The 57,671-nt window shown below is 65.4% G+C and carries 46 protein-coding genes and 1 other RNA gene (1 of these 47 only partly in view); 28 read left to right on the top strand and 19 right to left on the bottom strand.

Features of this window, described 5'->3' with window-relative positions; all coding sequences use genetic code 11:
• Nucleotides 1-1,136 carry the 5' portion of an ATP-dependent helicase gene (locus tag G4L39_RS12660; protein WP_165108623.1) on the bottom strand. Its footprint begins 916 nt before the window's first position, so 1,136 of the gene's 2,052 nt are visible here — the first part of the coding sequence; its start codon is at nucleotides 1,134-1,136; its stop codon lies off the left edge, out of view.
• A 103-nt stretch (nucleotides 1,137-1,239) separates the two neighbouring features.
• On the opposite strand from G4L39_RS12660, the gene G4L39_RS12655 reads away from it, so the two are divergent.
• Nucleotides 1,240-1,998, top strand: a complete 759-nt coding sequence (locus tag G4L39_RS12655) for a ThuA domain-containing protein (RefSeq protein WP_165108621.1) — start codon at nucleotides 1,240-1,242, stop codon at nucleotides 1,996-1,998.
• A 178-nt stretch (nucleotides 1,999-2,176) separates the two neighbouring features.
• Here G4L39_RS12655 and G4L39_RS12650 read toward each other — a convergent pair whose 3' ends face one another.
• Both G4L39_RS12650 and G4L39_RS12645 read right to left on the bottom strand, forming a co-directional pair.
• Nucleotides 2,177-3,304, bottom strand: a complete 1,128-nt coding sequence (locus tag G4L39_RS12650; protein ID WP_165108619.1) for a hypothetical protein — start codon at nucleotides 3,302-3,304, stop codon at nucleotides 2,177-2,179.
• A gap of 599 nt (nucleotides 3,305-3,903) precedes the next feature.
• Entirely contained in the window at nucleotides 3,904-4,593 is a 690-nt protein-coding gene (locus G4L39_RS12645; RefSeq protein ID WP_165108617.1) for a hypothetical protein, read from the bottom strand.
• Nucleotides 4,594-5,043: 450 nt separating this feature from the next.
• Here G4L39_RS12645 and G4L39_RS12640 point away from each other — a divergent pair, with 450 nt between their 5' ends.
• The 3 genes from G4L39_RS12640 to G4L39_RS12630 all read left to right on the top strand — a co-directional run bounded on the left by G4L39_RS12640 (nucleotide 5,044) and on the right by G4L39_RS12630 (nucleotide 7,604).
• Nucleotides 5,044-5,925 carry a transglutaminase family protein gene (locus tag G4L39_RS12640; protein WP_165108615.1) on the top strand — a complete coding sequence of 294 codons (882 nt, stop codon included), beginning with the start codon at nucleotides 5,044-5,046 and terminating at the stop codon, nucleotides 5,923-5,925.
• On the top strand, nucleotides 5,922-6,182 hold the full coding sequence (locus G4L39_RS12635) for a hypothetical protein (RefSeq protein ID WP_165108613.1): 261 nt from the start codon (nucleotides 5,922-5,924) through the stop codon (nucleotides 6,180-6,182). The genes G4L39_RS12640 and G4L39_RS12635 overlap by 4 nt, the downstream gene beginning before the upstream one ends.
• A gap of 249 nt (nucleotides 6,183-6,431) precedes the next feature.
• Complete coding sequence (locus G4L39_RS12630; RefSeq protein WP_165108611.1) at nucleotides 6,432-7,604, top strand: sugar phosphate nucleotidyltransferase; 1,173 nt, start codon at nucleotides 6,432-6,434, stop codon at nucleotides 7,602-7,604.
• Nucleotides 7,605-7,778: 174 nt separating this feature from the next.
• On the opposite strand, the gene G4L39_RS12625 is transcribed toward G4L39_RS12630, so the two are convergent.
• The 4 genes from G4L39_RS12625 to G4L39_RS12610 form a co-directional block, all read right to left on the bottom strand.
• Nucleotides 7,779-10,928: an efflux RND transporter permease subunit gene (locus G4L39_RS12625; RefSeq protein ID WP_165108609.1), complete on the bottom strand. Its 3,150-nt coding sequence runs from the start codon at nucleotides 10,926-10,928 to the stop codon at nucleotides 7,779-7,781.
• A 7-nt stretch (nucleotides 10,929-10,935) separates the two neighbouring features.
• The gene (locus G4L39_RS12620; RefSeq protein ID WP_165108607.1) at nucleotides 10,936-12,060 is read right to left on the bottom strand and encodes an efflux RND transporter periplasmic adaptor subunit; all 1,125 of its coding nucleotides are present in this window, start codon (nucleotides 12,058-12,060) and stop codon (nucleotides 10,936-10,938) included.
• A complete protein-coding gene (locus G4L39_RS12615; protein WP_165108605.1) occupies nucleotides 12,057-12,770 on the bottom strand; it encodes a TetR/AcrR family transcriptional regulator in 714 nt (237 codons plus the stop codon). Before G4L39_RS12615 ends, G4L39_RS12620 begins: the two co-directional genes overlap by 4 nt.
• Before the next feature lie 314 nt (nucleotides 12,771-13,084).
• A complete protein-coding gene (locus tag G4L39_RS12610) occupies nucleotides 13,085-13,684 on the bottom strand; it encodes a redoxin family protein (protein ID WP_165108603.1) in 600 nt (199 codons plus the stop codon).
• Nucleotides 13,685-14,111: 427 nt separating this feature from the next.
• Between G4L39_RS12610 and thiH the strand changes: the two genes are divergently transcribed.
• Nucleotides 14,112-15,425, top strand: coding sequence for a 2-iminoacetate synthase ThiH (gene thiH / locus G4L39_RS12605; RefSeq protein WP_165108601.1), 1,314 nt, complete (start codon nucleotides 14,112-14,114; stop codon nucleotides 15,423-15,425).
• A gap of 79 nt (nucleotides 15,426-15,504) precedes the next feature.
• Entirely contained in the window at nucleotides 15,505-16,509 is a 1,005-nt protein-coding gene (locus G4L39_RS12600; RefSeq protein WP_165108599.1) for a tRNA dihydrouridine synthase, read from the top strand.
• Between the two features lie 2 nt (nucleotides 16,510-16,511).
• On the opposite strand, the gene G4L39_RS12595 is transcribed toward G4L39_RS12600, so the two are convergent.
• From G4L39_RS12595 to G4L39_RS12585, 3 genes are read right to left on the bottom strand one after another with little or no spacing between them, the layout of a single operon-like run.
• Nucleotides 16,512-16,802, bottom strand: a complete 291-nt coding sequence (locus tag G4L39_RS12595) for a 4a-hydroxytetrahydrobiopterin dehydratase (RefSeq protein ID WP_165108597.1) — start codon at nucleotides 16,800-16,802, stop codon at nucleotides 16,512-16,514.
• 39 nt (nucleotides 16,803-16,841) lie between these two features.
• On the bottom strand, nucleotides 16,842-17,270 hold the full coding sequence (locus G4L39_RS12590; protein ID WP_165108595.1) for a hypothetical protein: 429 nt from the start codon (nucleotides 17,268-17,270) through the stop codon (nucleotides 16,842-16,844).
• Nucleotides 17,271-17,280: 10 nt separating this feature from the next.
• Nucleotides 17,281-17,919 carry a DUF4339 domain-containing protein gene (locus G4L39_RS12585; RefSeq protein ID WP_165108593.1) on the bottom strand — a complete coding sequence of 213 codons (639 nt, stop codon included), beginning with the start codon at nucleotides 17,917-17,919 and terminating at the stop codon, nucleotides 17,281-17,283.
• Nucleotides 17,920-18,457: 538 nt separating this feature from the next.
• Between G4L39_RS12585 and G4L39_RS12580 the strand changes: the two genes are divergently transcribed.
• The 6 genes from G4L39_RS12580 to rplI are packed head-to-tail and all read left to right on the top strand — an operon-like array spanning nucleotide 18,458 to nucleotide 22,189.
• The gene (locus tag G4L39_RS12580) at nucleotides 18,458-19,402 is read left to right on the top strand and encodes a ribose-phosphate diphosphokinase (protein WP_165108591.1); all 945 of its coding nucleotides are present in this window, start codon (nucleotides 18,458-18,460) and stop codon (nucleotides 19,400-19,402) included.
• A gap of 27 nt (nucleotides 19,403-19,429) precedes the next feature.
• Nucleotides 19,430-20,137 (top strand): 50S ribosomal protein L25, encoded by a 708-nt coding sequence (locus G4L39_RS12575; RefSeq protein WP_165108589.1) that lies wholly within the window; start codon nucleotides 19,430-19,432, stop codon nucleotides 20,135-20,137.
• Between the two features lie 48 nt (nucleotides 20,138-20,185).
• On the top strand, nucleotides 20,186-20,794 hold the full coding sequence (gene pth, locus G4L39_RS12570) for an aminoacyl-tRNA hydrolase (RefSeq protein ID WP_165108587.1): 609 nt from the start codon (nucleotides 20,186-20,188) through the stop codon (nucleotides 20,792-20,794).
• Nucleotides 20,791-21,099, top strand: a complete 309-nt coding sequence (gene rpsF / locus G4L39_RS12565) for a 30S ribosomal protein S6 (RefSeq protein ID WP_165108585.1) — start codon at nucleotides 20,791-20,793, stop codon at nucleotides 21,097-21,099. The genes pth and rpsF overlap by 4 nt, the downstream gene beginning before the upstream one ends.
• Before the next feature lie 25 nt (nucleotides 21,100-21,124).
• A complete protein-coding gene (gene ssb, locus G4L39_RS12560; protein ID WP_165108583.1) occupies nucleotides 21,125-21,550 on the top strand; it encodes a single-stranded DNA-binding protein in 426 nt (141 codons plus the stop codon).
• A gap of 27 nt (nucleotides 21,551-21,577) precedes the next feature.
• Nucleotides 21,578-22,189 carry a 50S ribosomal protein L9 gene (rplI, locus tag G4L39_RS12555; protein WP_165108581.1) on the top strand — a complete coding sequence of 204 codons (612 nt, stop codon included), beginning with the start codon at nucleotides 21,578-21,580 and terminating at the stop codon, nucleotides 22,187-22,189.
• A gap of 276 nt (nucleotides 22,190-22,465) precedes the next feature.
• On the opposite strand, the gene G4L39_RS12550 is transcribed toward rplI, so the two are convergent.
• The 5 genes from G4L39_RS12550 to rpmH all read right to left on the bottom strand — a co-directional run bounded on the left by G4L39_RS12550 (nucleotide 22,466) and on the right by rpmH (nucleotide 25,873).
• Nucleotides 22,466-22,930 (bottom strand): Jag family protein, encoded by a 465-nt coding sequence (locus G4L39_RS12550; protein WP_165108579.1) that lies wholly within the window; start codon nucleotides 22,928-22,930, stop codon nucleotides 22,466-22,468.
• A gap of 93 nt (nucleotides 22,931-23,023) precedes the next feature.
• The gene (locus tag G4L39_RS12545) at nucleotides 23,024-24,871 is read right to left on the bottom strand and encodes a YidC/Oxa1 family insertase periplasmic-domain containing protein (RefSeq protein WP_165108577.1); all 1,848 of its coding nucleotides are present in this window, start codon (nucleotides 24,869-24,871) and stop codon (nucleotides 23,024-23,026) included.
• 24 nt (nucleotides 24,872-24,895) lie between these two features.
• On the bottom strand, nucleotides 24,896-25,279 hold the full coding sequence (gene yidD / locus G4L39_RS12540; protein WP_165108575.1) for a membrane protein insertion efficiency factor YidD: 384 nt from the start codon (nucleotides 25,277-25,279) through the stop codon (nucleotides 24,896-24,898).
• Nucleotides 25,276-25,728 (bottom strand): ribonuclease P protein component, encoded by a 453-nt coding sequence (rnpA, locus tag G4L39_RS12535; RefSeq protein WP_165108573.1) that lies wholly within the window; start codon nucleotides 25,726-25,728, stop codon nucleotides 25,276-25,278. The genes yidD and rnpA overlap by 4 nt, the downstream gene beginning before the upstream one ends.
• 7 nt (nucleotides 25,729-25,735) lie before the next feature.
• The gene (rpmH, locus tag G4L39_RS12530; RefSeq protein WP_165108571.1) at nucleotides 25,736-25,873 is read right to left on the bottom strand and encodes a 50S ribosomal protein L34; all 138 of its coding nucleotides are present in this window, start codon (nucleotides 25,871-25,873) and stop codon (nucleotides 25,736-25,738) included.
• A gap of 1,684 nt (nucleotides 25,874-27,557) precedes the next feature.
• Between rpmH and G4L39_RS12525 the strand changes: the two genes are divergently transcribed.
• From G4L39_RS12525 to G4L39_RS12500, 6 genes are all read left to right on the top strand, one after another.
• A complete protein-coding gene (locus G4L39_RS12525) occupies nucleotides 27,558-27,881 on the top strand; it encodes a hypothetical protein (RefSeq protein WP_165108569.1) in 324 nt (107 codons plus the stop codon).
• Nucleotides 27,882-28,062: 181 nt separating this feature from the next.
• Nucleotides 28,063-28,443: a hypothetical protein gene (locus G4L39_RS12520; protein ID WP_165108567.1), complete on the top strand. Its 381-nt coding sequence runs from the start codon at nucleotides 28,063-28,065 to the stop codon at nucleotides 28,441-28,443.
• Between the two features lie 295 nt (nucleotides 28,444-28,738).
• A complete protein-coding gene (locus tag G4L39_RS12515; protein WP_165108565.1) occupies nucleotides 28,739-29,893 on the top strand; it encodes an ABC transporter ATP-binding protein in 1,155 nt (384 codons plus the stop codon).
• 4 nt (nucleotides 29,894-29,897) lie between these two features.
• The gene (locus tag G4L39_RS12510; protein WP_165108563.1) at nucleotides 29,898-30,842 is read left to right on the top strand and encodes an ABC transporter permease; all 945 of its coding nucleotides are present in this window, start codon (nucleotides 29,898-29,900) and stop codon (nucleotides 30,840-30,842) included.
• Nucleotides 30,839-31,666: an ABC transporter permease gene (locus G4L39_RS12505; RefSeq protein ID WP_165108561.1), complete on the top strand. Its 828-nt coding sequence runs from the start codon at nucleotides 30,839-30,841 to the stop codon at nucleotides 31,664-31,666. The genes G4L39_RS12510 and G4L39_RS12505 overlap by 4 nt, the downstream gene beginning before the upstream one ends.
• Complete coding sequence (locus G4L39_RS12500; protein ID WP_240893991.1) at nucleotides 31,651-32,730, top strand: polyamine ABC transporter substrate-binding protein; 1,080 nt, start codon at nucleotides 31,651-31,653, stop codon at nucleotides 32,728-32,730. Before G4L39_RS12505 ends, G4L39_RS12500 begins: the two co-directional genes overlap by 16 nt.
• A 207-nt stretch (nucleotides 32,731-32,937) precedes the next feature.
• On the opposite strand, the gene ssrA is transcribed toward G4L39_RS12500, so the two are convergent.
• Nucleotides 32,938-33,291, bottom strand: a transfer-messenger RNA (tmRNA) gene (gene ssrA, locus G4L39_RS12495).
• A 155-nt stretch (nucleotides 33,292-33,446) separates the two neighbouring features.
• Here ssrA and G4L39_RS12490 point away from each other — a divergent pair.
• From G4L39_RS12490 to ligA, 3 genes are all read left to right on the top strand, one after another.
• Nucleotides 33,447-35,525 (top strand): PDZ domain-containing protein, encoded by a 2,079-nt coding sequence (locus tag G4L39_RS12490; protein WP_165108559.1) that lies wholly within the window; start codon nucleotides 33,447-33,449, stop codon nucleotides 35,523-35,525.
• Entirely contained in the window at nucleotides 35,522-36,397 is an 876-nt protein-coding gene (locus G4L39_RS12485; protein WP_165108557.1) for a S1 family peptidase, read from the top strand. Before G4L39_RS12490 ends, G4L39_RS12485 begins: the two co-directional genes overlap by 4 nt.
• Nucleotides 36,398-36,479: 82 nt before the next feature.
• Nucleotides 36,480-38,915: an NAD-dependent DNA ligase LigA gene (gene ligA / locus G4L39_RS12480; protein WP_165108555.1), complete on the top strand. Its 2,436-nt coding sequence runs from the start codon at nucleotides 36,480-36,482 to the stop codon at nucleotides 38,913-38,915.
• 93 nt (nucleotides 38,916-39,008) lie between these two features.
• On the opposite strand, the gene leuA is transcribed toward ligA, so the two are convergent.
• Nucleotides 39,009-40,670: a 2-isopropylmalate synthase gene (gene leuA / locus G4L39_RS12475; protein ID WP_165108553.1), complete on the bottom strand. Its 1,662-nt coding sequence runs from the start codon at nucleotides 40,668-40,670 to the stop codon at nucleotides 39,009-39,011.
• A 467-nt stretch (nucleotides 40,671-41,137) separates the two neighbouring features.
• Nucleotides 41,138-42,328: a Gfo/Idh/MocA family protein gene (locus G4L39_RS12470; protein ID WP_165108551.1), complete on the bottom strand. Its 1,191-nt coding sequence runs from the start codon at nucleotides 42,326-42,328 to the stop codon at nucleotides 41,138-41,140.
• Between the two features lie 600 nt (nucleotides 42,329-42,928).
• Between G4L39_RS12470 and G4L39_RS12465 the strand changes: the two genes are divergently transcribed.
• Entirely contained in the window at nucleotides 42,929-46,831 is a 3,903-nt protein-coding gene (locus tag G4L39_RS12465) for an ATP-binding protein (protein ID WP_165108549.1), read from the top strand.
• A 266-nt stretch (nucleotides 46,832-47,097) separates the two neighbouring features.
• Here G4L39_RS12465 and G4L39_RS12460 read toward each other — a convergent pair whose 3' ends face one another.
• Nucleotides 47,098-48,159, bottom strand: a complete 1,062-nt coding sequence (locus tag G4L39_RS12460) for a 3-keto-alpha-glucoside-1,2-lyase-like domain-containing protein (protein ID WP_240893990.1) — start codon at nucleotides 48,157-48,159, stop codon at nucleotides 47,098-47,100.
• 416 nt (nucleotides 48,160-48,575) lie between these two features.
• Between G4L39_RS12460 and G4L39_RS12455 the strand changes: the two genes are divergently transcribed.
• The 6 genes from G4L39_RS12455 to G4L39_RS12430 all read left to right on the top strand — a co-directional run bounded on the left by G4L39_RS12455 (nucleotide 48,576) and on the right by G4L39_RS12430 (nucleotide 57,624).
• Nucleotides 48,576-51,554, top strand: a complete 2,979-nt coding sequence (locus G4L39_RS12455) for an alpha-L-rhamnosidase-related protein (RefSeq protein ID WP_165108547.1) — start codon at nucleotides 48,576-48,578, stop codon at nucleotides 51,552-51,554.
• Nucleotides 51,555-51,730: 176 nt separating this feature from the next.
• Nucleotides 51,731-53,002: a nickel-dependent putative hexonate epimerase gene (locus G4L39_RS12450; protein WP_165108545.1), complete on the top strand. Its 1,272-nt coding sequence runs from the start codon at nucleotides 51,731-51,733 to the stop codon at nucleotides 53,000-53,002.
• A 9-nt stretch (nucleotides 53,003-53,011) separates the two neighbouring features.
• Nucleotides 53,012-53,878 carry an SDR family oxidoreductase gene (locus tag G4L39_RS12445; protein WP_165108543.1) on the top strand — a complete coding sequence of 289 codons (867 nt, stop codon included), beginning with the start codon at nucleotides 53,012-53,014 and terminating at the stop codon, nucleotides 53,876-53,878.
• 205 nt (nucleotides 53,879-54,083) lie between these two features.
• Entirely contained in the window at nucleotides 54,084-55,247 is a 1,164-nt protein-coding gene (locus G4L39_RS12440; protein ID WP_165108540.1) for an AraC family transcriptional regulator, read from the top strand.
• Between the two features lie 40 nt (nucleotides 55,248-55,287).
• Entirely contained in the window at nucleotides 55,288-56,613 is a 1,326-nt protein-coding gene (locus G4L39_RS12435) for a glycosyl hydrolase family 28 protein (protein ID WP_165108538.1), read from the top strand.
• Between the two features lie 156 nt (nucleotides 56,614-56,769).
• On the top strand, nucleotides 56,770-57,624 hold the full coding sequence (locus G4L39_RS12430; RefSeq protein WP_165108536.1) for a PEP-CTERM sorting domain-containing protein: 855 nt from the start codon (nucleotides 56,770-56,772) through the stop codon (nucleotides 57,622-57,624).
• Nucleotides 57,625-57,671: the final 47 nt, after the last annotated feature.

Genomic DNA, 57,671 nt, shown 5'->3' with positions numbered 1-57,671 from the left:
CCAACCACCCGGTACCGCACCCCCGCCCGCCGCAACGCCATCTCCAGGGGCCGCGCCTGACCGTTCGTCCGAAACAAAACCGCCTGGGCCGACCACGGCACCCGCTGCAACAGCCGCTTCCGCTCGATCGCCTCCACCACCCCGGCCGCCTCCTCCGCCTCATCCGCGTACACCCGCAGCACGATCTTCGCACCCTCACCCCTGCGGGACCACAACTGCTTTGGCCGCCGTCGCGCGTTCTGCCGGATCAGGGCGTTGGCCGCACGCAGGATCGTGTTCGTGCTGCGATAGTTCTGTTCCAACCGGATCACCCGCAGCTCCGGAAAATGCGCCTCCAGATTCAACACGTTCGTCAAATCCGCCCCGCGCCACCCGTAGATGCTCTGATCGTCATCCCCCACCACGCACAGGTTCCGATGCCGCGCCACCAAACACCGTAACAGCTCCAACTGAACCGCGTTCGTGTCCTGATACTCGTCCACCAGCACATACCGATACCGCTCCTGACACTCCGCCAGCACGTCCGGATGCTCCCGAAACAACCGCAGCGGCAACAACAACAGGTCATCAAAATCCACCGCGTTGCAGGCCCGCAGCCCCTGCTCGTACGCGGACCGCACCCGCTCCGCCAGCAACCGGCTCTCCTCATCCAGCCGCTGCCACAGCGCCACATCACCGTTGCGCCAACGGCTCAGCCACCCCAACACCACCCACGGATCCACCCGGGGCACTCCGCCGGCAAAGCGACCCAAAATCCGCCGCACCAGCGCCAACTGATCCGACTCGGAGTAAATCACAAAATTCCGCTTGTACCCCAGCCGCTCGATGTACCGCCGCAACAGTCGCACACCAAAACTGTGAAACGTGCAAATCAACGGCCGTGACCCCGCAGCCGGTCCCCCGCCGCGCCGGCCCAGCAACGTTTCCACCCGCTCCAGCATCTCCCGCGCCGCCTTGTTGGTGAACGTCACCGCCAAAATCCGGTCGCCCGGCACGCCGCGCGCGATCAAATGGGCAATCCGATACGTGATCACCCGCGTCTTGCCCGTGCCGGCCCCCGCCAGGACCAGGACCGGTCCGTCCACCGTCTCCACCGCCTCCCGCTGCTGCGGATTCAACTGGCTCAGGTTCACCATGAGAGCCGCGCAGTGTAGAGGGCACACACACCCGCGCAAGCCCGGACCCTTCCTCCCCAAAACCCCGCTTGCGGATCGGTACCCTTTTCCCATCCTCGATTCCATGAACAGGCTGCTGTGGACCCTTTCAGTTGCATGCCTCACCTGCACGGGCCAGGCCCGCGACCGCGTCCTGATCGTCGCCGACGAGTTCCCTGCCATGGAGTACCTGGCCGAACAGTGCAGGACCCGGGAACACCTCGACACCACCATCGTGCCCCAAAATCAGTTGCCGACCGACCTGGCCTCCCACCGGGCGGTCATCGTGTACATCCACCGCAACCTCGATACCAACGCCGAACAGGCGTTCATCCGTTACACCCGCGCCGGTGGCCGGCTCATCGTGCTCCATCACTCCATCAGCTCGGCCAAACGCAAAAACCCCGATTGGTTCCGTTTCCTGGGAGTTGAACTTCCCCAGGGCGACGTCAGCACGGGCGGCTACAAATGGATCGAACCCGCCACCGTGGAAATCGTCAACCTCGCTCCGGATCACTTCATCACCAGCCACAAGGTCGCATGGCCCCACAACATTCCCTACCGACGCGAAACCGGCGGCGAAGAACAACCCCTGCCGGGCATGATCCTCGAGCAAACCGAGGTGTACCTGAACCACACCTTGATCGGCCCCCGAACACCCCTGCTCGGCCTCAAGTACCGCGATCCGGTCACCGGCCGGATCTGGATGCAGGACCGCGCAGGATGGATCCGGCCGGCAGACTCCGGCTGGATCGTCTACTTCCAACCCGGCCACAGCATCCGCGACTTCCAACAACCCGCCTTCACCCGCCTGATCCTCAACGCGATCCTCTACCAGCCGTGAATTCAACCGGGGCAGGGCCCCGACAATGACCCGCCCGACCGGGGCTGAATCTCCCCGGCGCCCCACCGCAAACCCACCGCAAAGGCCGGGCCCGCACCCCACACGCCACGCACAGAAAGCCGGATCGTTCGGCCGAGATCGTAAAAAATGCCCCTCCCGGCCCGGCTGCCCTTGAAGTTCAGCGAAGCCCCGGGGGCATGTTCACCACCTGATCGTCATGAAGCGCAAGGATCCCCATCCCCCGGCACAACAGGGCCATCCGCCGGCGCGACAAATCCACCGCACAAACCTGATCCTCAAACTGCACCAGCACCAGGTCCCCGGGTAACTGAACCGCCTGCCAGACACTGTATCCCCCAAACGGCGTCATCACCCGGACAGCTACCATTTGGTCTCCCCGCCTCGCCCACAGGCCCATCTCCGGCCACATGCTCCAATGAACTTCCCACGGGCTGCCACCTTCGGGCCCCGCTTCAAACGGCTTCAGTCCCCAACGCCAATAATACGAAGTACGCTGCGCCATTTGAGGCGAAACCTTCTCCAGCGAACTCACACGCGGCCAGACCCGCTGGACCGGGTCCTGCCTGCGCACGACCGCCAGGTCCCAATCATTGGTGTGGCCTTCCGACGGGACCAGTCCAAGGTGATCCTGCCAGGGGTCAAATCCGTCCAGATCGGCAATCCGCACGCCCGGTTGGCCGTCCAACCTGGCGGCGTAAACGTGCCTGCCATCCGTCGAAATGTAGAACGCTACCACATTCCGCGGCAGCTCCAGCTCTGCCGGCCGTACCAAGGACCAGCCTGCGAAAAGCCAACTCAGGCTCAGAAGATAAAAGCCCCCAAACAACACCAGGTAGGAACCCGTCTGCACGAGCAGCGAAGATTTGACACTGGTCTGGAACCAGTGCTCCAGCCGCCGGCAACACAATGCCACAAATGGCCACTCCAGCACCACGGTCGCAACATACGCGGCCACCAGCAGACACCAGCCTGCCCAACGCACCGTGTACACGTCGGGATGCCACGTCTCAAACAGAGCAGTGAATCCCCAGAATCCCGCCCACGACGAAAGGTAGCTGGCCAGGATCATCCAACCAACACACCTCCGAAAGCTCAAACCCGCAATCCGCGCTACCAACCAACCCTCGGCACAACCGAGCAGGGCGTTGCCGAACAACAACTGAAACGCCGTGCCCCAAACCAACGGTGTGCCCACGTCGGCCCGGGCCCTGACGGGCAGCACCAATAAGAACACCAACACCAGAGCCCAACGCAGCCTGCAACTCACGCCCAACCCGACGTCCACAACCGGCTTCCCGGCTGACGCGTCACCTTTCTCTCGCCCGCCCCTGCTCCTCATGCCGGTGCCCATGAGACCCGCCACAAATCCGCTCGCACGTAGAAGCCCTCCCCAAACCGGTCGCCTCCACCAGTTTGACCGCCAAGGTGCCACCCCTTTTCCCAAAGGCAACCCGACAACCCCACCCATCAAGCCCGCCATTCATTCAGCCCCCGACTCCCAACCACAACCACGCACCCCAACCGGCGGCACGCCCACAAGTCCCGAGGCTCGTTTCCCGTGCCCCGTCACGTCACAAGCCTGTCCCGAGCGGATAACACCGGGTCCAGCCCGGACCACCAAAGCCAGCCGGGTACCATTCCGACATCGCCCGAACCCGACCACGAAAACCGCGCCTTTCTGTGGCCGGTTCACCCGCAATCCCCGTTGCATCTCCGTGGGTCAACCCTGTATCCGCCCGGCACGTCCCCGGAGCCGGTGAACCACCATCCAGATGCCGTGAGCCCCCAGTCGCGCCGCCAACACCCTTCACCCAAAAGCAAGGGCGCGGTTTGAACCGCGCCCTGCTCGCCCGAGCCAAGTAGCAACCGGGAGGAACCTCTGAATCAGCTCTGGAACCGGCGGCCGCGTAGCAGGACAAACAACAACCCGCCACCCAAACCCAGGGCCAAAACACTCGGTTCCGGAACCACGGCATAAACCTTGGCACCAAAATCCATCGGGATGCCCCACTGGTTGGTCTTCAAGAGCCAGCCGTTGAGCGGATCGTTCTCCCAATAGCTCGTGTAATTGTTGCCCACGGTCGGAGGGCTGTACACATCCAACCCCGCCCGTTCACCCGCGCCCGAATCGACGTTCAGGAATTGAACGCTCCAGGTGAACGAATCAGGCACAATCACCGGGTTGCCCGAATTACCGGCCAGTAGAGTGGCATAGTCCAGAAGGATGGTCTGCCGAGGCGTGGCAACAATGGGGAACCAACCGCTGTCGTACAGGATCGTTCCCGGCGCAATGAACGTGCCGTGGCTCGCATAAAAGGCATCGTTGGCGTAAAAGCGCACGCGAATCTGCTCGTCGCCGGAGAAATTCTCGCCCCAGTACTGAAACTGGAACAACGAAATCATCCGCTCCGGCCCGGAGGCGAGGATGATTTCATCCCCCACCTCCACGGTGCCGGGATTGAACCGCACCAGCTGGTCATTGGAGGAATTGTCGTACACCAACGTCTGGGCGGCGGCCACCGCAACAAAGCCACCCACGAACCCGGCTGCCAGCAAAACCTTGATCCTTTTCATTGTTCCCACTCCTGGCTCAGACGTTTCGGACTCCTTTGTATGACGCCGCCAGATTATGAAGCAAGTCACGGCCTGTCAACGGTTTTTGCAAAAAAATTTTTGCGGCCACCACGCCCGGTTCCCGCGCTGCCGGTCCTCAAAACCAAACCCTCGACCCCCGCTTCAGCGCCCTCAAACGCCCGAGAAAACGGGAACCCCATCACCGCACGACAACAGCTCCGGAGAATGCCCCGGCACCAAACCATCCCCCGCCGCATCCGGCCCAACACCATGAACGCAGTCCATCCGAGGAACCGAGGAACCCGCCTTCAAAGCCCACAAACCTTCCACCATTCGAGTTCCCCTGATCAGAGCCGCCAAGGCGAGCGACCGCTGTATGGCCGTCACCCTGAAGCCGCGACATCTCCAGCATTGAAGCCCCATCGCTGGTCTGGTTGAATGGCCGCTGCAATGAAGTTGACCGGATCCAGCGCCACCGCCGAGGCGTGGTCGGAACGCCGGCAGGCGGCCCTGCTCACGCTCCTGGGCGACGAAGACCCGGCCGTTTTTGACGCCGTCCGTGAACATCTGATCGCCCGCGGACCCGCCGTCCTGCCCTGGCTGCGCCAACAATTGGCCCATTCCGATCCCCTGCTCCGCCGGCGCGTACGCGAAATCGTGCTGGAACTGGAACGCCGCAATGCCGACGATCAGTTCCTGAACTTCTGCCTCCGGAGCCCGGAACATCTCGACCTCGAGCTCGGGCTCATCCTTTTGGCCCGTACCCGCGATCCCGAAATCAACCCGGAAGGGTACCAGGCCCTGTTCGACAGCTACACCGCCACCCTGCGCGAACGCATCAAACCCCGCAGCCACGCACGCACCCGCATCCACGTGGTCAACGCCTTCTTTTTCAATGACCTCGGCATCCTTGCCAGCGAAGAATTCGCCCTGCGGCCCGAAGCCAGCTACCTCGACCAGGTTCTCGCCACGGGCCTGGCCAGTCCGATGGCCGCCGGGGTGTTGTACCTCGTGCTCGGACGCCGCCTCGGCCTGCCCCTGACGGGCATCCCTCTGCCGGGGTTCTTCTTCTGCCGATACCAAACGTCCACCAGCGAGATCTTCATCGAGGCGTCCCACGAAGGCGCCCTCATGAGCCGCGCAACCGCCCTGCGCAGGGTTCGCGAGCAAATCCCGGACGCCACCGAGGCCGACCTCAAGCCGGTCACGACCCGCCAGTTGCTGGCGGTCTTGTGCGCCCAGCTCTACGCCGCCCATTCCAGTGCCGGTCAGCCCGCCGAGGCCGACCGGCTCCGCCGATACCAACTGGCCCTGGAACGAAAACGCGGATGATCGCAATGCCGGGTTCCGTCATGGCCCGATCCAACTCCAAACATCGCCCGTCCCTCCGACGCCTGCTCCTGGGCCGACGCCTGTCACCGGAGGAAAAGGAGCGCCGCCGGTTTTACCTGCTCCCCGGCATGGGCGGCCGGGCGTACTTCCGCAAACAACGCCGGATCCGACTCGCCGCACTCGCCGTGGGCCTGGTCGTATCCGCCTTGGTGGCCCTGTTGCTCTGGATACTCAACAGCCAGCCTTTCCCCCGCTGAAAAATGCGCCCCCCTCTTGGCCGGCACCTCCCGCCGGCGCCTCCCACCCCAACAGGCCACAGCTCGATCGCAACGAACCCTTCCCTCGGCTTCCTTTCCCCAAACCCGCAAAACAACCTCAGAGCCGGTGGCCCGCGCAACGGGGCGTGCCCGGCGAACTAAACTCGGGACCACCCGGGCAATCAACCGAAACGCAATGAACTGAGACCTCAGCCCCCCGTGCAAGGTCTGCCGGCTTGACTTCAACCCGTGTCACGTCCCTTCCTGCTGTGCATCATGTCCGAGAACGTAACGACGCCCGACAACGACCGGTTTTACGTTGTATTGATGGCCGGAGGCCGCGGGGAACGGTTCTGGCCGCTGAGCCGACGCCGTCTGCCCAAGCATCTGGTCCCGATTTGGAACGGACGGTCCCTCCTTCAACGGGCCGTCGAGCGCGTGGAACCCCTGGTCCCCCGCGAGCGCATCCTCGTCATCACCACCGCCGATCAAGCCCCCAAGGTCCGAACCCAGCTCAAGGACCTGCCGCGCTCCAACCTGATCGTGGAACCCGTCGGACGCGACACCTGCGCCGCGGTCACCCTCAGCGCCGCCATCGTCAGCGCCCGCTGCCCGGACGCCACCATGGCCATGCTCCCGGCCGATCACATCATCCACGACACCGACCGCTTCCGCCAGGTCCTCCGGGATGCACTGTTGCTGGCAGCCCGCCAACCCGTCATCGTCACCCTGGGAATCCCGCCCACTGAACCCGCCACCGGTTACGGCTACATCCGTGTGGGCGAACCCTGGCAGAACGGGACCGAAAATCTCCCCGGCAGAACCCGATTCCACAAGGCCGATGCGTTCGTGGAGAAACCCCCGCCCGAACGGGCCCTCGAGTTCCTCCAAACCGGTCGGTACCGCTGGAACGCCGGCATGTTCGTCTGGGGGGTCCACACCCTGCTGGAGGGACTCCGCGAGCACCAGCCCCGCATCCACGCCGCAGCCATCCGATGGGCCGAAACCGCCCGAGCCCGTCCCGGCCGGCTCCGAGTCCTCCTGACCCGCGAATACCCGGAACTGCCGCGCATCTCCATCGACTACGCCCTCATGGAAAAGGCACGCAACGTGGTCGTGGCCGACGCCACCTTCGACTGGGACGACGTCGGTTCCTGGACCGCCCTGGCGCGGCATCTGCCCGCAGACGAGCACGGGAACGTCTGGAAAGCCGGATGCATCGCCATCGACGCGTCCAACAACTTCGTTTACGACGACCGCCCGGCATCCCGACGCACGCCCGTGGCCCTGGTGGGCGTTCGGGACATGGTCCTGGTCCTTGCGCGGGACGCAGTCCTGCTGGTCCACAAGGACCAGGCCCAAAAAGTCCGCGACCTGGTGCGCACACTCGAACAACACCCCCAGTACCAAAAGCTCCTGTAAACGCGGGAAACTGACGCCAACGCCATCCGCCCACCGGCCGCGTGCTGGGCCACGCCCCCAATCAGGAAGGGTCTCTGGGGTCCGTCACCCTCCACCGGGCCAACCACCCGGATCATCGCCCCAAACGTGGGCCAACCCCGAAACCTCCGGGACCTCGGAAGCGACCCCCGGGGTTCAGGACGCCGCCGGCTTCGGCAGTTCCGAAGTTTCCATGCCCACAACCTCCGCCTCGGCAAAGTCCCGGCCCAAAGCCCCGGGTTCCTCACCCTTGTGCTGGCGCGCCAGCAACATGTACAGGGACGGTATCACCAACAACGTGAAAATCGTGCCCAGGGCCATCCCACTCACAATCACCAAACCGATGGAGTTCCGCGCCGCCGCCCCCGGACCGCTCACCAGCACCAGCGGGAAATGCCCGGCCACCGTGGCCACACTGGTCATCAACACCGGCCGCAACCGGATCAGGGCCGCCTGTCGAATGGCCTGAAGTTTCTCCAAACCCGCCCGCTGCAGTTCATTCGCAAATTCCACGATCAGGATCCCGTTCTTCGACACCAACCCCACCAACGTCACCAGCCCCACCTGCGAGTAAATGTTCAACGTCGTGGTCCAGCCCGACGTGAAAAACGGCGTGTTCGGATCCGGCATCCGCAGAAAACAGAAGACCAGGGCGCCAAACATGGCCAGCGGCACCGACCCCAGCAGGATGATCAACGGATCCCGGAAACTGTTGAACTGCGCCGCCAACACCAAAAAGATCAACGTCAACGCCAGCGCAAACGACGGCAGGAACTTGCTGCCCTCCACGCGCAATTGCCGGGACTCTCCCGTGTACCCGATCTGATACCCCGCCGGCAGGATCTCCGCCGCCTCCCGCTCCAAAAACCGCAGCGCCTCGTCCAGGGGCCGGATGGCCACACCGCTCAGTTTCACCGCGTTGAATTGCTGAAACCGGTGCAGGGCCCGCGGCCGCGTCCGCAACTCCAGCCGCGCAAATGTGCTCAGCGGCACCGGTTGCCCGTCCGGCCCCCGCACGTACGTCTGCTCAATCTGTTCGGGCGTCAATCGTTCCACCCGCAGCGCCTGCGGAATCACCTTGTAACTGCGCCCCTGCAAACTGAACCGATTCACGTAATTGCCGCCCAGCAGGGTCGCCAAATCCGAGCCCACCGACGCCAGGTCCAACCCCATGGCCGCCACCTTGTCCCGGTCCAGCACCAGTTCCACCTCCGGCTGGTCCAGCTTCGTATCCAGGATCGGCGGAAACGCAAACAACCCGCTGGCCGCCGCACGCCGTTGCAGCTCCTCGGCAAACCGCAGGATCTCCTCCGGCTCGGCCGTCGAACCGATGACAAACTCCACCGGAAACGAGCCCGCACCCGGCAGCGGTGCCGGCGTCACCACCATGGTGCGGATCCCCGGGATGCGGTTCACCGCCTGCTGCACCTCCGGCACCACCTCAAACACCGTGCGTTGTCGTTGCGCCCAGGGCTTCAACACCAACCCGCTGAAGCCGTTGTCACCAAACGTAATCTGAAACGTCTGCAGCGCCTCCGGCACCTTCATGAGCTCCCCGTTCAACAGCTCCGTGTAGAACGTCGTCTGCTCCACCGTGGCATTCGCCGGCGCCTCAACAATTCCGAAGATCACGTTCTGATCCTCTGCCGGCGCCAGCTCCCTCGGCGCCATCTGATACATCGGGATCACCAACAGGCTCAGGCCAAACCACAACGCGTACACCGCCGGCCGATGCGCAAGCGTGAGATCCAGCACCCGACCGTACCCGGCCTTCAGCCGGTCAAACATCCGGTTCACCCAACCGGCCAGCCCCCGCGACTCCCGCGCGGCATCCAGCAACCGCGCCGACATCACCGGCGAAAGTGTCAGCGCCACCACCCCCGAAATGAACACCGCACCCGCCAGCGTGAAGGCAAACTCCCGAAACAACGCACCCGTCAGCCCGCCCTGAAACCCGATCGGCGCATACACCGCCGCCAACGTGATCGTCATCGCAATCACCGGCCTCACCAGCTCCCGCGCACCCAACACCGCCGCACGCACCGGCGTCAGCCCCTCCCGCACGTGCCGCTCCACGTTCTCCACCACCACAATCGCATCGTCCACCACCAAACCCACCGACAACACAATCGCCAGCAACGTCAGCAGGTTCAGCGTGAACCCGAACACCTGCATCAAAAACACCGCCCCGATCAGCGAAACCGGAATGGCCACCAGGGGGACCAGCACCGACCGCAACGACCCCAGAAACAGGTAAATCACCACCGCCACGATCAACAGCGTCTCCGACAGCGTCCGCAACACCTCCCGAATCGAGTTCTCAATGTACTCGGTCGCGTCATACGCAAACGCCACCTCCAGCCCGCTCGGAAGATCCTTCTGGATCGAATGTACCTCGGCCCGCACCCGCCGGATCACATCCAGCGTGTTGGCCGTCGGCAATACCCATACCCCCATGAACACCGCGCGCCGACCCGACATCCGCACCTCACTGTCGTAATCCTCCGCCCCCAGCACCACATCCGCCACATCCCCCAGCCGGATCAGCCGATCCCCCACCCGGCGGATCACCAGGCTCCGGAATTCCTCGGCCGAGCGCAAATCCGTGTTGGCCGTCAGGTCCACCTGCACCAGCGCACCCTTCGTCCGGCCCACCGCCGCCAGAAAATTGTTCGCCTGCAGCGCCCGTCGCACATCCTCCGGCCCCAGCCCATACGCCGCCAGCCGATCCGGCTTCAGCCAGATCCGCATCGCAAACGTCCGGCCCCCCAACACATCCGCCCGTTGCACCCCCTCAATTGCCGACAACCGCGGCTGCACCACCCGCACCAGATAATCGGTGATCTGGTTCGCCTCCAACAAATCCGAGGTAAAACTCAAATACGCCGCCGCAATCGCACTCTCCGCGTTCTCAATGTTGATGACCGGAATCTCCGCCCCCGGCGGCAGGTCCCCACGCACCTGGTTCACCCGCGAGCTGATCTCCGCCAGCGCCTTGTTCGGATCATAGTTCAACTTCAGCCGCACGGTGATGGTGGAAACCCCCTGGCGACTGACCGACTCGATGTAATCAATGCCGTCGGCAGCCGCGATCGCCCGCTCCAGCGGCGTCGTCACAAAACCCCGCACCAGGTCCGGACTGGCCCCCACATAGACCGTCGTCACCGTGATGGCCGCATTGTCGCTCCGCGGATACTGGCGCACCGTCAGCGTGAACATCGCCTGCAGCCCGCCAATCACAATCACCAGGCTCACCACCACGGCCAAAACCGGCCGCCGGATGAAAATGTCCGTGATCGTCCTCATCGCCCGTTCAGCCCTCGGCCGGTTGCGGCTGCAAACTCGGTTCCGGCGTCGGTACGTCGGTCAGCGTCACCCGCATGCCGTTCCGCAACCGGAACACACCGGCACTCACCACCCGCTGACCCGGCTCCAACCCGGCCGTCACACTGATGAAATCGCCCCGGCGCCGGCCCAGCTTCACAAACTGCTGCCGGACCACCAGAACCCCCGACGCGTCGTTCGTCGCAGCCTCCACCACAAACACCGAGTCCCCATACGGCGCATGCAACACCGCCGGCGCCGGCACCACCCGCACCATGTCCGCCTCCGGCAACACCACCGCCGCCTCCACATACATCCCCGGCCGCAACGCTCCGTCCGGATTCGGCAACGTGGCCTGCACCCGTAAACTTCGCGTGGCCGGGTCCACGTCCGGATCCGTCGCCGTCACCACGCCGCGAAACGTCCGGCCCGGATAGGCATCGGCCGTCACCTCCACCGCCAGGCCCGGACGCACCTGCGCCACCGCCTGCTGCGGCAGCGCAAACTCCACATACACCGGATCCAGCGCCTGCAGGGAAACAATCGGTGCCCCCGCCTGTAAATACTGGCCCACATGCACCTCCCGAACCCCCAACCGACCCGCAAACGGCGCACGCACCGTCTTTTTGTCAATCGTGGAACGAATCGCCGCCACCCGCGCCGCCGCCCCTTTCCACGCCGCCTCGGCCGCATCCAGCTCCGCCTGGGACACCGTCCGCGCCGCATGCAACGCCCGCACCCGCTCCAATTCCAGCCGCGCCAGCTCCGCCTCCGCCTCGGCCTGACGCAACTCCGCCTCCTCCGTCGAGGTGTCCAAACGCACCAAAAGCGCCCCCTCGGCCACCTCCGACCCCGCCTCAAAGGCCACCTCCCGGATCACCCCGGGCAACTCACTGGTCACACGCACCCCTCGCACGGCCCGCACCGACCCCACCGCAGTCCACAATCGCGGCCAGCGTTCCTCCCGCACCTCGAACACCGACACCGCCTCGGTCGGCGGCGGCAGGTTCCGCGCCTGCGCAATCATCGTGCGAATCTGTAACACCTTGATCCCCGCCAGCACGGCCGCCACACCGAACCAGATCAACACAGCCCAGGCTATCTGCTTTTTCATGACCGCTGTTCCAAACCGTTACCCGTGCCCGCTCCGGGGCCGCGGGACCCGGCCGCCACGGCCCGCCGCGGCGACCGCACGCCCGCACCTCCCAGGAACAAATCCACCAAACGCTCCGGCAAATCCGCCCCCGGCGGTTCCTCATCAAAAATCAACGAAGCCGCCAGAAACGTATGCGCCAGGCCGAAAAACGCGTGCGTCAGCTCCCTCGCACTCAACGCCTTCGTCAATTCCCCCCGCCTCTGCGCCTCCGCCAGCGCCGCACAAACCACCTCAAAATTCCGCCGACACAAATGCCGGCCGTCACACTCCGCAGGCACCTCCCCCGGCGCGGCAAACGTCGTCGCCATCCCCAGCTGCAACCATTGCCGGTTCTCCTCAAAGGAATCGAACCAGGTCCGCATCGCCGCCACCAGCCGTGTCCGAAGGTCCGCCGCCGACGCCAGCGCCTCCTCCAACCGCCGCCGGCGCAACTCATGCGCCCCGGTTAACAGGGCACGAAACAGGGCCGCCTTGTCCCGGAAATGATAATAAAGCGCCGGCTTGGACACCCGCGCCGCACGCGCAATGTCGCCCATGGCCGTGCCGGCGTAGCCGCGCTCGGCAAAACACCGCAGAGCCGCCCGCAGGATCCGTTGGCGGGTCCGCTCCCCGTCTGTCCGATCCGTGCCCATCGAAAAATTGACCGAACGGTAGGTCAGGAACGCCAAAAGTCAAGGGGCACGAAACTCAGAAGCGAAACTCAAAAGCCACCACCACCGTCCCACGGGCCAAAGAACCCGACCGGTGGTACCCACCCGACACACAAATCACCCCGCCGAAAGTCAAAAGCCCGGAATCACGCACCAGCCCAACCCCCGAGCCCGCGCCACGTCCCGAACCCGAGAGAGGGCCGCAACGCCCGTGAACCACCTTTGCCCGGCCGGAGCCCCAACCCGCCCAATCCCGGGCCGGGCCCTCCCCAACAAAAAACCGGTCGCGGTCAAACCGCGACCGGTGTGCGCAAAACACGCCCCAAACCGCATCAATCCGCGTATTTCACGCTGCAGCCGTACGGCCGGGTCTGCGTAACCTCGGGTTTCTCCCCGGCCAACAATTTGTTGACCACCTCCCGCACATAGTTGCGGGCCTTGCGGGGATCCCCGCTGCTGGAGGGTTGGTCGTCGATGGCTCCCTCGTAAACCAGGGTGCCATCCTTGTCGATCACGAACATATGGGGCGTGGTGCGCATCCCGTAAGCCTTCCCGATGGCACCAGAGCTGTCATCCAACCAGGCCGTGGCCTTGATGCCCAACTCGTTCCATTCCTTCTGCGCGGCCTCGCGCGTCCGATAATCGCCATGCCCCGGATGCACCGAATTGACCACAAACCAGACCACGCCCTTCTGGGTCAACTCCGCCTGCAATTCCTGCATGGCACCGGGCTTGTAATGTTTCCGCACAAACGGACAATTGTAGTTGTACGACTCCAGCACGACGATCTTGCCCTTGTAATCGGACAGGCGATGCGTCTTGCCGGTGATGTCCGTGGCGGTGAAATCGGGCGTCGGCTTGCCCACCTCGGCGGCCGCCCACGCCACCGCCACATAACCGCTCAGGCACAAGGCAGTCAGGATTCGTTTCATGGCTTTTCCTCCGCGTCCAAGGTTTGCACTCGTGAAGCAACCCTAACACTCAGCGATAGTTTGTCAAACTCACGCGGCCAAATTCTCCATCGCAACCTTTCCGTGGGACACCGTGCAGCGAAACAGGCCGCAAGCACCGCAACCCGTTCACCAAGGCGCCCCCTGTTCACCCCTCCGGCCGGGGCGCAAAACTCCTGCCCTGCCCATCAGCACCTGCCCAACAGGTACCCCAAAACCAGGTACCCCAAAACCCCACCCGCCGGTCGCCGGCACAGATTCCGGAAACAACCATGCTCTTCAGCACGCAGAGCTCCTGCCCCGGCCGGCCCGTTTCCCCGGCCAGCCACAACCCAAACCGCCAACTCCAACCCACATACCCGGTCGCCCGGTCACTCGACAAAGCCCCGGCATTTGATACGTTTGCTCTGTGAGCTTTGTGGCCGAATTCAACCGTCTGCCGCTGCAAAACCTGGTTCAGCGCGCCCGATCCGCCTCCCGCGCCGCCGTGCGCGAGAGCCTGGAACGGGGTTCGCTCACGCTGACCGACTTCGCGCATCTGATTTCCCCGGCCGCCTCGGAATACCTGGAGGAAATGGCGCGCCGCTCGCACGCGCTCACCGTACAACGGTTTGGACGCGTCATCCGGCTCTTCGCGCCCCTCTACCTCTCCAATGAATGCGTCAACGTCTGTCGCTACTGCGGTTTCTCCCGAAACAACCCCATCCTGCGGGTGACACTCAGCCCGGACGAGGTCCTCCAGGAAGCCCGGGCCCTGAAAGCCCAGGGATTCCGCAACCTCCTGCTGGTGGCCGGTGAACACCCCAAATTCGTCTCCCCGGCCTACCTGCGGGATTGCGTGGCGCTTGTACACGGCGAGGTCCCCTCCGTTTCCCTCGAGGTCGGCCCCCTCTCCGTCGAGGATTATCGTCCCCTGGTGGATGCGGGCGCCGAGGGGCTGGTCGTCTACCAGGAAACCTACGACCGCGCCGTTTACGCCGAGATGCACGTCTCCGGCCCCAAACGCAATTTCGAATGGCGACTGGAAACGCCCGAACGCGCCTACGCCGCCGGGTTCCGCCGGCTGGGGATCGGCGCCCTGTACGGACTGGCCGATTGGCGGTACGAAGCGCTCGCCGTGGCGGCCCACGCCGCCTACCTGCTGCGCCACTGCTGGAAAGCGTTCCTGACCATTTCGCTGCCCCGACTGCGCCCCTGCGCCGGCGAGTTCCAGCCCCTCACCCGCATGAGCGACCGCGAACTGGTCCAACTGGTCTGCGCCTTCCGACTCATGTTCCCGGACGTCGGTCTGGTGCTCTCCACGCGCGAATCCCCGCAACTGCGCGACGGCCTCATCCCCCTGGGTATCACCCTGATGAGCGCCGGCAGTCATACCGAACCCGGCGGTTACACCGGCGCCGGACGGGATCACATTCACAAAACCGTGCGCGGTCGCATTGTCGACGCCGGCGCCAGCGAATGGGCCGCAGCGGGCCCGGCATCCGCATCGGGCGCCACCGAACAGTTCGCCATCGCCGACACCCGCTCCGCCGCCGAGGTCGCACGTCGCATCGCCGCACTCGGTTACGAGCCGGTTTGGAAGGATTGGGATGCCGTCCTGAGCGGACCCCATACCCCGGGATCCCACCATGAATCCCGGGCTCCCGCCGACGAGCCCGCCCTCGCACAACTCCACGAACCCGCCGCTTGCACCCGTGGAGCTGCCAACACCTTCACCAACTGAACACCAACCCGATCCCCGGTTCCGCCGCGCCTTCCTCGACCTCCTCCGGGGAAACCGACCCTGGCTGGCTCTGGCTCCCATGCAGGATGTGACCGACGCCGCCTTCTGGGGCCTCATCCAACAGCGCGGCGGCGCCGACGCCTATTGGACCGAATACACACGCGTCCACGCCACCTCACGGCCGGAAAAAGCCGTGGTCCGCGCCATCCTCAACAACCCCACCGGCCGACCCGTGGTGGCCCAAATGATGGGCAACGACCCCGACGCCCTGGCCCGCACCGCCCGGCTGTTGGAACAGCTCCCCGTGGCCGCCATCGAACTCAACCTCGGTTGCCCCGCACCCGTCGTCTACCGCAAATGCGCCGGAGGCGGTCTGCTCCGTCAACCCCGGCTCCTTGACCAGATCCTGGGCCGGCTCCGCGACACGGTAACCCTGCCCCTCAGCCTCAAAACCCGCCTCGGATTCGATTCCGACGCACACTTCGACCAACTCCTGGACCTCTACGCGCGGCACCGACCCGACCTGGTCATCGTCCACGCCCGCACCGTGCTCCAGGGCTATGGTCTGCCCGTCCGTTACGACCTGATCCAACGAGCCGCCCAAAGTCTACCCTGCCCGGTCCTGGCCAACGGACACATCCACGACCCCCACCAGGCCCTCCAAATCCTCCAACAAACCGGGGCCCGGGGCTGGATGATCGGCCGCGCCGCCATCCGCAATCCGTGGATCTTCTCCCAGATCCGTCAGGCCCTGTCCGGCCAGCCCATCCAACGCCCCACCGGCCGCGACGTCCTCCACTACATCGAGCAGCTCTGGGAATCTTACGCCACCCCGGGTTACCCGGAGCGACTCCAAACGCAGCGCCTCAAACTCTTCACCAACTTCATCGGCGAAGGATTGGGCCCCGACGCCGGGGCGTTCCTCCACGCCATTCGGCGCAGCCAGACCAGGGCCGAGTTCTTCGAAATCTGCCGCCGCCACCTGGACCATGACCGGCCGTTGGACCTCAACCCGCACCCCGGCCCCCCACCCACTCCCGCAAACACCAACACCCTCGCACCCGCCGTCGAGTCGGCCACCTGACCTCAATCCCGCCGCGCCGCCAATCGATCAATCTGCCGCGCCAACTCCAGGTCCTTCTCCGTGATTCCCCCGGCATCGTGGGTCGTCAGCGAAAAGGTCACACGGTTCCACTGAATGCTGATGTCGGGATGATGCTGAACCCGTTCGGCCCAACGACCCACCCGGTTCACCAAACGCAACGCCCCCATGAAGTCCTTCAGCTCAAAGGTCCTTTCCAGTCGGCCCCGTCGCCGACGCCAACCCGGCAGGCTGCGCAAAGCCACCCGCAGCTCACTCGCACTCAGTACATGCATGCCACAACCATGCCGGATTCCACGGCCTTTTCAAACGGTTCAACCCAAAACCGGCGGTTGCCCCCCGGCGCGGTCCTCCGCCCCTGCCCCACCTGCCGGGGACGGGTCCACCAACAGTCCGGAACCTTCCCTGCGCGCCGCCCGCCACATCCGCCAGCTGGTCCAACCGGACCACAACCACGCCAAACCAAACAGGACCAATCCCCACTCCAACCGCCGCACATTCGGCGCGGTCTGGATCGGTTCGTCCACCACCATCAGGCCCCGAACGGCCCCCATCGCCACCCCCGCAAACCACCAACACACCAAAACAAAGCCCGTCAGCGCCAGTGCCAACTGAGCGGCCCCGGCCCTGCGATACCCCATCCACCAGGAGCCCAACCCCGGCGCCGCCAACTGATTTAACAGGATCGCCAGTCGTACCCGATCCCGGCGCGTCAAACCCGAATCTGGCAGTGCCCGCGGCACCTGACGCCGATCAAACCACGCCCGCCTGCGAACCAAACGCCGCCCGAACCTCCGGCCGATACAAAACCACAAGCGCCCAGATTCCAATCGGCACCCCCAGCACACAGCAGGGTGACGTGCACGGGATCAACGCAAGAACCGCCGCCGTCACGCCCCAGCCAAAGCTGCTCATGGTCTGCATCTGCCGGGCCCCATACGCCACCAGCGCGGACAAAGCCAAACCGATCAAGCAGCTCACTACGCCCACCGCAGAACTGAACTTTTCCATCAGGGGAACCAACTCGGACGGCACCTCACCACGGGTCGGAACAACGTTCACGCCGGTGGCGATCCTGATCAGCCACACCAGATTCACCACCGCGCCCAGCGCCGCCGTGATCAGCAACCCAATCGCAGGCCCGGACACCCGGGCTCGCGCCGACCCGCTCATCTCAAGCGCACCCGCCACACCCCCGGACAGCCCCGCCGGCATCCCCAACGGCCAGAGATCCGCAAATTCCGGAAAAGCCCGCAGCGGCTTCCACTCGTTCGTCCCCTCCACACAGGCCCGGGTGTCGGCATTGGCCCGGTTCTCCCGTACCCACTGCCGGATCTGCTCCGCCGAAACAGGCCCGTACTCCCTGCCGTCGCCTCCGATGATCCTGTACATGGCCAGACTCCTTCGACTCGTTGTTCCGTGCCGGTTGTGTGCTTGACCGGTGCCGAGCATGAGCCGCGCCGGCCTCCCCGGCAAGCCCCAATCCACACACCAACGGCCTCGACTTGCACCCCGGAAACGGCTATCCGCCCTTGCTGCACCCGATTTACGACAACCCGCCGTCAGACCACAGACCGGCGCGGCTGGCGACGACCAGCCAGCGGTGCCGTGTGACCCGACCAGACGGCACGGCGCATTGCACGAAACAGGGGCGCTGAGCCCGAAGAGATTCAGCCCCCATCTGATCCGCCCCATGACCCTGCCGGTGCAAAGGGTCCCACCACCCATCGAAGCTCGAAACGGCACCCGGCCCCGTGCATCTCCGGCTCCGTGCCCCCAACCTCAAATGGCCGCTTGCCCTTTGGCTCGGCTCTGGTAATGTAGTTGCCGCTTTTCCACCGGATTGCGGTGGCTTTTTGTTTTGGGGTTCCCAAAGCAACCAGACCGGCCTTTGCAAGCCGGCATCCGTGTTTCCTGAGGAGACCTGCACGTGAAGGTATTCAGTGGAACAGCCAACGAGCCTCTGGCTCGAGCCATTTGCCAGTACATCGGCATCGAACTGGGCCGGGCAACGATCCGTCCGTTCCCGGACGGCGAAACCTTTGTCAAAATCGAGGAGAACGTCCGGGGCCAGGACGTGTTTGTGGTCCAACCCACCTCGCCCCCCACCAACCACAACCTGATGGAGCTGTTCATCATGATGGATGCCCTGCGGCGGGCCAGTGCCCAGCGGATTACCGCCGTGGTCCCCTTTTACGGCTACGCCCGGCAGGACCGCAAAGACCAGCCGCGCGTCCCCATCACCGCCAAACTGGTCGCCAACCTCATGGTGGCCGCCGGCGCCAACCGGCTCCTCACCATGGACCTGCACGCCCAGCAAATCCAGGGTTTCTTCGACATCCCGGTGGATCATCTCTACGCCGCCCCCGTCATGTACGCGTACCTTCGCCAGAAACGGTTGCAGAACCTGGTGGTCGTCAGCCCCGACGTGGGCGGCATGAAAATGGCCTATGCCTACGCCCAAACCCTCCAGGCCGGCCTGGCCATCGTGGCCAAACGTCGCCGCAGCCCCACCGAGGTCGAGTCCCTGGCCCTCATCGGCGAGGTGCGCGGCAAAAACTGCCTCCTGGTCGACGACCTGACCGAAACCGGTAGTACCCTCGTCCAGGCAGCCGAGCTGCTCAAAAAGCGGGGGGCCCGACAGATCCTGGCCTGCGTCTCCCACGCCATCCTCAACGAGCAGGCCATCGAACGACTCCGGAATTCCAAGATTGACGAATTGATCACAACCGATACGGTGTTGCGTCCGGTCATCACCGGGGTGAACATCACCACCCTGTCCGTGGCCGGACTGTTGGGCGAGGCGATCAAACGGATTCACAACAATGAATCGGTCAACTCGCTCTTCGAATTCAACGGCGGCCGCACCAGTTGATCGGTCGCCGGGACAAAACGTACTGACATGAAAGCCGTACCGCTGAAAGCATTTCCGCGAAGCCAGACGCGACGGAGCGGCGCCCGGAAAGTCCGGGCCGCCGGTCACGTGCCCGCCATCATCTACGGCCGGCACACTCAGCCCAAACCCCTCCAGGTCCCCGTCAAAGACCTGGAAAAGCTCCTCCAACACACGGTGGCAGAGAACATCCTCGTGGACCTGGACGTCGAAGGCGATGAGAGGCCACGGCGCCTGGCCCTGCTGCAGGACATCCAGCGGCACCCGCTCAGCGGAGCCATCCTCCACGTGGACTTCCACGAGGTCGCCGAAAACGAAAAAGTCACCGTGTACGTCCCGGTCGAAACCGTGGGCGAAGCCATCGGCGTCAAAACCGGCGGCGGCATCCTGGAGCACGTCCTGTTCCGCGTCAAAGTCCGCGCCCTCCCCAGGGACCTGCCCGAGCAAATCGTCGTGGATGTCACCAACCTTCAGGCGGGTCAAACCATCCACCTCGGTGAGCTTCCCGTGCCGCCGGGCGTGGAAGTCTTGGGCGAAAAAACCGCCCCTGTGATCACCGTGGCCGTGCCTCGCGGCGAGGAGGCCGAGGCGGCCGCCCAGGCCGGTGCCCCGGCCGAGGCCGGCGCCGTCGAGATGATCAGGGAGAAGAAGGAGGAAACCCCCGCCGCGGAAACCAAGGAGAAGCCCGAGGCCAAGGATAAGAAGAAGGAGAAATAGCCGGAATGCCGACAGGCCCCTCCACAACCCCTGCCACTTGGCGCGTGCATGGAAGCCTGGTACCTTGTGGCCGGTTTGGGCAATCCCGGGCCGCAGTACGAGCGCACCCGGCACAACGCGGGCTTTCTCCTGGCCGAGCGCCTGGCGCGGCGGTGGGGAGCGGACTGGTCGGTCGAGCGTGCTTTCGAAAGCCGGTTGGCCCGCGTCAGCCGGGGCAACGCCCGGGTATTGCTCTGCCAGCCGCTGACCTTTATGAATCTCAGCGGCCGCGCCGTGGTTGCCCTGGCCAGGTACTTCCAGATCCCGGCCGACCGCATCTTGGTGGCCGTGGACGATGCAGACCTGGCTTTGGGCCAGATCCGGCTTCGCCCCGGCGGCGGTACCGGCGGCCATCACGGATTGGAATCCGTTCTGGCCCATCTGGGCACCGACGCCTTCCCGCGCCTGCGCATCGGGATCGGACGTCAACCCGGAACCCGCGAAATCACCGGGTACGTCCTCAGCCCGTTCACGGCGGAGGAATGGGAACGGTTGCAGCCGGTGCTCGACCGGGCCGCAGAGCAGGTGGAATGCTGGCTCGACCACGGTTTGGCTCGGGCCATGAACCTTTACAACGGGTGGGTCAATCCCCCACCCGGCAGGAGTGACGAAACGTGAAACGGTACGAAGGTCTGTTCATCCTCAATACTGCCGGTCAGGAGGAAGGTCTCAACGAGATCATTGACCGGATCACCGCCCAGATCAAAAACGTCGGCGGCCGGGTGGAAACCGTCCAAAAAATGGGTCGGCACAGCTTCGCCCGCGTCGCCAACCGGAAGGTGACCTCCGGGTTTTACGTAAACTTCATCTTCGAAGCCCCGCCGGAGGCCATCGCCCAATTGCGCAACAAATTCCGACTGATGGAGGAAATCTTCCGGGTCATGTTCACCGTGGCACCCGCCACGGCCGGGGCCGCGGCCTGACCCGAACCCCCACCGGAGGTGCCCCATGGCCAGTTTCAACAAGGTGATCCTCGCCGGGAACCTGACGCGGGACCCGGAACTGCGCTATACCCCCAAGGGCACCGCCATTGCGCGACTGGGCCTGGCCGTCAACCGACGCTGGCGGACCGAAACCGGCGAACTGAAGGACGAAACCACCTTCGTGGACGTGGACGCCTTCGGTAAAACCGCCGAAACCATTGCACAATACCTGAAGAAGGGCCGGTCCGTCCTCATCGAAGGGCGCCTCCGCTACGACACGTGGGAGGACAAACAAACCGGTCAAAAACGCAGCAAATTGAGCGTCGTGCTGGAAAACTTCACCTTTCTCGATTCCGGCCGGGCCGAGGGAGCCGCTCCCAACGCCGACAAAGCACCGGCCGAGCTTCCGGAGGCCGAACCGTTGCCCCCGGACGACGACGTCCCGTTCTGATCCCAACCCCGATTCCAGGAGTTTCCTATGGCCAAGATGCAAGTCATTCTCACCAGTAACATCGTCGGACTCGGCGCCGAGTCCGACCAGGTCACCGTGGCCGCCGGCTACGCGCGGAACTACCTGTTCCCCCGCGGGCTGGCCATCCCGTTGACGGCCGCCAACAAGCGCCGCCTCGAGGTGCTCCGTCAACGCCGCGCCGAACGCGAGGCCCAGGAATACAACACCATGTGCGAACTGGCGCGGAGCCTGGCCAAACTGATCTGCGTCATCACCGTCAAAACCGGCGACGACGGCAAACTCTTCGGCAGCGTCACCAGCGGCACCATCGCCGACGCCCTGAAAACCCAGTTCGACATCAGCCTGGACAAAAAACAAATCCACCTCGAACAACCCATCAAAAGCCTGGGCGAATACGAGGTGGAACTCCGGCTCCACCCCGAGGTAAAGGGCGTGCTCAAGGTGCGCGTCGAAAGCAGCAACCCCACGTTTTTGGCGACCCAGGCAGCCGCCACGGCCACCGCTGCCGAGGCCGCAACCCAAACCGCCGAAACCACCGCCGAAGCCCAGGAACCCAAGACCACCAGGGCATCAGGCAAAAAGGAAGCCGCGGCCAAAAAGGCTCAGAAGACATCCTGACCCGGCGGGCCATTCACACCAGCCCGGCTTTGGCGCAACGTCCCACACCACACCGGTGTGGGACGTTCCTTTTTCCCCAACCGCCAATACCCCGCCCGACTTGCCGATCCCAGCCCGCAAGCCGATCCGAACCCCATCCATGAAAGCGCCGGTGCACCATCCGGTGCCACTCGGACGCGAACGCAGACAGCCCCCGGCAACACCGACCCCCAAAAACCTCCGCGCTGAAACGCGCCAATCAGCTCACGGGCCCTGCCACGAACCACCCCGCACCCGTCAGGCCGGAGTCGGATTCCGCCGGGGCCGCACCACGATGGCCTTCAGTTCCGACCCCTCCACTTCAACGCTCTGCGTTTCCACCGCGGGATCATCCTTCAACGCCTGGTGAACCACCCACCGCTCAAAGGCGTTCATCGGCTCCATCTCCACGATGTCACCCCAACGCCGCACCTTCTCCGCCGCCTCCCGCGCCTTGCGCACCAGAACCTCCCGGGCCTGAGCCCGATAGCCGCCCACGTCCACCGTTACTTTCGGCGCCTGCGGGTCCTGCTGGTAAAGAAGCCGGTTGGTCAAATACTGCAAATCGGACAACACCTGGCCCTGCCGCCCAATCAACCGCCCTGCATCCGGCGTCTGCACCTCCAGGAAAACCCCCTCCGGCATGCGATGTTCCACCACCGTGGCCTCAAACCCCAAAAGGGTCAGCAGGCGTTCCAACGTCGCTTTTGGATCGGCTGGCATAAACGGTTCAGCTCCAAAATCCGCCCCCGGCCGCGGTACCCTCACACGCCCGTCACCATGGCCCTGCGGCACCGGGACGCGTGCGACCCCACTTCACCGGCGCTTCTTGGGCGGCAATCCCTTCGCGCCGCCCTGCGCCGCCGGTGCGGCTGCGGGTACAGATGCCGGTTCCAGGGCCCGCGTCAGCTTCATCTGCAGGATGCTTAACAGGTTCTGCACCGTCCAGTAAAGCGTCAACCCGGCCGAGAAATGGTACAGGAACACCAGAAACATCAGCGGCATCCAACGCAACAATCGTTGCTGAACCGGATCCATCCCCGGCGAAGGCGGCGTCAAATGCGACTGCCACAACATCGTGGCCCCCATCAACAACGGCAGCAGGTTCACCGGAAAGCCGAACACATAGAACAGCGTGTCCGGCTTTGACAGGTCCGCCACCCACAAGAACCGCGCCCCCCGCAGCTCGATCGCACTCTGGATCATGTAAAAGAACCCGATGAACACCGGCATCTGCAACAACAACGGCAGGCAGCCGCTCATCGGATTGATCCGGTGCTCCTTCCAGAACTCCATCATCTTCTTGTTCAGCTTCGCCGGATCATCCTTGTACTTCTCCTGGATGGCCTTCATCTGCGGTTGCAGCGCCGCCATCCGTTTCATCGACCTTGTGCTGGCCTGGGTCAGCGGCCAGAACAGGACCTTGATGATGACCGTGATGGCGATGATGGCCCAGCCATAGGACAAGCCCACGAAGTCATGCAGCCAGTTCATCGACAACAGCAGGACCTTCGAGAAAAACCCAAAGAACCCGCCATACCCCATCACCAGATCCACTTCGTTCTGGAAGCGGTTCGCAATCCGCGCCAGGGTCCGGTACTCCTTCGGCCCCGCGTACAATTGCCACTCCTCCGCCCACGTCCCCCCCGGAGGCAGGCTCCGCTCCGGATACACCACGGCCGTCAGGCAACCCTGCGGGAGGGCCCGCGCCCGCGCCGGCGCGTCCACCGCCTCGAACGCCGGCAACGTCAACCGCCGCGCCACCACCTGCCACGCCGGCTGTTTCGGCATCGCCACCAGCGCAAAAAACCGGTTCTGCGCCGCCACCCAAACCACATTGCTCTCCCCGGCCCGATACTCCGGACGCGGCCGCGGCTGCGCCAGCCCCAGACACGACAAAAATCCGCGATTCTCAAACCAGGGAATCAGCGCTTCATGTTTCCCTTTCCCGTCAAACCACAACACCCCCACCAGATCCCCATCGTCGTCAATCCCCATGGGTGCAGCCGTCCCCACCACCCATTCCTGCACCGGCACCCTCACGGCGGCCTGTCCTTCGTTCACCAGCCGCACCTGCACTCGCACCAGATAATTGCTGCCGGGCTCAAACTCCTTGATCACCCGAACCCCGTTGCTCAATACCTTCTCGGCCCGGATCACCGACCCCGCCCGCTCCAGACGAAATCGTCCGTCCTCCACCCATCCAGCATCCCCCAACAAGGTCAAAACCGGGACCGGGCCACTCCCGTTGAGCTCGGCCACCTCATTGGTCCGACCGTTAACCCGAACCCGCCGGCCCGGCGTCTCCGGGTACTTCAGCAACTCCACCCGCTTCAACCCCCCACCACGCGAGGTGAATGTGTACCGGGCATCCCCCACCGTCACCGTCAGGGTCTCTTCCTCTTCCTCCGACCCCGGCAGCGCCACCGGTAACACCCCACCGACCGACCCGGTCGCCGGAGTCGCCGGGGTCACGCCCAACCCCAACTCTGCGGGCACCGCCGAAGTTGCAACCCCGCTCACCACCGCCGGTGGCGCTCCCGTGCCGCTTGCCCCGTCCGGGGCCGTCCGGGGCACCGGCGGATACAACCGCGCCACGATGTACGGCCAGGTCAGCAACAAACCCAGGCAGATGACCAGAATGACAATTGACTTGCGATCCATGCAAAATCGCCCCAATCAACGCGGTTAAGCCCTACCGAAACCCTCAACCTCCTTCCGACGGTCCGGAACCCCCATCCCACCAGGTCCAAGCCCGGCAGCCTTCCGTCCTTCATCGCATCCACACGACCGGTCCCCACCCGCCAGGCCTGCCCCATCCTCTCCCTCCGCCGTCCCCGGCACGGGATCCCAACCGCTGCCACCCCACGGATGACACCGGGCCAGGCGGCACAATGCCAGCCAGCCCCCACGCCAAACCCCATACCGCCGAATCGCCTCGCTGGCGTAGGCCGAACAAGTGGGACGATACCTGCAACCCCAGCCCGGACCGCACAACGCCGTCAACAGCGGGGAAATCCACCACTGATACCCGCGCAGACAGGCCAGCACGATCCGGCGCCCCACGTTCATGGCTTCGCCGCGCCTCCTCCCTCTGGGCCACCACGCTCCTCGCAGCCGGGTCCGACAACCGGAGAACCACCGGTGACCGGGCGCTCCCGAAGCAGACCGGCCCGCGCCAGTAGCTCCAAAAAATCCGCCTCCACGTCCCGGTAATGCTTGCCCACAATCGAAGGCCGCGCCACCAGCACCAGATCCACCGGCCGGTTCAGGTCCCACTGATGCAACCGAAACACCTCCCGCAACAACCGACGTGCCCGGTTCCGAACCGTCGCCTTGCCCAGCTTCCGACCCACCACCACCCCCAGCCGCGAACACGATCGCCCCGGCGCCTCCAGCCAGTTGACAATCAAACAACCATGCGCCATCCGCCGGCCCTCGGTGCGTAATCGGGCAAACTCACCGCCCAGCCGCAACCGCTGGTCCTTGCCCAGCCGATACCGGCGTACTGGCCCGGTCATCCGGACATCACACGGGTGTCAGACGTTTACGACCTTTCCGACGGCGTCGACGTAAAATGTCACGCCCACCCTTGGTGGCCATCCGGGCCCGAAACCCGTACTGCCGTTTCCGACACAACTTCGATGGTTGATACGTCCGCTTCATACCTGGATCCAAACACATTCACCGGTCGGGCTCAGTTCACCACGCCGACCCCGTTCAGGGTTGCACCCGGACCGGAGCCTCACAGGCTACCTGCACCTGCCGGGCTGTCAAGCAACCCCGACCACTTCGCCCCCTGATTCGAGCCGAACTGAAATCTGCTACCCGGACGGAGTTGGCCGGATCACGCAGAAGGCTCGCTGCACCCGGAACCAGCTCCACCCGCAAAGCCGACCATCCTTGGCGCCAACCCGGGTGCGCCGGACCGAACCCAATTACGCCGGCCCCGATTCGCCGAAGTCCATAAACGTCCCACCGGCCAGGTTGGACGGGCGACGGACACCCGGGCGCCGACGGCAAACTCCTCCCATCCCGGGCCAGTCGGAAGAGCTTCGTCCGCAAGGACGCTACGGATGCACCAGAGGTGCAAGCAGCGAGGAAGGAGGACCCGGGCACGCCGGCAATCGACTTCCACGGCGACCGCCGGTGCGACGACACCAGCCGCAGCATCACCGGTCCGGGTTGCGCGCCTTCCGTGGATGGTCTGTTCCGACGAACCCCGGAAGTACAGAGTACACAGAGCCGATCCACAGAAAGGGTCTCGTAGGCTGTGGGCCAAAAAGAATCCAGGGCCCAGCTGCAGCTTGCCAGCGTTTGCATACCACGGGCCGGACCGGACGCAAGGCTGTCGGCCAAGACGGCGATCCACCCGCGGCCTTCCGAGCGCACGGATTCGACAGGGACCGCGCCCCCGCGGTCCGAAAAAAGAGCGGGCACCGAGGACCGTGCCCCTCCCGGGCTGGCGCGAGATCGTTGCGCGCCCTGCCAAGACCAACAGGAGACATGGCCTCGTCCCGCGGCCCGCTGAAATACGCCTGCCACAACGGCGCTGAAGCGAAACCGGTTGGACCTGTAACCCCTAGCTTCAGCCAAAAGGCCACGGAAGGATCTCCTGGCCAGCACCCCCGCCCTGTCTTGCCTCTTCCACTTTCGTCCTTCTCCATGCTCCGCTTCTGCGCGCTCTGCGTCTTTGTAGTTCCTTCCGCCATGCCCCCTGGTCGGGGTGAAAGGGTTCGGGCTCGGAGAAACGGGCCACCGGTCAAGCCGGTCACCGGCTCAGCCCAAGGATCCGGAAGCGGGTAAAGCAGATCTCCGGACGGACGAAGACGGTTGGGGCCTTGCGGCGGAGTGAGTATCGGGGCCGGAAACGGACGCAGGCCCGGCCCTACGTTGTCGTGGGTGCCTACAATCTGCTGCGGACGGCGCGACAGGGCTTGGCCGGGGCGGGGTGAGGCCTCCGGGGCGGGCTCCTGGCCGTCCAAGTGGGTGCAACCACGCCGATGCGGCTGGTACAAAAGCCGGTGCCAGCGGCGGTGGCGGGCCGAAATCGGCGCCCGACCACATGGGACGTAACCTCCACACGGGAGCAAACCAAGGCCATCGCGCAACAGCGCGGTTTTCAACAGCCTGCCGGGTCCGAATCTCCCCGTGCTGATCAGTCAAAAGCCCGTGGCACCGCCGGCCACCAATTCGCAATCCATCGAATTTGAGCGCACGGCGTCCGCGACAATGTTGTTGACCGCACTGTCCCGGGAGGATCAGGCTTGATATGTGAGGTCCGAGCGAAAAGCTGCCAACCTGACGGTTTCGGATTGGTCCCAAAACCACTAACAGTCCGCTAAACGCCATGGTGCCTGTTGCCATCTTCGTCCTCCTCACTGCCCTGAGCGGTGCCTATTTCACCAGCATCGGCTGTCGGCATGCTCTGGCCAGGCATCACCGACCGGGCTGGCATTGGGCCCTGGTCGGCACGCTCATCACAACCGTGCTGACCACCCTGGCCTTTGGGCAGGGAGATTTGTTTGACCCGAGCCGCTGGGACAAGGGCAAGGTCCCCTTTTGGCAGATGATTGGGACGATTTCATCGGCAGCAGCCATGAGTGCATTTGTCGCATCCGTTATCGTCGTGCTCGCCTGCAGACTCAAATTCCGTAACGATACCGTGCCCTGAACGCTGAGCCGCAGCGCCTTTCACTTCGCATCGGACACGCAAGCGGAGGTTCACTTTCGATGCTGCTGGATCCACGGACTGTTTTGTCACGAGAACGGTCTGGTGCCGGGACGCACATGAACGGACAGGGCAACCAACGCTCGAGTGCCGCTGTGATCCAGCCGCGTGCAGCGACCGGCCAGTGATGGTGCGCATGGGCCGCCACAGGCAGAGTTCGCAACAGCAGGCCCTGACGAACCCGGACGAAAACAAGCGCAAGCAACAGCAGAAGCTTTCACTTCGAGTCGGCGCCGGCAGCATGGATCCGCGTCGGTCGCAAAACAGGTCTTCTGCAGCGGGAGGGATCTTCGTCCCGGAGGACGTCGTGTTGGCAAGCTGCCGGGAAGCCGTTGCCCAAACCACCCTGGAGCGCACGTGCTTGCCGGAAAACGGCAACGATTGTCCCGCGGCAGATCTGCGGCGCTCTCACACTCTCGAATCTACAGAAGCGGCCATGCGGGCCAGAAACCTGCAGGTGCCAACCGAAGTGGCCATCCCATGGGAACGCGAGACCGGGACGTGACCACCAAATGCGGCAACCCGGGGTGGCCCGCTGTCCAACAGTGTGGTCCATCCGGTCGTCGCCCGTCGTGGTGGCCGTTCCGGCCAAGGGTTTGCCCCGGGGGATCAGGTCCTGTCGTCTACAAAGATCCTCTCGCGCATCCCGCGCCGCAGCGCCCCGGTTGATCCTCCAACCGCGCGGGCCAACGCGGCCACCCAAACTCCGCCCGCCGGGCAGGTCCGTGCTCGCCCTCCACCCCGCACTGCGCCCGCGCCCGGGGGTTGGCAACCGGACGGGCTGTGCTACAAATGGCGCCATGCAGAGCGTGCGCGAGTTCGCCACCCTCGATGAACCCGGACCGGCACCGGAACCGGAAAGTACTTCCGGCCCGGCCGTGGAATGTTTCCACATCGTCCGCCGGTTTGGCGGTGTCACCGCACTGGACGGGGTCTCCCTCCGCGTGGAGCGCGGGGAGTTTTTCTGCCTTCTGGGACCGTCCGGTTGCGGCAAAACCACGCTGCTTCGGATTGTGGCCGGCCTGGAGAAACCCGACCAGGGTCGGGTCCGGTTGGCCGGACGCGACGTGACCGGCACGCCCCCGCAGCAACGGCCGGTCAACATGGTCTTCCAATCCTATGCCCTGTTCCCGCACCTCAGCGTATGGGACAACGTGGCCTTCGGGCCCCGCATGCGGCGTCTGCCGGAAAACCGGATTGCCGAAAAGGTGGCCGATGTGCTGGCCCGCGTCCGCATCGAAGACCTGGCCCACCGGCGGCCACACCAACTGTCCGGTGGCCAACAGCAGCGCGTGGCCCTGGCCCGCGCGTTGGTGAACGAGCCGGAGGTGTTGCTGCTGGATGAACCCCTGGGCGCGCTCGACCTTCAGCTCCGCCGCCAGCTCCAGGCCGAGCTCCGCCAGGTGCAACGCCGGCTCGGTCTCACCTTCATTCACGTGACCCACGACCAGGAGGAGGCGCTCGCCCTCAGCGACCGCATCGCCGTCATGAACCGGGGCCGCATCGAACAGGTCGGTCCGCCCCGGGAGGTGTACGAACGGCCCCGAACCCGCTTCGTCGCGGAGTTTCTGGGCAACTGCAACCTGATCCAGGCCGGGATCGTCGCTGTCGGCGACCACCAGCTCCGGATCCAAACCGCGTCAGGGTTCCTCTGCATGCCCCGGCCCCATGGAGCGTCGGGAGCGGCTCCGGGCCGGACGGTCACCTTGGCCGTCCGCCCTGAACGGATCCAATTGTTCCGGCCGGACCAGGCCCCCGCCCATACCAACGGCTGGCTCGGACAGGTCGAGGAAACCATTTTCCGCGGCTCCACGACCGAGTACCGGATCCGCTGCGGTCCGCAACAGCTGCGCGCCCTCCAGGCACCCAACGGCACCGCTCACGGCCCATTCGCCGTCGGAGACACGGTGGTTTGTCACCTACCGCCGGAGTTTCTGAACCTGCTCGAGGACTGACCCCATGCCCCCGCTGCACTGCGAAGCTGCTGGCGGGTCAGCGACCGCCCCTCCGGGGGCCGACGAGGTTTCCAACCCGGACCGGGGGCGGCGCCTGTCCGGATGGTTGTGCGCGCCTGCCGCGGTATGGATGCTGGTGTGTTGCGCACTCCCCCTGGCCGGGTTGCTGGCCACCAGCGTCCTCACGCGCGGGCCCGACGGCGAGATCACCCTCCCCATCACCCTCGAAAACTACCGGCGTTTGCTGGGATTCGGCGTGTTTGGTTTCGATCCGGTTTATCCGTGGGTGCTGGTGCGGAGTCTTTTCCTGGGTCTGTGGACCACGGGGCTTTGTTTGTTGATCGCGTTACCGTTGACCTTGTGGCTGGTGCGCCTGCCTGAACGGTTGCGAACCGTCGCGCTCACGCTGGTCGTCATCCCGTTTTGGACCAATTTACTGGTGCGCTCCTACGCGTGGCAGATGCTTCTGGCCCCGGAGAGCCTCCCCTGCCGGCTGTTGCGCGCGGCGGGACTGCTGGGTCCCGACCAAGGCCTCTACCCCGGGTGGGGCGCCGTCCTGATCGGCATGGTCTGCGACTTCCTGCCGTTCATGGTCCTGCCGTTGTACGCATGCGCAGAACGGCTGGACTGGCGTTTGGTGGAGGCTGCCCTTGACCTGGGTGCCGGTCGCTGGCAGACCTTCCGCCACGCCCTCTGGCCACAACTACTCCCCGGCATCACCGCCGGGTCGGTGCTCGTTTTCCTGCCGGCCACCGGCCAGTTCGTCGTGCCCGACCTGCTGGGCGGCGCGCGTCTGATGTTCCTGGGAAACCTGCTCCAACAACAGTTCGGGGTGAGCCGTGACTGGCCATTCGGCGCCGCCGTGGCCACCGCGGCGCTGGCCCTGGTATGCGTGGGCCTGTGGCTCCTGCAAAGACGCCAAACCCGGTCACCCATCGCCCGGCCATGAATCCGCGCCCATCCACCAGCCGCCCGGCCCGTCTCCCAAGCGTCTGGACGACGACCTGCGCTTTCGCGGTGTACCTCTTCCTGTACGCACCGCTGGCCATGGTGGTGATGCAGTCGTTCAATGCAGCCCGTCACGGCGGCCGTTGGGAGGGCTTCACCACGGCCTGGTACAAGGCCCTCCCCCACAACGCCGCTGCATGGGAGGCGTGTCGAAACACCCTGGTGCTGGCGTCGGCCAGCACAGCAATCGCTACCGTCCTGGGAACTCTGCTGGCCTATGGGCTGAGCCGTGCCAGGTTCCCCGGTCACCGGCTCCTGGAACGCGGATTGTCCCTGCAAATTTTCCTGCCCGACATCCTCCTGGCTGCAGCCCTGCTGCTGGCCCTCTCCGTCGTCGGCACATGGTGGCCCGCCGTTCAACCCGGCCTCACCGCCATGATCGCCGCTCATGTCACCTTCCAACTGCCTTTTGTGGCGCTGGTGGTCCGGGCCCGACTGGCCCGACTGGATCCCGCCCTCGAGGAGGCAGCCCGCGATCTCGGCGCCTCTGGCTGGCGGCTTTTCCGCTCCATCACCCTGCCCCTGCTCCGACCCGGCATCCTCGCCGGTGCGTTGCTGGCCTTTACGCTGAGCCTGGACGATTTCGTGGTCAGCTATTTCACCACCGGTCCCGGCGCCACCACCCTGCCCATCTGGATCTACGCCTCGGCCAAACGCGGGCTGTCGCCCGAAGTGCACGCCTTCTCCACCCTGCTGATTCTGGCTTCGGTGATTCTGACCCTGGCCCTGAACCTGACACACAAGAAACCATGGACACCCGATTGAATCTGCAGCAGTTGTGCCGGGCCGCGGTGCGTCTCCCAATGCTCCTGCTCCTGGGGCTTGCGCCCTGTGACGCACCCCGCGCCACCGCCGCGGAATCGAAACTGCACCTGTTCATCTGGTCCGAGTACATCGACCCGGCCGTGGTGGCCGACTTCGAACGGCTCCATACATGTCGCGTGGTGATTGACCTGTACGAAGACAGCGAGAGCATGCTGGCCCGCCTGGCCAACGGGGGCGATGCACTGTACGACGTCGTCGTGCCCAGCGACAACATGGTCCCGGTGCTGATCCGAAGGGGTTTGCTGGCACCGTTGCGGAAAGAAAACCTGACCGGGCTTGCGCATCTCGACCCCAGATTCCAACGCCCGGACTATGACCCCGACCACCGCTACACCGTCCCCTACCAGTGGGGCACGATGGGGATCCTGCTTCGACCCACTCCGGGCCGAACCCACGCCGCCAGTTGGGGACTGTTCTTCGACCCCGAACAACAGCCGGGACCGTTCGTCCTGATCGATTCACCCCGGGACCTCTTCGCCGCGGCCTTCCGCTATCTCGGCCACAGCGTCAACACCACCAACCTGGCCCGGCTCCGGCAGGCCATGGACCTGCTGGTCGGCGCCCGAAAACGCGCCCTCGGCTTCGACGGTAGCGTCGGCGGCATGAACAAGGTCCTGTCCGGTGTGGCCCGTGCAGCCATTGTCTACAACGGCGAAGCCGCCCGCGCCCTGCGGTCGGACACCAACCTGGTCTACCTGCTCCCCAGGGAGGGCAGCATCCTCTGGGTGGACAACCTCGCAATCCCCGCCCGGGCACCGCACCGGGACCTGGCCGAACAGTTCATCAACTTCATCCTGGAACCCACAAACGCCGCCCGCATCGCCCGCTACACCCGCTTCGCCACGTGCAACAAGGACGCCCGCGCACTGCTCGACCCGGCCGACCTGAATCATCCCGCCATCTACCCTCCCGAGGAAAGCTTCTCGCGCCTCGAATACCTCAGGGACGTCGGCCCTGCGATGCGATGGTTCGACGAGGCCTGGACCCGCATCAAAGCCCGATAAACCAACGCCGGACAACAGATCCGCACACCTCACCGCTGCGCGAGTCCCCGCCCTGTTTGAAACCCCGGCCACCCAGCCAACGCGGGCTCCGAGCCGCCCCGGCCACCGGCCATCCCCGGGAACCAGCAATACAGCCGGTACAGGTTTCCAAGCCCGCAGCCCCGGGCCAAAGGCGCACCCCACGGCCCGGGCATGAAGAAAAAAAGATGGTGGAGGCGGGGGGAGTCGAACCCCCGTCCCTGACACGGTAGCCAGCGGCGCCTACATGCTTAGTCCGCAGCGGTTGACGGCGATCGGATCACCTGCGGACGCGAACCCGACCGCCCTGACGGCATGAGGTTTTCTCGGGCAGACCCGCGCCGTCCCCGGGTCCGGCCCCAGCCTGCTATCGCGTTCGTCCGGCCCAGCAGGCGTCAGCCGGCGAACGTCGCGGCGCATCAGGCCGCGAGAGCCAACTCTTCGTTAGCAGTTTTCTTTTGATGCGATGATTAACGAGGCCAACGCATCATCCTCGGCATGCCGCCTCTGGCGTCCGGGCCAGGTCGAAACCGGATCGCCCCCACGCGGCTGGACACCCCTACCATGCCCCGCCGGGACCGACCCGTCAAGCGACCGCGCCACGCCCGTGCGCGTACCGCAAGACCCCGACCCACGGCCACGCGCGGCCGGTGGTGCTTCGGCCTTGCAAAGCCGAACCCGCCCGGTAAAAGGAGCGTATGAACAGCACGCGGCCCCGGCCGACAACCACACGCGCAGTTCGAACGTTGCTCCTGTCCCTGCTGCTGTTCGGTTTCGCACCCGTCGGTTGCGTCAGCCCGCGCGCCCGGATCACCCTCACCCAGGCGCAACTGAACCGCGTGGCCGAACAGGTCCGACCTTCGCTGGTGCGCCTGCGGGTGGTCACCACCGATTACGCGGAAGGCCGCGAAATCAAAAGCCAGGCCGTCGGCAGCGGCGTGATCATCACCGAGGACGGTTACCTGATCACCAACCATCATGTGGCCGGCTGGGCCACGCGGATCTTCTGCACCTTGTGGAACCTGGAGGAGGTCGAAGCCGAACTGGTCGGCACCGACCCCCTCACCGACATCGCCGTGGTCAAACTCAAACCGGACCGGCCAATGCGATTCGTGCCGGCGCGCCTGGGCGACTCGAGCCGTCTCAGCGTGGGTGATCCGGTCCTCGCCATGGGCAGCCCCATGGCACTCTCGCAATCCGTCACCCTGGGCATCGTCAGCAACACCAACATGATCATGCCCCGCTTCATGGGCCCCTCCGCACGGCTCCGGTTGGATGGCGAGGATGTGGGGGCCCTGGTGAAATGGATCGGCCACGACGCACCCATCTTTGGCGGCAACTCCGGCGGACCCCTGGTGAACCTCCGGGGCGAGGTCGTGGGCATCAACGAAATCCGGTTCGGTCTCAGCGGCGCCATCCCCATCAACCTGGCCCGGGAGGTGGCCGCGGCCCTGATCGCCGAGGGCCGCGTGCGACGCAGCTGGATCGGCGTGGACGTACAGCCCAGGTTCAAACGCAGCGACCGCACGCGGGGCGTCCTCATCTCCGGCGTGCTGCCCGGCTCACCCGCCGCCCGCGCCGGCATCCAGGCCGGCGACCTGTTGATCTCCCTGGCCGGCCGGCCCGTGGACGTCCGGTTCGACGAACAAATGCCCGAGTTCATGCGCCTGGCCAGCAGTCTCCCCATCGGCCAGCCCGTCCCCTGCGTCGTCGAACGCAACGGCCGCGAGATCCCCCTGACCCTCGTGCCGGTGGATCGCGGCGATTTCTACGCCCGACCCAGGGAAATCCGGTCCTGGGGCATCACCGCCCGCGACCTCACACCGTTGTCGGCCCTGGAAATGAAACGGCCGGATACCAACGGCGTGGTGGTGACCTCGGTGCGCGCCGGCGGCCCCGCCGGCGAGGCGCGCCCGCCCCTGAACGAGCTGGACGTGATCGTCGCGGTGAACGAACACACGGTCCGGTCCCTGGCCGACCTGGAACAGATCACCCGCGAACTCACCCACGGACAAACCGAACCTGTTCCCGTCCTCGCCACCTTCGAGCGGGGTGACAAACGGCTCATGACCGTGGTCCGCGTCGGCAGCCGCGAGTTCGAAGATCCCGGCCGCGAGGTCACCAAGGCCTGGTTGCCGGTCGAGGTGATGGTGATCACCCGACCGCTGGCGCAGGGCTTGGGGCAACCCGACCTCCGCGGCTTTTACATCACCCGCGTCTACCCGCGCACGTCGGCCGAACGGGCCGGATTGCAGGTGGGAGACCTCATCCTGGCCGTGGACGGTGAACCCCTTACCGCCACCAGCGCCGAACACCAGGACGAACTCCCCGCGCTCATCCGCCAGTACGAAATCGGCAGTACCGTCACCCTCACCATCCGACGCCACAACCAAACCCTCAGCATCCCGGTGGAACTGGCCGCCTCCCCGCGCCTGCCCCGCGAAATGAAAACCTACCGCAACGAAACCTTCGAATTCACCGCCCGCGATGTCTCGTTCTTCGACCGCGCCGAAGAACAGTGGCCCGAGGACGTCCAGGGCGCCCGTGTGACGGAGGTGCGGCGCGGAGGCTGGGCGGACCTGGGCATGTTGCTGGTGGGGGATCTGATCGTGGAAGTGGATGGTCGGCCCGTAACCGGCGTGGACAGCCTCCGCCAACAAATGGATCGCGTGGCGGCCGCCCGACAAAGCCCGGTCATCCTGAAGGTCCTGCGCGGCATTCACACCCGTTACCTTGAACTGGAACCCCGATGGAACGACACCTCCCAATCCCCATGAAAACCATGCGCATCCTTCCCGGTCCGCTCGCCGCAGCAGTGCTGGCGCTGCTGGCGTACGGCCCCGGCCCGGCCCGGGGCGATGAACTGGCCCGCCAGGGCAGGGCCGTCTTCGAACAGCATCACCCGGCCGTGGTCACCCTCCAGTTGGCCATGAAAACCCGCTTCTCCTTCGGCGGCCGGGGCGAATCGGGCGGGGAAAGCCGCTCCGAAGCCACCGCCACCGTCATCAGCCCCGAGGGTCTCACCGTGACCTCGCTCTCCTCCATCGATCCCTCGGCCATGTTCGGCCGCATCGGCGCCATGCTCGGCGAAGATGACGGACAGTTCCGGATGGAATCGGAGATCACCGACCTGAAAATTCTTCTGCCCGACGGCACGGACCTGCCCGCCGAAATTGTGTTGCGGGATCGGGACCTCGACCTGGCCTTCCTTCGCCCGAAAAATCCGCCGGCCCAACCCATGCCCTGGGTGGATCTCCGGAAGGCCGGTACCGCCGAGGTGCTGGATCCGGTGGTCACCCTCACCCGCCTGGGCCGCGCGGCCGGCCGCGCCCACGCGGCCTCCTTTGAACGCATCGCCGCCGTGGTCCGCCGACCCCGTTTGTTTTACGTGCCCGGCGACACCATCACCACCACCACACTCGGTTCGCCCGTCTTCACCCTGGACGGTCAGGTTCTGGGGCTGTGCGTGATGCGCCGGGCCACCGGCGCCTCCCGAGCCCTTTCGGTTCTGGCAATCCAGGGCGACGACCAGACCGGCATCATCCTGCCCGCCGCGGACATCGTCAAAGTGGCCCAACAAGTCCGCACCGGGCCCGGGGATGCCGAAAAAGCCCAATCCGGCGGTGAAACGCGGCCGTCGGGACCCTGAAACACACGCCGGGTCGGACCCGCATCGTCCCCGGCGCAACTTTGACCCCCGACAAGATGGCCCCCACTACATTCCCGCAACCATGACGCTCGCAGAAGCCCGTGCACGACACGCCCAGTTGGTCCGGGAAATCCGGGCGCACGACCACGCCTACTACGTGGAGGCGCGCCCCATCATCAGCGACCGCGAATACGACCGGCTTTTCCAGGAACTGCTGGACCTCGAGCGACAGTTCCCCGAGCTGGTCACACCGGATTCACCCTCCCAACGCGTGGGCGGTGAACCGTTGGAAGGGTTCCGGCGCGTGCGCCACCGTGTCCCCATGCTCTCCCTCGAAAAAATCCGGCCCGCGGACCACCCCACCCGGGCCGAGGAACCGGACGACGCCCGCCGCAAACAGCGCCAGGACCAAAACACGCTGAACGAACTCCGCACCTGGGACCTCAACCTCCGCAAGCAGTTGCGCGTGGACCGGCTCGAGTACGTGCTCGAACCCAAGGTGGACGGTGTCTCCATCAGCGTGCATTTCGAAAACGGCCGGTTCGTGCTCGGTGTCACCCGCGGCGACGGCTCCACCGGGGACGACATCACCGCCAACCTGCGAACCATCCGTTCCATTCCGCTGGTCCTGTCCGTCAAGGATCCGCCCCCCTACCTGGAGGTCCGGGGCGAGGCCTATATGGCCCAGAAGGATTTCGAGGCGTTGAACCGGCAGTTGGAGAGCGCCGGCGAAGAGCCCTTCCCCAATGCCCGCAACGCCACCGCGGGCACTCTCAAACTCCTGGATCCGCGTCAGGTGGCCCGGCGACCGCTGCGCGCCGTCTTTTACGGCGTCGGCCATTGCGAGGGCGTCGAGTTCCGCACCCACGCCGAGGTCCTTGAAACCCTGCGCCGGTTCGGATTGCCCACCCAACCTTGCTGGTGGCTGTGCCGCGACATGGAACATCTTTTGGAGGTCTACCACCGCGAGGTCGTGGCCAACTACGACGAGACAAGGGACCTGCGAACCCGGCTGCCCTACGAAATCGACGGCATCGTCATCAAGGTCAACGACATGACCCTCTGGCCGCGCATCCCGGCCAGGGCCCGTGCCCCCGGCTACGCCATCGTCCACAAGCCCATCCACTGGATCGAACCGGCCGAGACCGTTCTCAAAGGCATCACCGTGCAGGTGGGCCGCACGGGCGTGCTCACCCCGGTGGCGGAATTGGAACCCGTGTTCGTCCAGGGTTCCACCATCTCCCGCGCCACCCTCCACAACGAGGACGAAATCCGGCGCAAAGACATCCGCATCGGCGACACCGTGGTGATCCGCAAGGCGGGCATGGTGATTCCCGAGGTGGTTGAGGTGGTCAAAAGCAAACGGCCGCCCGGCACCAGGCCCTTCGACCTGTACGAGTTCGTCGGCGGCCGCTGCCCGGCCTGCGGCGGCCCCATCGCCAAGGAACCTATCGCCACCGGCGAAGGACAGGAGGTGGCCTGGCGCTGCCAAAACGTGGCGGGTTGTCCCGCCCAGAAAATCCGTCGCCTGGAATTCTTCACCCAGCGCAAGGCCCTCGACATCGAGGGCATCGGCGGCATCGTGGCGGAGAAGCTGATCGAAAGCGGTCTTGTGGACGAACCACTCGACCTCTACGAGCTGAAGCTGGAGGACCTGGCCCGACTCAACCTCGGCACCGCCGAAGCCCCGCGCGTGTTCGGCGAAAAAAACGCCCGCAAGGTCCTCGAAGCGCTCGAACGGGCACGGTCACTCCCGCTCGCCCGCTGGCTCTTCGCCCTGGCCATCCCCAACGTGGGTGAGGTCACCGCCCACGACATCGCCTCCTTCCACGAAGACCTCGAAAGCGTCGCCCGTTCCCGCCTTCTCCAGGGCGTGGTACGGCTCGAGGAAATCGCACGCCAGGCCGAAACGGTCAACCCGAATTCCCGCAAAAACCCGCCCCAAACCGGGACGGAATTCCGGCGCCGCGCCGAACAGTACGAAGCCCTCCGCCGCGAGGCCGAACGCATCGGCAAGGAACTCGTCGAAGCCGGATTCGCGCGCCCGGCCGCACGGAGTGAAGGGGGATTCCCCGCCTTCGTCACCCGGGTGGGACCCGTGGCCGCACGCAGCGTGCTCGATTACTTCGCTTCCCCAACCGGTCGGCGGGTCCTGGAACGACTCCGGGCCCTAAAGATTCACCCCCGCGGCGCCCGAACCGCCTCCGGCCAGGGACCTCTGGCCGGCAAAACCTTTGTCCTCACCGGCACCCTCGCCGCCTGGACCCGCGAGGAAGCCTCCGAACTCATCCGCAAGGCCGGCGGCCACGTCGCCAGTTCGGTGAGCAAAAACACCGACTATGTCGTCGCGGGCGAAAGCCCGGGATCCAAACTCGACAAAGCACGGGCCCTCGGCGTGCCGGTTCTGGACGAGGCGGCCTTCCGCAAACTCCTCATCGAGGCCGGTGTCCTGGAGAACGCCCATCCAACGTCCCGGCCGGGCCCGGGCGGCGGCACCGCGCAGCCGGAGCTGTTCTAACCCCACCAACCGGCCCCGGACACCTGCCGATTCCCCGCCGGCCGAAAAGGCCCCGCCGGGTCAGGTCCCCCGCACCGGGTTCGACCCCGGGGCTCAATCCGACGCGCGGTTGAGGGCGCTTAACACCGCGCGCACGCCCGCCAGTTCAATGTTGGTGTCCACGCCCGCGCCCCAACGGGTCCGCCCGTCATGGAACCGGATCTGGATGTAGGCAATGGCGCTGGCCTCCTCCCCCGCACTCAGGGCGTGCTCGCTGTAGTGCACAATTTCAAACCGCGGCACACCGCTGGCCACCAACCCGTGCACCAGCGCCGCCAGCGGTCCGTTCCCCTGCCCGCGCACCTCCACCGGTTCCCCATTCCGCTTCAGGTGCGCCACACACTCGACCTTGCCGTCCCGGCCGTGCGACTCGAAATTGACCAGTTCCCAGGGCTCCGTCCGCTCCACATACTCCCGCCAGAACATCGCCTTCAATTCCGCGCCGCTCACCTCGCGCCCGAGACGGTCCACCTCGTCGTTGGCAATCGGACCAAACTCGCGTTGCAATTCCTTCGGCAGCTCGATCCCATACTCGTTCTCCAACAGGTAGGCCACGCCGCCCTTGCCGGACTGACTGTTGACGCGGATCACTTCCCGGTACTGGCGACCGATGTCGCGCGGGTCAATCGGCAGATAGGGCACATCCCAATACTGTCGCCGGCCTTCGTTCCATTCGCGCAGGCCCTTGCGAATGGCGTCCTGATGCGATCCGCTGAAGGCGGTGAAGACCAGCTCGCCGGCGTAGGGATGCCGCGGCGGCACTGTCATCCCGGTGCAACGCTCGTACACCTCCCGCAACCGGTTGATGTCGCTGAAGTCCAGCCCGGGATCGATCCCGTGCATGTACATGTTCAGCGCCACGGTCACAATGTCCAGGTTGCCCGTACGTTCGCCATTGCCGAACAACGTGCCCTCCACCCGCTCCGCCCCGGCCAGCAACGCCAGCTCCGTTTTGGCCGTGCCGGTCCCACGGTCGTTGTGCGTGTGCACGCTGATGATGAGCGACTCGCGGTTGCGGATGTTCCGGCAGATCCACTCCACCTGGTCGGCGTACACGTTGGGCATGGCCACCTCCACCGTGTCCGGCAGGTTCAAAATCATCTTGTTCTCCGGCGTCGGTTGCCACACCTCCATCACCGCCTCGGCCACCTCTTTGGCAAATTCAACCTCGGTGGCGGAAAAACTCTCCGGCGAATACTGGAACCGGACCTCGGTTCCTTTGAGCCGCGGCAGGCGTTCCTTGATCATCCGGGCGCCCCGCATGGCCATCTGGATGATCTGGTCCCTGGTCATGTTGAACACCACGCGGCGCTGCGCCGGGGAGGTGGAGTTGTACATGTGAATGATCACCCGCCGCGCGCCCACCAGCGATTCGATCGTCCGCTCGATCAGGTCCTCCCGCGCCTGCACCAACACCTGAATCCATACATCGGGCGGAATCCGATTCTCCTCGATCAACCGCCGGTTAAAGGTGAACTCGGTGTTGGAGGCCGAGGGGAACCCCACCTCGATCTCCTTGAACCCGATCTTCACCAGCGTGTGAAACATCTCCAGCTTCTGGCTGACGTTCATCGGAATCGCCAGCGCCTGGTTGCCGTCGCGCAGGTCCACGCTGCACCAGATTGGCGCGCGCGTCAGCACACGGTTCGGCCACTGGCGATCCGGCAAATGCACCGGCGGAAACGGCTGATACTTGGTCCAGGGTTCTTTCAACATGGCTCGTTCAAAGTTGGGCTGCCGGGCTCCGGTCAACGGGAAAACGGAAACCCCGCTGCCGGGCGGCAGCGGGGTTTCATCGAAATTCCATCATTCGGAAAACTCAAAACCCTGCCGCCGCGCCGCGGCCACGCAGCGCGCCCGACAACAGCAGCAGGTTCAGCCAACCATTCATACCGCGGCAAAAGTAGTCGCATCCCGCCCCGCGGGTCAAACGCTTTTTCCCGCGCATGCAACAAGCGCCCCCCGGGTTCCGGCCCCGCGCCGGACCCGGGGACAGGGCACCGGCCGACAGCACCCCCACGCCCGCTCAGCCGCAGGGCTGCAACCCGGGCCAACCCCACCCCAACCGAATGCCCGGAATCGCCCGACCAACCGAACCCGGACCGGCACCCGCCCCGCATGCATCGAAAAGAAAAACGGCCCGCAACCCACCCCGGTCACGGGCCGTCGCAACTCCACGGCGCTCAGATCTTCTTGGGCATGGCCGTCCAGGCGCCCTTGTTCTTGCTGCTCTTGACGCAGGTCTCAAGGAAGGCAATCCCCATCCAGCCGTCCTCGACATTGGCGTACTTGGACCCGTCGCACTGGAACGGTTTGCCCTCCTTCCACGCCCGCACATCCGCCTCAAAACAGCGGTGCAACCGGGCAAAGGCGTCGTGGAACCCTTCGGGATGCCCACTGGGAATGGTCACTTCGGCCAGCAGATCCGCCGGCATATCCTTGGGCAGGAACCCGTCGCCCGGCGTCACCGCACCCCGCCAATACACCCGGTCGGGTTGCCCGTTCAGGTACACCACCAGTTTCTCCGGCTCCTCCTGACGCCATTCCACCGTGCCCTTCGTCCCGGCGATCAGGATGCCGAGATCGTTCTTGTGGCCGATGCAGATCTGCGAGGCCCGGACCAGGGCCTTGCCACCGTTGTTGAGCCGGCAATAGACCGTGAAATGGTCGTCCAAAGGACGCCCTTCCACGAAGGTCTCCAGCTGCGCACTGACATGCGTCACCTCCAGACCGGTGACATACCGCAGATGCATCAGCGCGTGCGTCCCGATGTCGCCTCCGCAGCCTGAAACGCCGGCCCGTTTGGGGTCCACCCGCCACGAGGCCTGTTGTTGACCCGTAGCCTCCAGCTTCGTGGCCAGCCAGCCCTGCAGGTAGTAGCTGTCCACCCAGCGAACCTCGCCGATCAGACCGCTGCGCACAATGAACCGGGACAGCCGGGTCGTCCAGTGCCCCAAATACGTGTGGGCCACGCCGAACGGGATGTTACGCTTCCGCACCTCCTTCACCAGGGCGTTGGCCTCCTTGAGATTCAGGCACAGCGGCTTTTCACAAAACACCGGAATCCCGGCCTTCAACGCCTTCATGGCCGGGTCAAAATGCACATGATTCGGCGTGACGATCAAAATATAGTCCAGCTTCTCCTCGTCCGGTAACGAGGCATTGGCCGCGATCATCTCGTCGTAGGAGCCGTAGCCGCGAATGGGATAGGCCCAGTTCGCTGCCTCTTCCAACGCAATCTTCGGATCCGGGAACAACGCCCCGGCCGTGACCCGCCGGGTGCCGTCCATGTTGATCGCTCGCTGATGGGGATGGACGATGAACGCGCCGCGTCCACCACCGACCAGGCCGACATTCAGAGGTCTCTTTGACATAAGCAATTGGTTGGTTTGCTGGTGATTGGTTTGGCTTGGGACGGCCGCGGTCCGGGGTTCCCAGGCTCCGACCGCGTGCCCCGGCCCAGAGTAAAACCGTGTCCGCCGCCCCTGCCAAGCCTTTTCGAAAAAACACCGCAAATCCCCGACCCATCACCCCGCCAATCCCAACCAACCCCGCCAAACCCAACCAGCCGGATACACCCCCTCGCCCGACCCGGCCGGTCCCCAAGCTCGAGGACCTCTCAGCCTTCAACCCACCACGCGCCTGTCTCCCACGGCCGCGCCGTGACCCCGACCGCACAGCCGGTCCCCGCCGCCCGTGCTCTCCTTGCCCGGTCCTTTGGCAGCCGGTTCGACACAGCCCCGCCCGAGCAGTCACCCCGAAACTGACCCTCCCTCAGGCACATGGCATGCCCCGTCCCACCCGGCTCCCCCAACGGCCGGACCCCCCCCGGGCCCACCCTCTTGCCACCCCTTTTGAAACCAACGAGCCCTACCCGGCCCCCAAAAACCGGCTTGAAGGGCTCAAGTTTTCCCGCATTCAGCCGATGAACGGGCTTGGACCTCGCAAGCGAGGGCCAACCGCCGGACGTGCGCATGAAGAGCTGCAGCTTTCACGACCGGGTCAGACCGCTGGCGTGCGCTCTGATCCTCTGGTTGGGGTCATGGCACCGGGCCGATGCCGGAAACGGGCCCAACCCGCCCGCCCCGATCACCTCGGTCCTGCAATTCTATTCCGTGCCGATCGAAGAATTCGCTCACGGTCTGCCGGTCCGGTTGGAAGGGGTCGTACTCTACGAGGACCCGGATTGGCGGCTGTTCTACTTGCAGGACGAAACCGGGGCCACCTTCCTCGAGCCCACCGGAGACCTCAACGGTTGCGGGGCCGGCGACCGCGTCCGTGTCACGGGCACCACCTACTTGTCGGGCAACAGCCGTCGCATCGCGCAGATGTACGTGGAGGTGCTGGGCCCGGGCCGGTTACCCGACCCGGTCCAGTTGCCGTGGCATCAACTGACCAACAACCTGAACGACCTCAAGCGGATCTCCATTGGAGGCGTGGCTCGTGCGGTTGAGTCCTGGGCCGGTCAACGGGGCATGATCCTCCTGGACACGGGCGTGGGCCGCCTGCGCGTTTACCTCCGACAAGCCCCTCCGGAGACGCTCACGCCCTTGCTCTATGACACGATTCGGGTGATCGGACTGCGGGTCCCCAGCAGCCAAAAGGGCGAAGGCCTGCTTCCCTTGGAAGTTCTTGTCAAGGGCTTGGAGGACGTCCAGGTTGTGCTGGCCACGCCCGAAGACCCATTTGAAGCGCCCATCAGCACGGTCGCCGGGCTCCAGGCCACCCTAAACCAGAAACAGGTGCTTTCCCTCCGGCGCGTTCGGGGCCGCGCCTACGATCAGGTGGTCGGCCAATCGTTCGTCCTCTCCGACGGAACCGGCCGGATCCTGGTGCAAAGTACCCTCCCCCTCGTCCTGACCAATGGCAGCCGGGTTGAGGCCGCAGGATTCCCGGTTCTCCACGGAACCAACGAGGTCCGCTTGGAAGAAGCCGTGTTCCGCCTCCGCGAGCCCTCCCTCCCAACCGACGGCGCTCCCACCAACCGCGTCTTCCGCTCCATCGCAGAAATCCGTGCCCTGACACCGGAACAAGCCTCCGCCCGTGCCCCCGTCCTTCTCGAAGCCGTCGTCACCTATCACGACCCCAACTGGGGGGTGTTGTTCGTCCAACAAGAGGACTCCGGCATTTACGTCCAATGCGCCGAACCACCGGCACCCCTGCGCCCGGGCGACCGCGTTCGGGTCCAGGGCGTCACCGGCCCCGGAGGCTATGCGCCGGTCATTGAACAGGCCAGGGTTACCTTGCTGGGCCACGGCGAGCCCCTCCGCCCCGCTCCGGCACGGGAACTGTCCCTGTTCTCAGGATTGCTCGACGCCACATGGTGCGAACTCCAGGCCCAAATCCGGGCCGCACGCCGCGTCGGACCCAACCTCGAATTGGAATTGCATACGCCCCGCAGCGGAATCCAGGCATGGATCCCCGGGTGGGGTGAGCGGCCGGTTCCCGAGGCGTGGATCGGATTGGAAGTCCGGGCCCGGGGCGTGGTGGGCTCCCGCTTCAACGCCCTGCGCCAGTTGACCGGCGTCACCCTGCACATCCCCGGCGAAACATTCCTCGAGTTCCAGGAACCGGTGCCGCGGGACCCCTGGGATCGCCCCGTCACCCCCATCCGGGAACTCCTCACCGCGCCCGGTCGCCGGAGTGCGCCGGCTCTCACCAAAATTCGCGCCGTGGTCACCTTCGCCCAAACCAACGGATGGATGGCCGTGGAAGATGGCACCGGCGGTTTGTGGCTGCAGGTGCCGGAGCCTGTTCCCGGCCCGGGTGATCAGGTCGAGATCCTGGGCTTCCCCACCGCAGGAATCGGATCGGCCACCATGGAACAGGCAAAGGCCCGCGTCATCGGCAAGGGGCCTCTGCCCGACCCCATCAAGGCCACGGCCACGGCCCTGCTCAGCCCTGAACTTGAGGCCCGCCGCGTCATGGTCCAGGGCACGCTCGTCGAAAACCAGGCCACATCGGGCCGTCCGTACCTGCTGCTGGACGACGCCGGCCAATTGCTCCACGTCTACCTCCCCGAGCGCGCAGCCAAATCCCTCGCCGCATGGAAACCAGGCAGCCAGGTGGCCGTCACCGGCGTCTGCCGGCGCCAAACCGACGAATGGGGACGACCGCGATCGGTCCGCATCATGACCGCCGCCACGGCCGATCTGCGCCTGGTCTCCGAACCGCCCTGGCTGACGCGACAGCATCTGGCCTGGATCGGCGCAGTCACGGCCACGGCCGCAGCATTGGGCCTGGCCTGGAGCCTGACCCTCCGACGCAAGGTCCGGGCGCAAACCCAACAACTGGAGGAACAGTTCCGTGCCCGGCTCGAACTGAAGCAACGCTACGAAGACCTGTTCGAAAACGCCGGCGACGCCGTCCTGATGCTCGACCTCAACGGCCGCCTCACCGCCGTGAACCGCGCGGCCGAAAAGGCATTCGATCAACCACGGGAAACCCTCCACAACACAAGCTTCGCCGAGCTCATCCACCCGGAGGATCGGCCCCGATGGGAACAGGCCTTGCGCACCCTCCGGGAGAACCGGCCCTGCGCACCCTTCGAAGTCCGCCTGGCCCCTCGGAACGGCAGGGAACGTATCCTGGAACTGCATCCGCAGCCCCTCCACCGCAACGGCGAGCTCGTGGGATTCGAATGCATCGGCCGCGACCTGTCCGAGCGCCGGCAACTGGAACGGCAACTCCGCCAGATGCAGCGTCTGGAGTCGGTCGGTCAACTGGCAGCCGGCGTCGCCCACGATTACAACAACGTCCTGACCGTGATCCTGGGCCACACCGGTTTGCTCCTCTCCGAGGAAAACCTGCCGGCCGCCGTGCGCGATTCCGTCCAGGAAATCCAGCAGGCTGCCACACGCGCCGCCAATCTCACCCGCCAACTGCTGGCCTTCAGCCGCAAACAAATCATGCAGGCCAGGCCCACCAACCTCAACGAGGTGGTCCATGACATGGTCAAAATGCTCCGTCGCCTCCTGGGTGAGCACATCGAATTGGTCCTGCAGCTCGACCCCGCCCTCGCCCCCATCCACGCCGACCCGGGCATGCTCGAACAGGTCATCGTCAACCTGGCCGTCAACGCCCGCGATGCCATGCCCAACGGCGGGGCCCTCATCGTTCGAACCGAAACCACGGAGATCACCGACACACACCTCCAACGCTGGGCCGATGCCGTGCCGGGCCGTCACGTCTGCCTCACGGTCACCGACACGGGAATCGGCATGGACCCGGAAACCCTCCAACGCATCTTCGAACCCTTCTTCACCACCAAGCCCTTCGGCAAGGGCTCCGGGCTCGGCCTGGCCACCGTCTACGGCATCGTCAAACAACACAACGGCTGGATCGAAGTCGAAAGCCAGCCCGGCAAGGGTAGCACCTTCCGCATCTACTTCCCGGCCCTGCAACCCGCGCCGCGCAAGAGCGCCGCCCGGACGGACCAGCCCCAAAGCGTGCCCCGCGGCAAAGAAACCATCCTCGCCGTCGAAGACGAAGCCCCATTGCGCGTCATGCTCACCAATGGACTGCGCCGGCTCGGTTACCAGGTCTTCGCCGCCGCCAACGGCCGCGAGGCACTGCAACTCTGGAAACAACACCGCAACCAGATCGACCTGGTGATCACCGACATGGTCATGCCCGGCGGAATCAGCGGCACCCAACTGGTGGCCGAGCTCCGAAAGGACCGGCCCGACCTCAAGGTGCTCTTCTCCAGCGGTTACAGCCAGGAGGTCGTCGGCAGTGAAATCAACCAACTGCCCGGCGCATTTCTACCCAAGCCATTCACACCCACCAGGCTCGCCACCGCCGTGCGTGCCTGTCTGGACGGTCAAACTCCAGGCACCCCCACAGCCACCAAAACCGCCGAAAACACCACCGCCTGACAACAAGGCTCCCCCACCGCCCAACACTCCTCAAAAGGGCGCAGCCACCGCCGGCCCCGCAGCCCCATCTCTGCGACCGCAAAGCCGCCACAACCACCCACGGTCCACAGCAGCCGGAACCAAACCAACCGCCGCGGCACTTGCAGGTTCAACCAACCCGTGGAACCCGCCGGCCCGGCGCCGCGCCCAACCCACCAAAACCCCTCCAACCCGCCGCCAGCGCGGCCGGACCGGCCCAAACCCGGCTCACAAAACGAGTCCCAATCCTACCGACGCCGTGTCGCGCGATTGGCCCCCTCACCCACCGACCAGATCAACTCGTTCACCTCACCGTCCGGACCGGGCTTGAACTCGATCTGCAAGTCCGTGGATTTCCCAAAAAACTTCGTCTCCGACTCGGCGTACAAAACCACTGATTCACCCCCGATCCGCGCCACCAGATGGTCCCCCTCGCGGCTGATCGTGAGCTGGTCGTACCGGCCCGCGTACCGGTCCAGCAAACTTCGCGACAACATGTACTCCGGCTTCGAGGGCGGCCCCAACTCGCGCACCCAGATGTTACGGAACCGGACCGGATTCCCGTGGTCTTGCAGGCTGATCGGCAGTTTCTCCGGATGCGCACCGTACGGGGGACGGTTGATCCACTGGGTCGGACCGGTCAGCGGCACATGGTAGTGAATCAACACCCCGTTGTGAAAGACGGTCAACCGCGCCGGGCTCACCAGCCGGCCCTCCCCGTCAAACCGCGGCGCCAGATAAACCACATCATAGGTCTGCCATTCGCCCGGCGGGCGCGAGGCGTTCACCAGCGGCGGATACTGCCCGTAAATCGCCCCGGCCTGGCCGTCCGCATAGGTCTCGTTCTCGTACGAGTCCAGAATCTGAACCTCGTAGCGATCCAACCCGAAAAACAGGCCGCTGTTGCCCCGGCCCTGACCCGACCCCTGCGGCTTGGCCGGCGCCGCCCATTCAAGGTGCAGCTGCACGTCCCCAAAACACCGACGGGTCCGTATATAACCACTGCCCGGCGTGCATTCCATGTAACCATCCCGCACCACCCACTTCGAGGGCGAACCGTCCATCGCACACCACGCCGACAAATCCTTCCCGTCAAACAACACAACCGCATCCGACGGAGGCCGACCCGGCTCGGCCTGCGTGCTGGGCGTCGCCGGCACAATCACCGGCGGGCGCGGCCGCGTCCGGTCGTGCGGAATCCACCGCGGATCCGGTCCGCTCGGCGGAAACTCGGCCCCCACCGCCGAGCACCACCCCAAAACTCCCATCCCCAGAACAAACCCCGGAAACAACAAACGTGATGGTTTCATGACGTCCTCGGTTGAGCGGTTCTGTTCGGGCCCGGACCCATTCCAAGCCCGCACCCCGGAGCCTAACCGGCAGCGGGCCCCACGACAAGCCGCCCGTGCCGCGCAAATCCGCCCTGCGCCGGTTAAGTCGCAAACCCCGACGCCCCCCAACCCCTCCCGAAACCAGGCCCCCGCCAACAAAACATCCACCGGCAACCCGCCCCGCGCCAAACCCCACCACCACTCAACCTCGTCCTAATGCCCGCTGAACCGGAGCCATGATGTTCTCGTGCCCCCTTTGAACCCAATGGAGCAGGGCAATCGGTTCCCTCAAACGCCCCCCGGAACCGACCATATCCCCTTCGGGGCAGATCAACGCCATCATCAGGTGCACGGTCGGGCTTGACCCGCCGGGAAACCCGGGCCTACATGGGCCCATGCAACGCGGGCCGATCCAACTCCTCCGGTTCCTCCTCGCCCTGCTGGGCTGCAGCTCCACCCTCATCGCCGCCCCCACGCCACCCGTTCAGCCACAGGCTCACGCAACCGCACCCGGTCCGGACCAACCGTGGGTGGCTCAATGGATCTGGGCCCGCGACGGTGACGTTCACGCGTACAACCAGGCCATCCTCGCCCGCAAAACGGTCCGACTCGAACCCGTCCGGCGCGCCACCCTCCGCATCACCGCAGACAGCTGGTACCGGCTCTGGATCAACGGCACATGGGTCAACGACGGCCCGTGCCGAAGCTGGCCCAACCACTACCAGTACGACGTCCTGGACGTCACACCGTACCTCCAACCCGGCCCCAACGAAATCCGCGTCCTGGCACGGTACTTCGGCGTCGGCGATTTCCACCGCATCCCCCAACAGGCCGGTTTGCTGGCCCAACTCGACCTCCAAACCGCTTCGGGTCGAACCCTCACCCTCGGCACCGACCGGTCCTGGGAAGTGGCCCTCTTCCCCGCCCTGCTGCCGCGCACGCCGAAAATCAGCATTCAGATGGGACCCTGCGAATGGTTCGATGCACGCGAGGCCGAACCCCTCCGGTTCCGACCGGCCCGCGTGTTGTTTCCCGCCACGGGCGGCCCATGGCAGGACCTGCGCCCCCGCGACGTCGCCCTGCTGACCCGTACACCGGCCGCATTCAAAACCCTCCTCCACGCCCGCACCGTCCGGGCCGAAGGCTGGAACTTCTGCGTGCCGGCCGCCCGACTCGTCAACCCCGGCCTCATCGAAGCCAACCACCACACCAGTTGCGGCTTCGGCATGGCCACCCTCCTCGAAGTCCGCCAACCCACCCGCGCCCGCATCCGAAACGAGGGCATGAAACTCTCCCTCAACGGCCGGCCCGTGGAAGGTGACCTGGAACTGGCCCCCGGACAACATCTCCTGCTCGGCTTCCCACGCCGCCTCTTCGGTCACGACAAGGAAAAAGCCGTCCGGTTCCTCGAACCCGAAGGGTATCAACTGGTCAATCCGCTCGATCCCCGGGCCCCCAACCCGTGGGTCTTCATCGAGCTCCCCGAATTCGCCCACGCCACCAACGACCTGCTCTGGGTGCAATTCAGCGATCTCGACCCGCACCTGGCCCGGCTGGCCCGCTCCTACGAGGAACAAACCGATCGGTGGCTCCAAACCGTCACCAACATCCCGCGCCTCCGCGAGACGCTGGGAACCCGGTGCAAAACCTTGCCGCCGGAAACCATGTTCGTTGAAGACATCTTCTGGCGGTTCCCGTCCCGCCAGATCCTGGAAGACACCCCCGTCACCCTCGAGCACCCCGCCGCCATGCTCCACGACAACGCCGAAACCACCGTCATCCACCCCGGCCCGCGCGGCGACGTCGAACTGCTCCTGGACCTCGGCGAACAACGGGTGGGCTACTGGACCTTCGACCTCCAGGCGGACCCGGGCGTGATCGTGGACATGGCCGCCGTCGAATACATCGCACCCGACGGACGCATCCAGTGGTCCTGGGGCAACCGCAACGCCCTGCGCTACATCACCCGCGCCGGCCGCAACCAATACACCTCCGTCCAGCGTCGCTCCGGCCGATACGTCTTCCTCACCCTGCGCAACTTCCACAACCCCGTCCGCATCCGTTACGCCGGCATCGTCGAAGCCACCTACCCCGTCGAATACCGCGGCGCCTTCCGCTGCAGCGACGCGCGCCTCACCGAAATCTGGAACATCTCCGCCCGCACCCTCAAACTCTGCATGGAAGACACCTTCACCGATTGCCCGCTCTACGAACAAACCCATTGGGTCGGTGACGCACGCAACGAAGCCCTCTTCGCCTACGGCATCTTCGGTGCCCACGACCTGGCCCGTCGCTGCATCCGCCTCACCGCAGAGTCCCTCGAGCGATTCCCCATCGCCGGTTGCCAGACACCCTCCTCCTGGGACGTCCTCATCCCGGCCTGGAGCTTCCTCTGGGGCATCGCCGCCTGGGACTATTACTGGGAAACCGGCGACCGCGACTGGCTCCGACAGACCTACCCGGCCATGATCCGTAACCTCCAGGGCGCAGCCCGGTTCCTCAACAACCAGGACCTGTTCTCCGCGCCGTTCTGGAACTTCTTTGACTGGGTCAACCTCGATCAAAACCGCCAAACCGTCCTCCACAACTCCCTCCTCATGGCGGGCGCCATCGACGCCGCCCTCCGCACCGCCGACGTCCTCGGCGATTCCACCCACACCCCCGAGCTCCACCAGTGGCGCAACCGCCTCACCCGCGGCATCCAGCGGCTCTGGCTGCCCCAACGCGGCGCCTACGCCGACGCCCTCCACGACGACGGTTCCCTCAGCCCCGTCATCAGCCAACACACCAGTTTCCTGGCCCTCCTCTTCGACGTCGTCCCACCCGAACAACGCGCCGCCGCCATCCGCAACCTCACCAATCCACCCCCCGACATGGTCCTCGTAGGTTCCCCCTTCGCCGCACTCTACCTCTACGAGGCCCTCGAAAAACTCGGCCTCCAGGACCTCATCCTCGCCGAAATCTATCGGCATTACCTGCCCATGCTCGAGGCCGGAGCCACCACCGCATGGGAAAGTTTCCCCACCGGCACCACCGGCGGCGGCCGATTCCCCACCCGCAGCCACTGCCACGCATGGTCCTCCGCACCCGTCTACTACCTCAACCGACTCATACTCGGCATCCAACCCGCCGCCCCCGGCGCCTCCGAGGTCATCATCAGCCCGCGCCTGTTCGACCTCACCTGGGCCGAGGGCCGCACCGCCACCATCCGCGGGCCCGTCGAGGTCTCCTGGCGCCGCGACGCTTCCACCCTCACCGTCCACTACACCGTGCCGCCCGGCGTCAAGGCCACCTTCCAACCCAACCCGTCCCACGCAGGCCTGAAAATCATCGTCAATGGCAGGGAATGGTCCGGGGCCGACACCGGCCGGTAAATCCGGGCCGGCCGCCGCCGCACCCCGCAAACCGCCCGCCACAGCCCCGCACCCGCCCCGGCCACCACCCCCAAACCACCGTGCAAAAATCCACGGGTGCCGAGCACAAAATCGTCATTTTTCCCAACGCCCATCCCGTGTAGGCTGGGCACTATCGAAGCTTTTTGGGTGCTCACATGCTGTACTGCGAACTGGGATCAGCCACGGCCAGGTTGACCGAACCGGAACTGCGCCAGGCACTGTTCGCCGCGCTGGACCGTCTCGGTCCGCGCCGGCGCGTCCTAGTGGTACCGCCGGATTTCACCCGCTTCCACTCCCAAGCAGGTCTCCTGACCCGCCTGGTCTACGAATACTACGGACCGCGCCTGGTCGACGTGCTGCCCGCCCTAGGCACGCACAGCCCCATGACCCCCCAACAAATCGCCGAAATGTACGCCGGGGTCCCGCCCGAACTCTTCCGGGTCCACAACTGGCGCACCGGCGTCGTCACCATCGGCGAGGTCCCGGCCGAATTCGTCCGCCAGGTCTCCGAAGGCGCCGTCGACTTCGCCTGGCCCGCCCAACTGGCCCGCCTCATCTGGGAAGGCAACCACGACCTCGTCCTCTCCATCGGACAGGTCGTACCCCACGAGGTCATCGGCATGGCCAGCTACAACAAAAACCTCTTCGTGGGCACCGGCGGCGCCGAGGGCATCAACAAAAGCCACTTCATCGGCGCCGCCTACGGCATGGAACGCATGATGGGTCGGGCCGACACCCCCGTCCGCCGCATCCTCGATTACGCCTCCGAACATTTCCTCAAACACCTGCCCGTCGTCTACATCCACACCGTCGTCAGCCGCGGCGAGGACGGCCGCCTCCACATCCGCGGCCTCTTCATCAGCGACGACCGTTCCGGATTCGAAAAAGCCGCCGCCCTCTCACTCCGGGTCAACTTCGAAATGGTCGATGAACCCCTGCGCAAAGTGGTGGTCTACCTCGACCCCGCCGAGTTCAAAAGCACCTGGCTCGGCAACAAAAGCATCTACCGCACCCGCATGGCCATGGCCGATGGCGGCGAACTCATCGTCCTGGCACCCGGCCTGCGCGAGTTCGGTGAAGACCCGGAAATCGACCGGCTCATCCGCAAATACGGGTACCGCGGCACCCCGGCCACCCTCCGGGCCGTCCGCGAACAACCCGAACTCCAGGCCAACCTCAGCGCCGCCGCCCACCTCATCCACGGCAGCTCCGAAGGCCGCTTCCGCATCATCTATTGCCCCGGACACCTCTCCCGCCGGGAAATCGAGGGCGTCGGCTTCGAATACGCCGACCTCAACACCATGCTCCAACGGTATCCGCCCGACCGCCTCCGCGACGGCTGGAACACCTTACCCGACGGCGAAAAGGTCTTTTTCATCTCCAACCCCGCACTGGGCCTCTGGGCCTGGCGCGGTCGCTTCGCTTGAACCCGGTTTATGGCAAACCTACAACTTCCATTCCACGTCAACCTGCAAGATCGTGTGGCCCTCATCACCGGCGGTGGCGGTGTCCTCTGTAGCGTCATGGCACGCGCTCTGGCCGCCTGCGGCGCCCGCGTGGCCGTCGCCGACCTCAAACAAGAAGCCGCCGAAACCGTCGCCTCACTCATCCGACAGGAAGGCGGCACCGCTCTGGCCGTGGCATGCGACGTCCTCCAACCCGACAGCCTCGCCGCCGCCAACGAAACCGTCAAACGCCAACTCGGCCCCATCGACATCCTCATCAACGGCGCCGGCGGCAATCACCCCAAAGGCACCACAACCTTCGAACACCTCCGACCCGAAGACCTCCAGGCAGCCCAAAAAGAGGTCGTTACCTTCTACGACCTCGACCCCCGGGGCGTCGAGTTCGTCTTCAACCTCAACTTCCTCGGCACCCTGCTCCCCACCCAGGCCTTCACCCGCGAAATGGCCGCCAAAGGCCGCGGCGTCATCATCAATATCTCGTCCATGAACGCCTTCCGGCCCCTGACCAAAATCCCGGCCTACTCCGCCGCCAAGGCCGCCGTCAGCAACTTTACCCAGTGGCTGGCCGTCCATTTCTCCAAGGTCGGCATCCGCGTCAACGCCATCGCCCCGGGCTTCTTCGTCACCGAACAAAACCGCTCGCTCCTGCTCCAACCCGACGGCACCTGGACGCCCCGGGCCCGCACCATCCTCGCCCATACACCCATGGGCCGGTTCGGCGAACCTTGCGACCTCATCGGCACCCTCCTCTGGCTGGTCAGCGACGAAGCCGCCGGGTTCGTCACCGGAGTCGTCGTGCCCGTGGACGGCGGCTTCGCCGCATTCAGCGGCGTCTGAAACCCCTCAGCCGGGTCTTGCCGTGTCCCCCCGGCCCGGGCACATTCAACCACGAGTCGGACCGTCACCGGCCCCGGCCCACCACGCCAGCCGGTCCCGGAACGGTCCCTCTCAACCGGTCCGGCTGTCTCCGGCCCCCTGGGGCACAGAGGCCACCCCCTACGGGCGCCGGAACCATCCGGAACCACCTCCCGGGACAGCGGCCATGAAACACGGCACAAAACGCGATAAACGCTCGCGGCGCGTCCTGGTCGCGCTCGGCTGGTACGATTACCGCCTCCACCGCGGCATCGAACGATACGCCGAGGAACACGGCTGGTCCCTCTCCGCCAACCTCGCCCGCGAAAAAGTCCTGCCCTGGGGCTGGGAGGGCGACGGCGTCCTCGCCTGGCTCGGAGCCTGGGACGAACTGGCCGAGTTCGTCGAACGCCTGAACAAGCCCACCGTGGACTTCAGCTACCGCCGCCCCCACCTCCGGTTCCCCCGCGTCCTCGAAGACCACGCCCACGCCGCCCAACTCGTCGCCGAACATTTCCTCTCCCGCGGCTTCAAAAACTTCATCTTCTACAGCGACTCCCCCAACTGGTCCTACGAAGAACGCGGCCAGGGCTTCCAGGCCGCCCTCGCCGAGGCCGGATACTCCTGCCTCTGGCTCAAATGGTACGAATCCTCCTGGTTCCGCCAGGACCGCGAACAATGGTCCCGCAAACGCCTCTGGCTGGCCACCAAACTCCGGCGCGCCCCCAAACCCGTCGCCGTCTTCGCCGCCAATGACCAGCACGCCCTCGACGTCCTGGAAGCCTGCGAGTTCGCCGGCCTCAAAGTCCCCGATGAAGTCGCCATCTGCGGCGCCGAAAATTACCTCCTGGCCCCCGACGCCATGCAAACCCCCATCTCCAGCGTCGATACCAACCTCGAACTCCTCGGCTACCGCGGCGCCGAACTCCTCGACCAACTCATGAACGGCCGCAAACCACCCACCAAACCCATCCGCATCCCCGCCGCCGGCGTCGTCGTCCGCAAAAGCAGCGACCTCCTCGCCGTCCCTCACCCCGGCGTCGCCCGCAGCCTCCGCTTCATCTGGGAACACAGCCACGAACCCATCTCCGTGAAAGACCTCGTCGAGGTCGCCGCCATGTCCCGCCGCGCACTCCACAAGGCCTTCGTCGAACACCTCGGCCGTACCCCGGGCCAGGAACTCCACCGCGTCCGAATCGAACGCGCCCGTAAACTCCTGGCCGAAACCGACGACAAACTCGACGTCATCGCCCGCGCCTGCGGGTACCAGAGCACCAACAGCTTCTGCGTCGCCTTTAAACACGCCGTCGGCATGTCCCCCAAACAGTTTCGGGAAAGCCTGGCCAAATAAACCCAAACCCATCCACAACCCACACCAAAGCCGGAAACCCGTGAAAACCAGCACCTGCCACCCACCCGCACCCGACCCAACCCGGCCACCCGCCGCCCTCATCGCCCTGCTCCTCCTCACAATTCTCATCCAACCCGCCCCCGCAACCCCCGGACCCCCGCAAGAATGGAACGTCCGGGACTACGGCGCCCGGGGCGACGGGCGTACCCTCGACACCCGCGCCATCCAACAGGCCCTGGACGCCTGCGCCGCCGCCGGCGGCGGCCTGGTCCGCGTGCCCCCCGGCGATTACCTCTGCCAGCCACTCACCCTCCACAGCCACATCACCCTCCTCCTCGAAGCAGGCGCCACCCTCCGCGCCACACGCGAACGCCGCGACTTCATGAAAGAACCCGGTGACTGGCTCCAGGCCAAAAGCAGCAGCGATTTCCTCCCCCTCATCAGCGGCCAGAACCTCACCAACATCACCATCACCGGCCAGGGAACCGTGGACGGCTCCGGCGACGTCTGGTGGCCCGCCGCCGAGGAAGCCCGGCGCCGCCAACCCGGCTACACCCTGCCCCGACCCCGCCTCATCGTCCTCACCCGCTGCCGTAACGTCCTGCTCAGCGGCATCACCCTCCAAAACGCTCCCACCTTCCACTTCGTCCCGGTCGAATGCGAAAACGTCCGGATCGAAAACGTCAAGGTCCTCGCCCCCGAACAAGCCGCCAATACCGACGGCATCGACCCCAGCCTCAGCCGCCACGTCGTCATCACCAACTGCCTCATGGACGTCGGCGACGACAACATCGCCATCAAATCCGGCCGACGCCTCCCAGACCGCCCGTTCGGCTCGGAAGACATCACCGTGGTCCATTGCCGGTTCTTCCGCGGACACGGCCTCTCCATCGGCAGCGAAACCGTCGGCGGCGTGCGCCGACTGCTCGTCCGCGGCTGCTCCTTCCAAAACACCGAAAACGGCATCCGCATCAAATCCCACCGCGGCCGCGGCGGCCCCGTCGAAGACCTCGTCTACGAAGACATCCGGATGACCAACGTCGAACGAGCCATCACCTTCACCGCCTACTACCCCCGCATCCCCACCGAGGACACAGCCCAACCCGTCACCCCCGAAACCCCGAAATACCGCAACATCCTCCTCCGCAACCTCACCGCCTCCTGCTACGAAAACGCCGGCCTCATCATCGGCCTGCCCGAAGCCCCCATCGAAAACGTCCAACTCGAAAACCTCCACATCACCGCCACCCGCACCGGCCTCGAGCTCCGCCACGTCCGCAACATCAACCTCCAAAACGTCACCATCCGACCCAACCGCGGCAACCCCATCATCGTCCGCGACGCCACCGGCACCGGCCTGCCCTGAACCACGCCCGGTCGCCACCCATGCCTTTTTTTCAAGGTGCCGTGCAAATCTTCATCAATGACACGTCCCCCGGCCGGCTTACAATGTCCCTGAAGCAAAACCGGCAAACCTGAATCGCGACCCATGAAAACGTGCACCTCGTCCATCCTCATGGCCATGGCCATCGGCCTGGCACTCGGCACCCGGACGACCTCCGGCGTGCCCCTGCCCTTCGCCGACGGGTTCGACTACCCCGAAGGTGAAAGGCTCGGCACCAGCGGCAGCAGCGGCGATATCTGGACCGTTGGCAACAGCACCGGCACCGGCTCGGCCACCGTGGATAGCAGCGCGGCATTGACCTTCCCCGGCCTGCCGTCCCTGGGCGGTAAAGGGTTGTTGTCCCAAGGAATACCCACCTCCAACCGGGACCGCGGTGTCGTGATCGCACCTGATGCCAACTCCCTGGCCAACTGGGCCGACCTGGGCAGCCTCTACGTATCCTACCTCCTCAGAGTGGACGCCGGCCCGGAAGGCAACCCGCGCCTGCTCAGCGCCTACCGCGACAGCGTCGGCGGCGGCGGGTTCACACCGTCCGCCGGCGTGTTCGTCGGCACCGACCTGAAACTGGGCATCGCCAAGGTGGCAAACAACGACGTCGCCTGGACCGCCGATCCCCTCACCATCGGCCAAACCTACCTGCTGGTCTGGCGCTACAAATACGTCGACGGTGCCAACAACGACGAACTGGCCCTCTGGGTCAACCCGCCCGCCAGCTCGTTCGGCGCGGACGAAAGTAACGTTCCAACCCCCACCATCGCCACAACCGTCGGCTCCGATGACACCGGCATTCATGCGTTCCACTTCACCGTCCGCACCGCCGGCCCCTATAACGGCGGCGGCACCTACGCCCTGGATGACGTGCGCATCGGCACATCATGGGCGTCCGTGGTGGTGCCCGAACCCGCAACCGCCGCCCTCATCGGTCTCGGATTTCTGGCGCTCTGGCAAGGGCGCCGGATTCGTCAGGGTTGAGGTTGGTTGAGGCATGGTCGGTACAACGCCCCTCCGCGGGTCCCACC

It is taken from the genome of Limisphaera ngatamarikiensis, from assembly GCF_011044775.1.
Classification (GTDB): Bacteria; Verrucomicrobiota; Verrucomicrobiia; order Limisphaerales; family Limisphaeraceae; genus Limisphaera; species Limisphaera ngatamarikiensis.
Note: the sequence above shows the minus strand (reverse complement) of the source record. Positions and strands in the feature narration are given on the sequence as shown.

Bases quoted from the DNA above. Each gene is read 5' to 3' on its own strand.
- G4L39_RS12655 (WP_165108621.1), top strand. From the start codon at position 1,240: ATGAACAGGCTGCTGTGGACCCTTTCAGTTGCATGCCTCACCTGCACG.
- G4L39_RS12645 (WP_165108617.1), bottom strand. From the start codon at position 4,593: ATGAAAAGGATCAAGGTTTTGCTGGCAGCCGGGTTCGTGGGTGGCTTT.
- G4L39_RS12640 (WP_165108615.1), top strand. From the start codon at position 5,044: ATGAAGTTGACCGGATCCAGCGCCACCGCCGAGGCGTGGTCGGAACGC.
- G4L39_RS12635 (WP_165108613.1), top strand. From the start codon at position 5,922: ATGATCGCAATGCCGGGTTCCGTCATGGCCCGATCCAACTCCAAACAT.
- G4L39_RS12625 (WP_165108609.1), bottom strand. From the start codon at position 10,928: ATGAGGACGATCACGGACATTTTCATCCGGCGGCCGGTTTTGGCCGTG.
- G4L39_RS12620 (WP_165108607.1), bottom strand. From the start codon at position 12,060: ATGAAAAAGCAGATAGCCTGGGCTGTGTTGATCTGGTTCGGTGTGGCG.
- G4L39_RS12610 (WP_165108603.1), bottom strand. From the start codon at position 13,684: ATGAAACGAATCCTGACTGCCTTGTGCCTGAGCGGTTATGTGGCGGTG.
- G4L39_RS12600 (WP_165108599.1), top strand. From the start codon at position 15,505: ATGCAGGATGTGACCGACGCCGCCTTCTGGGGCCTCATCCAACAGCGC.
- G4L39_RS12595 (WP_165108597.1), bottom strand. From the start codon at position 16,802: ATGCATGTACTGAGTGCGAGTGAGCTGCGGGTGGCTTTGCGCAGCCTG.
- G4L39_RS12585 (WP_165108593.1), bottom strand. From the start codon at position 17,919: ATGTACAGGATCATCGGAGGCGACGGCAGGGAGTACGGGCCTGTTTCG.
- G4L39_RS12575 (WP_165108589.1), top strand. From the start codon at position 19,430: ATGAAAGCCGTACCGCTGAAAGCATTTCCGCGAAGCCAGACGCGACGG.
- pth (WP_165108587.1), top strand. From the start codon at position 20,186: ATGGAAGCCTGGTACCTTGTGGCCGGTTTGGGCAATCCCGGGCCGCAG.
- ssb (WP_165108583.1), top strand. From the start codon at position 21,125: ATGGCCAGTTTCAACAAGGTGATCCTCGCCGGGAACCTGACGCGGGAC.
- rplI (WP_165108581.1), top strand. From the start codon at position 21,578: ATGGCCAAGATGCAAGTCATTCTCACCAGTAACATCGTCGGACTCGGC.
- G4L39_RS12550 (WP_165108579.1), bottom strand. From the start codon at position 22,930: ATGCCAGCCGATCCAAAAGCGACGTTGGAACGCCTGCTGACCCTTTTG.
- G4L39_RS12545 (WP_165108577.1), bottom strand. From the start codon at position 24,871: ATGGATCGCAAGTCAATTGTCATTCTGGTCATCTGCCTGGGTTTGTTG.
- yidD (WP_165108575.1), bottom strand. From the start codon at position 25,279: ATGAACGTGGGGCGCCGGATCGTGCTGGCCTGTCTGCGCGGGTATCAG.
- rnpA (WP_165108573.1), bottom strand. From the start codon at position 25,728: ATGACCGGGCCAGTACGCCGGTATCGGCTGGGCAAGGACCAGCGGTTG.
- rpmH (WP_165108571.1), bottom strand. From the start codon at position 25,873: ATGAAGCGGACGTATCAACCATCGAAGTTGTGTCGGAAACGGCAGTAC.
- G4L39_RS12525 (WP_165108569.1), top strand. From the start codon at position 27,558: ATGGTGCCTGTTGCCATCTTCGTCCTCCTCACTGCCCTGAGCGGTGCC.
- G4L39_RS12515 (WP_165108565.1), top strand. From the start codon at position 28,739: ATGCAGAGCGTGCGCGAGTTCGCCACCCTCGATGAACCCGGACCGGCA.
- G4L39_RS12510 (WP_165108563.1), top strand. From the start codon at position 29,898: ATGCCCCCGCTGCACTGCGAAGCTGCTGGCGGGTCAGCGACCGCCCCT.
- G4L39_RS12505 (WP_165108561.1), top strand. From the start codon at position 30,839: ATGAATCCGCGCCCATCCACCAGCCGCCCGGCCCGTCTCCCAAGCGTC.
- G4L39_RS12500 (WP_240893991.1), top strand. From the start codon at position 31,651: ATGGACACCCGATTGAATCTGCAGCAGTTGTGCCGGGCCGCGGTGCGT.
- G4L39_RS12490 (WP_165108559.1), top strand. From the start codon at position 33,447: ATGAACAGCACGCGGCCCCGGCCGACAACCACACGCGCAGTTCGAACG.
- G4L39_RS12485 (WP_165108557.1), top strand. From the start codon at position 35,522: ATGAAAACCATGCGCATCCTTCCCGGTCCGCTCGCCGCAGCAGTGCTG.
- ligA (WP_165108555.1), top strand. From the start codon at position 36,480: ATGACGCTCGCAGAAGCCCGTGCACGACACGCCCAGTTGGTCCGGGAA.
- leuA (WP_165108553.1), bottom strand. From the start codon at position 40,670: ATGTTGAAAGAACCCTGGACCAAGTATCAGCCGTTTCCGCCGGTGCAT.
- G4L39_RS12470 (WP_165108551.1), bottom strand. From the start codon at position 42,328: ATGTCAAAGAGACCTCTGAATGTCGGCCTGGTCGGTGGTGGACGCGGC.
- G4L39_RS12465 (WP_165108549.1), top strand. From the start codon at position 42,929: ATGAAGAGCTGCAGCTTTCACGACCGGGTCAGACCGCTGGCGTGCGCT.
- G4L39_RS12460 (WP_240893990.1), bottom strand. From the start codon at position 48,159: ATGAAACCATCACGTTTGTTGTTTCCGGGGTTTGTTCTGGGGATGGGA.
- G4L39_RS12455 (WP_165108547.1), top strand. From the start codon at position 48,576: ATGCAACGCGGGCCGATCCAACTCCTCCGGTTCCTCCTCGCCCTGCTG.
- G4L39_RS12450 (WP_165108545.1), top strand. From the start codon at position 51,731: ATGCTGTACTGCGAACTGGGATCAGCCACGGCCAGGTTGACCGAACCG.
- G4L39_RS12445 (WP_165108543.1), top strand. From the start codon at position 53,012: ATGGCAAACCTACAACTTCCATTCCACGTCAACCTGCAAGATCGTGTG.
- G4L39_RS12440 (WP_165108540.1), top strand. From the start codon at position 54,084: ATGAAACACGGCACAAAACGCGATAAACGCTCGCGGCGCGTCCTGGTC.
- G4L39_RS12430 (WP_165108536.1), top strand. From the start codon at position 56,770: ATGGCCATCGGCCTGGCACTCGGCACCCGGACGACCTCCGGCGTGCCC.